The organism is Coleofasciculus sp. FACHB-1120 (assembly GCF_014698845.1).
Taxonomy (GTDB): Bacteria; Cyanobacteriota; Cyanobacteriia; order Cyanobacteriales; family FACHB-T130; genus FACHB-T130.
In genome coordinates this window covers 57,672-115,342 of the sequence record NZ_JACJTV010000014.1, presented here as the reverse complement: position 1 = coordinate 115,342, position 57,671 = coordinate 57,672, and the positions used below count along the sequence as shown (strand labels likewise).

The window sequence follows — 57,671 nt, the reverse complement described above, 5'->3', positions numbered from 1 at the left end:
CCTCACGAACGGGAAGGGATTCGTCGCTTCTACGATGAATGCTGGAAAGTTTTTAACTGCCTGAATGCGATGGAATTGCTGTCATTGGAAGAACCCCGGTATCTGGCACGGGTATTTTTTCAGCATCCCCTCGCCTGTCTCGGTTTGGTGAAGTACCTGCCCCAAAATGCCGGTGATATTGCGAGGCGGCACATCAAAGACCCGCAGCTGCTGAAGTTTATCGACATGGAGTGCTACTGCTGGTCAGTTGTCCCCGCTGACCGGACACCGATGATTAATGCAGGGATGGTATTCTCAGACCGGCACTACGGCGGCATTAACTATCCTAAAGGGGGTGTGGGACAAATCGCCCAAAAACTGGTGGAGGGACTAGAAAAAGCTGGAGGACAGATTCAGTACAAAGCCAAGGTAACGAAAATTATTACCCAAGAGGGTCGAGCGGTAGGCGTCGAGTTGGCAAATGGAAAAGTCTATGGAGCCAAGCGGATTATTTCCAATGGGACACGCTGGGATACTTTCGAGAAGTTACTGCCAGCGGAAGAGATGCCAGCGGCTGAGAAGAAGTGGCAAAATCGTTATCAAAAATCGCCAGGTTTCTTAAGTTTGCACTTAGGTATTAAGGCAGACGTGCTGCCGCTTGGTACGGACTGTCACCACATTTTGCTAGAAGATTGGCAGAAGATGGAAGCGGCGCAAGGCACAATCTTTTTGTCGATTCCTACGTTACTCGATCCGGATTTAGCACCAGAAGGTCATCATATTCTGCACGCATTTACCCCTGATTGGATTGAAAATTGGCAGGGGCTTTCTTCAAGCGAATATGAACAGAAAAAGGAAGAGGCAGCCGGACGAATCATTGAGCGGCTAGAGAAGATTTTCCCCGGTCTAGATGCAGCCTTAGATTATCTGGAAGTAGGAACGCCCCGAACGCATCGACGCTTTTTAGGTCGTGCCGATGGGACGTATGGCCCAATTCCTAGAAACAAGTTATTAGGATTGTTGGGAATGCCATTTAATCGAACTGCGATTTCGGGACTTTATTGTGTGGGAGACAGTACGTTTCCAGGACAGGGTTTAAATGCAGTGGCATTTTCTGGGTTTGCCTGTGCTCATCGCGTGGCGGTAGATTTGGGTTTGTAAGTTGAGGTAAAAAATATGTCTAGAACAAGGCAAGAATCCTCTTCAGCTCTGCCAGAGAAAGAACCTTGGCTGGCTGTGAATTTATCAATGTTTTTTCCTGGGATAGGACAAATCTACGCAGGTAATGTCCTTAGAGGATGGATTTTTATAATTTGTGAATTATTTTTATACTGTTTAGGAGGATGGCTTTTTATAAGCTCGACAGGTGATACAAGAATTAGTTTTATCGTGTTACTGGCTGCTATCTTGATTAATATTTGGAATCTTTTTGATGCCCATAGGTGTGCAAAAAAGAAAAATTCTCCAAGTTTTGAAGATGTGAGGCAAAGCGGAAAAGATCCCTGGCTGGCTGTATTTCTAACAAGAATATTGCTAGGCTTGGGTCATGTATATGGTGGTCGAATATTTATCGGCGTTTTTTTATTAACAATTGCAATACTATCCTTCGTATTCCCATCAACTATTGTTGGTAGTTTTATCGGATTGCTAAATATAATTATTTTGCCATTTGTGGTATACCATGCTTATATATCTACACGAGCTAATCGAGAGTTATCAAGAAGATTTATAAAAATATTTTCTATACTCGTGATTGTCATTCCTTTACTGATAAGTGTTCCTACTGCATTCTTTATAAGAGAATTTATTGCTGAAGCTAGGTATATTCCATCAGGGGCAATGCTTCCTACCTTGCAAATTAACGATAGATTGGTAATAGATAAGTTGAGTTACCACTTCCAGACTCCAAAGCGGAAAGATATTGTGGTATTTTCTCCGACAGAAACGCTAAAACAGCAAAATTTTAACGATGCGTTCATCAAACGGGTGATTGGTCTACCAGAAGAAAAGGTAGAGGTTAAAGATGGCAAGGTTTATATCAATAATCAACCCCTAGAGGAAAACTATATCGCAGAAGCACCCCAATACAAATATGAGCCAGTAACAGTACCATCTGGTTCTTATTTTATGCTGGGGGATAACCGCAACAACAGCTATGACAGTCATTATTGGGGTTTTGTACCTAGAGAAAATATTATCGGTAAGGCAACTAAAAGATATTGGCCCCTTAACCGGAGTGGTGATCTTAAATAAGACAAAGTAGCGATCGCTCCTTTATCGAACTACAGATAAAAAGACAGATAGAGCGATCGCACGATTGTGCAGTACCCTTAACACTTGCCTCCGGTATTCGATAAAATCTTGTTTACTTGCCGCAGCCGCTACCATAAAGCATGGGTTTAACTGTGCCTGCTTGACAAATTAACACAATGACGACAGAGCCTAATCCTCCCCAGTCCAATTCACCGCCAGACGCTCAAGATAGTGGTAATGGTAACAGACCTGCTGGGAATAATCCCTCGCAGATGCAATCGCTGGCAACGCCCACACGAACCCAATACGAGCAACATTTGGCTACCATGCCGCGATCGCTGGTAGTGTCCAAAAAGAATCCAGTTGTTCCGCAGGGAACGCCCGTCGTCCTGATAGCGATCGCCTTAGTCATCCTAGGATTAGCGATTAATAACTTCTGGATCGGGATATCAGGCGCGATCGTCGGGCTAGTCGTATCGCTGCGGATGCTATGGCTTGGTTTGGAACCCGTGCTGGAGGAGATGCTACCGCCAAAACAGCGAGCCGTCATCGTCGCCATCGTCGGAACAATTTTATCGCTCATCAGCTTGTTCAAGTTCACTGGGATCAGCCAAAACATTGGCAAGTGGTTGAACCAGCAAAAATGGGACGAACTCGGTTCCCTGGCAGAATGGACAGGAGCTGTCGGGCAAATTTTCATTGCCGTCATCGCCGTATACGTAGCGTGGCGACAGTACATTATTTCCAGAGACTTGACGATTCAGCAGAACTCCCTGACGATTCAGCAAAACCTGATTACCCAGCAGCAGACGATCGATACTTATTTTCAGGGCATCTCCGACCTAGTATTAGATGAAGAAGGACTGCTCGAAGATTGGCCTCAAGAGCGGTTACTAGCTGAAGGACGTACCGCCGCCATCTTAAGCAGTGTAGACGGCAGTGGGAAAGCCAAAATTCTGCGTTTCTTGTCTAGTTCTAAATTGCTAACTCCCCTAGAACGCGATCGCCGCCTAGGTCGAGCTATTTTTGACGGACTGGGAGGCTATGCAGAAGACCGCGTCAACGGCGTGCGCGTCATCGACTTAGGAGTCATGTTGGCGAAGGCAGATTTGTCTGGAACCGACTTGCGCCGCACAGACTTAAGCGAAGCCAATCTCGTTGGTGCTAACTTAAGCGATTGCGATTTAGTCAAGGCGAACCTCTCTCGCACCATCTTGTATGAAGCGAATCTCGCCGGTGCCGATCTCAAAGCCACCCGCTTGTTCTATGGTCCGGGGGTAACTGCGACCCCTCGCACTCACACTCAACCTCCCTACGCCAACTACAAAACAGGTGCTTATACGGGCGCTGTAGTAGAAAATGCTGACTTCACCGACGTTCAGGGACTCTCGGAAGAACTGCGCCAATACTGTTGTGCTTGGGGTGGCGAAAAAACCAGAGCGACAATTCCCGGTGGTTGTGAAGGCATTCCTAACAAATTGGAACGATAATTCGTAGCTGTTAGCAATTAGTCATTAAATAGAGGGACTTATTTGTAAGATGGGTAGAGCGACAAAGCGTTACCTGTCAAACTCTTATCAATGTATGGTTTTGTACCTCAACCCAAACGACAAAATGACAAGGTTTAATTCACCTATCTACCCTTAGTCATCTGTTGTTTGCTATTGACTAAGGGTAGATAAGTAATGACACTCGACCAATGACAGCGATTCGCTAAAAGTTATTGGCGAATCGCTAACAGCTAACTATGAACCCCAAATATTCCTTCATCATTCCCATCTACAACGAAGAGAAAAGCATCGCCGAACTTTATCGGCGGATGAGTGCGGTGATGGAGCGGCTAGATGCCCCAACGGAGCTAATTTTAGTTAACGATGGTAGTCGCGATCGCTCTTTACAAATGCTGCGCGAATTGCATGAAAAAGATCCGCGAGTTTGCTATCTGAGCCTTGCCCGCAATTTCGGTCATCAGATTGCTGTCACTGCCGGTCTGAATTTTGTTCGGGGTGAAGCAATTGTTATCCTTGATGCCGACTTACAAGATCCCCCAGAATTAATTCCAGACATGGTGGAAAAATGGCAACAAGGCTATCAAGTCGTCTATGCTCAGCGCATCAAACGCCACAAAGAAGGCTGGTTCAAGCGCTTCACCGCCTATGTGTTTTATCGTCTTCTCAAGCGTCTAGCAAATGTAGAGATTCCTACCGATACAGGCGATTTCTGTCTGATGGATCGACAAGTCGTAGACATCCTTAATTCTATGCCTGAGCGCAATCGTTATATTCGGGGGCTGCGTTCCTGGGTCGGCTTTCCCCAAACCGCCGTCTACTTCGAGCGTCCCCCCCGCTTTGCTGGTGAGGTGCAGTACACTTTCAGAAAATCTGTGTCATTGGCAGTGAATGGATTAGTGTCTTTCTCAAAAGTACCGCTACGGCTATCTACTTATGTCGGCTTATTCGCAGCAGCGATCGCGGTAGCGATGGCGATATTAGTTCTATATTGGCGCGTTTTTGTCCCCAATTCTCCTTTAACCGGGTTTACCCTGATTCTGGTAGCAATTTTCTTTCTCGGTGCCGTGCAACTGGTAAGTATCGGCATCTTGGGAGAATATATCGGGCGCATTTATGAAGAAGTCAAAGGCAGACCTCTGTACACTTTAGCGGAAGTCGCCGGTTTTAAAAATGTAGCGAGTCGCAAGTAGAAATTAGAAGCTTTTTTAACGCTAATAACATCAATATTTTCATGAAATCTGGCAGAGATCCGCTTCAAGTTGAGCTGGCGTTGCCAAGTGCGTTAACACAAAGTTAATTGATCACCCTAAAAGTGCTTAAACTAAAACTGTCTGCCCAGTTTCCGCTGAACGACGGGCGGTATCCGCCACTTTGAGGGCGTATAAGCTAGCCTCTGGGGTGACATACAGTGGCGTGCCTTCAATCAAGTGGTCTAAAACCATGCTGGTGTCTTTGGCAAATAAACCCCGACGCCCTCCCACTTCAATCGGTGTTGTCGCATTCTCTTTGACTAGCTTGCCTTCATCTCCATCGAAAATTAATCCCCCCTGTTCTCCGTGAACCTCAAAACTTCGGGATGGTTGCCAGAGATTTTCCCCTTTTCCATAAATCACCTCTGCAACCACGCCGCTAGTAAACTTTAGCTGGGCTGTGCAAAAACAAGATTGGTAGAATGCCCCCTCGCCCCAATACCGTGCTTGACAGCTAATGGTAGCAACGGAACCAAACAAATCTGTCAGTCGGTGGATGCGAGAGAGGGCACCGCACAGGGGAAAGCCAAACAATTCTGGGTGATAAGTCCAGCGTTGGGGTGCCGGGTGCTGGGGATTGATGGTGCTGTAGCGGGCGTAAAAGACTTCTCCAATTTCGGGTAAGGAATGCCGCAGTGCTTGATGCAAACCGCCCAAAATTTCTATATGCTCGACGTGCAGGAGTTGGTTGCGATCGCGTGCTAAGGCAACGAGTGCTTCTGCTTCAGCAACGTCCAAACACAGCGGATATTCGACAATAACGTGTTTTCCAGCTTCAAGTGCGGCACGCGCGATCGCTCCATGGTGCTGGTTTACCGTGCAGATGACAACCAAATCGATATCCTCACGCCCCACTAACGCTTCCCAAGATGAAACGGCTTGGCAAGAGTAGGTTTGACTAAATTCCTTTGTGCTGTCCGGGGTATGTCCGGCAACGGCTACTAGCTGGGTTCTATCTTGAGATTGAAATGTTTGTGCCCGGAGTTTAGCTGCATATCCAGTTCCCACCAGCCCGACACCGATTGGGAGCTTGCCAGACCACGCAGGATGAGAGACTGATGTTGGCATTCTAAAAATGTGTTGTTGCTAACAGTAAAAAATCATCCGGTCATTAATCTCTAATTTTTCAGTCCATCTGTCTGAATTTAAAGATTAATTGTTGTTATTAATTCTTTCTATAATTACAGCTAATATATTTACCCCGAAGAAGGTATCTGGATTTTCTCTGGAATTTGTCAGCTGAACATCGTATCACTGCTCTACCATTCCATTGATAAGTATAAGTAATTAGGATTGAATCTTAAAAGTTTATTATGAATACCATTCACAGCATCTATTGATCTCGTGTTGAAGGCTCTGGTTTTTCCCGTAGTATCTAAAGAGGAAGTGAACCTAGTAAGCAAACCTTTACCTGAGCTTAGTCTAGCTGGGCAGGTCGCTCTACTCTGAATTACTCACCATTTCGACTACTTGAGAGGAACGCTACATGGCTTATAAAGTAAGGTTAATTAACGAAGCCGAAGGGCTGGACACCACGATTGAAGTTGAAGGCGACGTCTATATTCTTGACGCCGCAGAAGATCAAGGTCTTGATTTGCCCTACTCCTGTCGCGCTGGTGCTTGTTCAACCTGCGCTGGCAAAGTGACTGAGGGTGATATCGATCAATCTGACCAGTCTTTCCTAGATGACGATCAGATTGAAGCTGGCTATGTCCTGACTTGTGTAGCTTATCCCAAGTCGGATTGCACCATCATGACCCACCAAGAAGAAGAACTCTATTAAGTAAGAAAACCAGTCAGCGGTCGGTAGTCAGCGATCGCAGACAAGAAAAAACAACATACAACAGATATCAGTAAAAGATGCGCTATCATCGGCGTCTTTTCCAACCAGCAACTGACTTGTATGGGCGGGTTGATCGATAGGCTGGACTATTTACGGATATCTGGATTACACCCGCCGCCCCATAACTGACAACTTATAAGCTTTTTAGCAGGGACACTCTCAAGCGTCCCTGCTTGATTGTTTTCAGGAGTTGGGCAACGCTTTTGTGTTTTTATCGGGTCCGAAGGTAATGGACTGGCTAAGAGGCTGAATTTGGGCACCGGGATAGTAGAAGTTGAGAATCTGCTGACTTGACCAACCCGCTTTCGCTAAATTAAATGCGCCGGTTTGACTCATGCCCACACCATGCCCCAATCCGCCTCCAATAAAGGCATAACCTTTTAGGGTTTTGTCTGCGCCATAGATAGGTTGTAGGTAGAAAAGGGTGCTGCGGGGTGGTCGAAAGGCACTGCGGATATCATCTTTGAGGATCTCAACCACGCCGGTATCGGTTTGCACTGCCAGTCGAATAATCCGTCCGGAGGGCGATCGCTCTGCTACCCGCAATTGCTTAATTGCTTTAAAGGGAGTATGGGGAGTCTTTGTCCGCTTAAGATAAAGCTGCAAATCTTGGGTAATCTGAGCGATACTGCTAGCTTTGCTCCAGCGAAACCAATTGCCGCCAGTTTCGTGAAATCCTTGTTTCAGTCTGATAAAGCGCTGGAAATTTTGTTCTTGAGCCAAGGAAAACTGCGACAGGTTCCAAATTGACCCAGAAGAATCCACCACAGCTTGGAGATATGGGCGATCTGAGCCATTCCAGACATCATTAAAGGGCGCACTGATGCCACCGCTGGTACTGGAATAAAGGGCATCCACCAGTTCATTCTGGTAAGTTAGCACTTGACCTTTCGTCGCCGCGATCGCTTTGTCTGTCGTTGGTACGGTGCCGGTGAGGCCCTTGTAAACTTGGCAGTGGGTGTCTGCACACAGTTCGTACCCATCCACCGTAAACCGCCGTAAGTTCCGCAGCGCATAAGTCCGAGCAATCATTGCCTGCGCTTCAGCCGCCGCATAGGGGGCACCCCCATCCAGTTCGTGCGGTACAACGCCCCGCAGATAAGTCTCTAAGGGTACTTGATTGACCAGGGTGTAAGTGCCGTAAGCGTTGGGTTGCAGCCGCAATGAGCCAGCGTAGAGAACGCTATTTTTCCCATTTTTGCCTTTTGTCACCTGGATCGGGTTTTTGCCAGGAATAATCTCTATCTGGTCGCGATCGTACCGGAAACCATTTACCACGAGAGACGCTTTTGGCACTTTCTGCACCACTTCTGTCTCCAAAAACGCAGCGCGATCGCCTTGAGCTTGGAGGTTCTGCAACAGCCAGCGGCGCACTAAAGGCGTTTTGTAAACATCGCGTTTTGCCCACACCTGCCAGCGTTCCGGCTGCGCTACCTCAACCTCAATTCCCTTCGCTTGCCACGCTTTGGCACCGTCTTCAGCCGTCTCAAAACTCCGGTAAATTCCCAGGACAAGCCGTTCCTCTAACACTGGGGCGGGTAGAGGTTGCATGGTTACTTCTAGCTTGGCACTGGGGGTTTGCAGGGTTTGCTGGCGATCGCCTGTATTAAAGCGCAACATCAAGCGATCGCCCGATGTTGCCTGCAACGTCATTTGGTCGGGTTCCTCACCAAATCGCTGCACAACCCCTACTTTCAGTTCCACATCGTTCCCCCTGGGTGCCGGTCCAGACGCCGCTGTGAGTCCAATCAGCCCAAACACCGTCAAAATAGTGCGAGACCAGTGGCTTAACCCTTTTCTCGTCCCAGATGGACGAGTAAATGTCCGACTTTGCGATTTGGTTTTTACCAAAATCTGCCTCAAGGTACATCCTTTTTTTTGCATGGACTATCTGAGGATAGAAGATTTTTCTTCAAACCTGACTCTATATTCAGTCTCAAACTACGCAGGTAGTTGTTCCATCTATTGTGATAGACGCCCGGACGAATCGATCGGGGATAAAGAACAATCTTCAGCTTAATTTAAACTGCTTACTTGTCAAAACGAAGTCATTATGAGTATGATTTAGAGAGAAACAACAGATGGAGACAGCCACTCGTCCTATGGTAAGGGTGCAAGAGATACCCCTGCGAAAGATTCATCGACCTCTGCCGAGACAAACGGATCAAGCCAAAGTAGAGGCTTTAATGGAATCCATTCAACAAATCGGTCAGCAAGAACCTATCGACGTGCTGGAAGTAGATGGAGAATACTATGGTTTCTCCGGCTGTCATCGATTTGAAGCTTGTCAGCGCCTAGGTCAGGAAACGATTTCCTGCCGGATTCGCCGCGCACCGCGCTCTGTTCTCAAAATGCATTTAGCTTGAGACTCAAAACCAAGCTTTCTAGTTCAAAATTCAGCCTGTGCTGCAAATCAGTATCCTTGATCGCGGTTTATCTTGTCCTCAGCGTGCAAAGATAATCTACGAGAGTCGTCTACGTGCTTTTCTATACACTTCCATCTAATAAGGATGAGGGCATATGAGTAGTATCAATCATCATCAACGTCTCTACCCAACTAGCATTGACATCGTCGCAGAAACTCGCTCTAAAGTAATCGAGCTTCTGAACCAAACCGTAGCAACCACTCTTGACCTAAAAACTCAGGTCAAGCAAGCGCACTGGAATGTTAAAGGGATGGACTTCTACCAGTTACACCAACTTTTTGATGAGCTTGCTACTGAGTTGGAAGAATTTACCGACCTGTTTGCCGAAAGAGTCACGGCTCTAGGAGGGTTGGCAATGGGAACGGCTCGGATGGCGGTAGCTGCCTCTATCTTGCCAGAGTATCCGATTGATATCATCGACGGTAAAGACCACATTGTCGCATTGGCAGAACGCTTTGCACCTTATGCCAAGTCGCTGCGCCAAAATATTGATGCTTCAGCCGATTTAGGTGATGCTGATACCGCAGACCTTTACACAGAAGTGTCTCGCGCCATCGATAAGCGGTTGTGGTTCTTAGAAGCGCATCTGCAAACAGGAACGCTAACCTCCGTTGGCACAAGACAAGCAGTTGCCAGCAAACATTAATGCTGACAGCAGGGGCGCACAGCGAGTTGTGTGCCCCTAGGAGCTTTCTACAATTAAAGCGCACCTCCGGGGGCTAACTGAAACAGCAAACGTGGTAAACGAACCAGATTTTGTGCAGCAAGATTTCACCCACCAGTTGCAGCAACTTATGCAACTGGTGGGGATTTCCAGTTATAAAGCCTTGAGTCGGCAAGCTGGAGTTTCAGAACGACAAGTCAAGCGACTCCGACTAGGACAAGTTTCGCAGATGCGAGTAGAAACCCTGATCAAGCTCTCCCAAGCGTTGAAAGTGCCAGTGAGCGAGCTACTGACCACCTTTGGGGATAGTCAACTTCCAGCACTGGGAGAGCAGATAAATCGGGAGCCTGAGTTGGAGTCTTTACAGCAAGAATATCAGCGGCTGCGATCGCTCTTAGAACAGCAGCGAGAGACTTTAATGCAGAAATTCCAGATGTCGAGTCTGCAAGTATTAGAATCTTTTTTGTTGTATTGGCCTACCGCAGCCGCCAGAGCTTTAGAGAATCCTCAGATGGAAGCGGTGAAATTGCTGCCATTAGTCCGACCCGTGCAACAGCTGCTTTCTCAATGGGGAGTCGAAGCGATCGCATCAGTTGGAGCAGAACTTCCTTACGACCCCCAGTTCCATCAACTCATCGAAGGAACTGCTCAACCTGGAGAAAATGTGAAAGTCCGTAATCTTGGCTACCGCCAAGGAGAGAAACTTCTGCACCGCGTTAAAGTCAGTGCTATATCCAAAGCTTGAGCCTACCCATCTGACTACGCTCAAACCCACGCAATATCAAGCGCTCGACTAATCTCCCCTTTGGCTGATGAATCTCCTATGTAGATTTGTTGCACTAGTAAGAGTGATTATCGCTGGAGAACATAACAATTATGCGTCCTTTAAACATAGGTTTAACAGAAGAGCAGCGTCAAGGCGTGACCGATTTATTAAATAAGGATTTGTCGGATGCCTATCTGCTATTGATCAAAACCAAAAAATACCATTGGGATGTCGTCGGGCCTCAGTTCCGCTCTCTGCACCAACTGTGGGAAGAACACTACACCGCGTTGACGGAAAGCATTGATGCGATCGCTGAGCGAGTTCGCGCCTTGGGTGGTTATCCCGTAGGAACTGCGGAAGGCTTCCTAAAGAACGCTTCTATCAAGGAAGATCCGGGTACTCTTCCCAACGCTTTTCACATGGTAGAGAACCTCGTGTCAGATCACGAGCAAGTTATCCGTAATCTCCGTGACCACATCGATCAGTGCGGTGATAACTTCCACGATCAAGGTACAGCGGATTTCCTCACCGGCTTGATGGAACAACATGAGCAAATGGCTTGGATGTTGCGTTCCTTCATCGAAGGTGAATCCATTCAGCCAGACGGCAGACTCTCAGCAGAAGGTTTGAAAGTTCCCGTCAACATGAAGTAATTCATTCGGAAAAGGAGACACTGAGGAGGTAGATTAAGTTCTACCTCCTCAAGTTTTTTTATGCAGCCAGAACTGAGTCCTACTGAAGCAATTAAATTAGCTAAACAAGTAGCTAATTTGCTACCATCACCACCACGAATTTATCAGAATCAGAATGGGTGTGTTCAAGAATGGCCTGATTCCCCTGGTTCGGAAAATATTTTAACTTTACAGTATGTAGGCGGTGTTTGCATTCCAACTGAGTGCTACCCTAAGATAACGCTGCTCACTATTACCTTTGAAGGCGAAGCTGCTAAACAACAAAACGATTCGGTCACTCTAGTTCAAAAATTAAAGAATAGAATTTTTTCCCAAAAAAGCAATTCCTCCGTTCACTTACCTGTGGGAGGGGAAAACATAATATTTGTTTGTAAGTGGGACAGCCCGTATAAAAGAGGGGAGCTTAAACACAGTTGGTGGTTTCATGTTGCTACAGACCACCAAGTTAAGTTTATTCTTGAGTCAGGCGATAATTTAATTTCCTATGATGATGGGCCGCCGCGTTGCTGAAATAAACAATAAAATTAGTAGGAATTTCGCAGCTAGTTGACACTCAAGCAAGAAAAGCACAATCTATTATTGTGCTTTGCTAACAGCAATCCTATTTGAGTTATGAGATGCCAGCGGTGTCAGCTCCCCTACTTCTCTCCCGAAGCCGGGGAGCTTGCCTTTAGAAATCATTTAGGACTGCCATAACACGAGCTTTCTGTCTTACCTTGTTCAGCCTACAGGCAACAGTTACACCCTTGCTGCCACTAAAGATTCAAGTAATTGTTAAGTAGGAGAGAAAGGCTGTAGCCAGCGGAGAATTTCTCGTTTCAACAAATTCAGCTCTTTGTATAGAATTTCTTGCTTCACCCATTGACCAACAGCATCAAACGGTGTGAAGTCCTTTCCCGCTTGCCAATTGACATCTTGACCAAGCGGTGTAATATGACTTCCTGGTAGCATTTGCATTGCTACCATCCCTGAAAAGCGCTTTTGCAATACTTCGGTTAAGCCAGTTGATTGGTCAAGCGTATCGTTAGAGAATTTTATCAGTAAATTGCGCGGGACACTGTATTTATCAGCAATCAACTTGTTAGTTTCTACCGGCGAAGGTGTAAACTCGACATTAAAAGCTGGGCTGAAATTAAACTGCTGCACAAATGGGATGGCTTCGCTTGCAGTGTAGTTATTAAAGGAAATCAGGATATTACCCGCACGTTCGACAGAAAAAAGACTACCAATGAGCAAATGCAGTTTGCAACCCATACTGTGTCCGAGTCCGTAGACTGGGAGATATCGCCGCCGCAATAACGCTTTTGCCCGTAATTGTTCGATGGCGCTATCGAAGCTGAGGAGAACGTTGCCTGCGATCGCGCTATGATCCAGCGTATTCACAAACGGCGTCGCAATCACCGCATAGCCTTGATTCCCCAGTTGTTCTAATAACCAGCGATAAGTGACGTGGGGTGCAGCCGCCACAAATGCACCCCCCAAGAAATGCACAATTCCTACAGGATGTTGGGGAATTAACACCCAGTTCCCGGATATTTCTTTCCAGTCCATGAAGCGATATTTGCGTTGTTAATACTTCTTCATCTTAAAGCTTGCTTGCCGGAGGTGGAGAGCGATCGCTCTTTTGGGGTGTAGCTATTGTATTTTCATCTTGCCAACCATCTAGCTGAAATACCTCAGTCTTTGAATCGCTGATGGCTCAGGGCGACGTTGACCTAAAAAACCTGTAAAAACCTTTGTTGAGGCATTAGAGGCTTTTCTCACAGCGATGTCTTTCCGCGTCGTAGACTGATTGAACCACAATCGTGACATATTTGTTGCTTACTAAGCTGCTTTGGGCTTTGTTTGGGCTTTATATCTGTTTAAGCCTCGTTAGGATAGTCAGATTTCCGGTTTCTACATAAGAATATTTCCAATTCCACAGCGATATTTTTAATTTTTAAAGCTTATTGCTTCGATGAATTTATTCTCTAATCCTATTTAAAACCGCATTTCATCGGTAGATTGCGAATTTCCCTCTGTTGAGAGTGACAGAAGAGCGATATTTAACTGCACCTATTTACACGGGAATTTCAATTGCAAAATCTGCCCCTTGCCCTGGTGAAGAACAACAGGTGAGTTTTCCTCCATGTTTTTGCACCACAATCTGATAGCTAATCGATAATCCCAATCCGGTGCCGCTGCCGACGGGTTTCGTCGTAAAAAAGGGGTCAAATAAACGCGATCGCGCCGACTCTTCTATACCAGGGCCATTATCCGCAATCTGAATCCTTACTGTATTGGCGACCGTTAGCTCTGTACTAATCCGAATTTGCGGAGTTGGGATTGGTTTTTCTTCCTTATTCTCCTGCTTCTCTAAGGCATCAATTGCATTACTCAACAGATGGAAAAAAACCTGATTAAGCTGACTTGCATAACAGGCTATAGGCGGCAAATCATCGTACTCTTTAATTATTTCAATAGCCGGACGGTCTTCGGTTTCCTTCAATCGGTGCTGTAATATCACCAAGGTATTCTCAATCCCCTCATGAATATTGACTGGCTTGAACTGAGCTTCGTCAAGCCTAGAAAAGTTACGCAGGGAAAGTACCAGTTGTTGAATTCGCTCGGCTCCTCTGTGCATCGCATCCATAAGGTTGACTATGTCATTCTTTAAAAAATCTAACTCTATATCTTCAATTATTTCCTGAAGTTTGGGAGTAGGATTAACGTACTCTTCTTGATAAACCTTAATTAACTGTATCAAGTCTTGAATATATTGATTAGCATAAGTGAGATTGCCATAGATGAAACTGACCGGGTTGTTAAGTTCGTGAGCAATTCCTGCCACTAGCTGTCCTAGAGATACCATTTTTTCATTCAAAGTAAGTTCTTGTTCAAGAGCTTTGCGTTGAATCAGCGAACCCAACTGAGTAGCAACAGCATTGACTAGCTCAATCAACCGTGGCTGTTCCTTATGTTTAGCTTTCTTGAAAAAAATTAATACAGCCAACACTTGGTTATTAACGAGAATTGGAACCCCAAAACAGGCTTTTAATCCTACTTCTGAAGCGATTTGGGAGCGTAGAAAAATCTGGTTTTGTTCAATTGAAACATCTTCTATCCACTCAGGTTGTTTTGATGCCCAAATCCGTCCAGCTAGCCCAATATCGGCAGCGAATGTAAATTTTTTACTAGCTTGTCTAAATGCTTTCAGACTTTGAGTGCTAGCATACCAACCCCAACTGCATTCTAGTACCCTAGAACTCTCAGATGGAATCCAGGATTCTCCAAAATCCCAACCGATTGCCTGACAGATGAGGCGCAAGATGGCTTCCAAAGCTGAATGGAAATCCTCAGAGCGACTAATTGCTTGGGTTGCTGCGAGTAAAAGACGAATTTCAACTTCGGCTCGGCGGCGAGATTCAATATGCTGTTGCAGTAGTGTATTTTGCTCAGTAAGCTGTTTATAGAGCCTCTTTTGATTCAGGTGATTCCCAACTCGGACGAGAACTTCCTCTAGTTGGAATGGCTTGGTAATGTAGTCTACTCCCCCCACTTCAAAGGCTTTAACCTTATCTATCGCCTCGGCTAATGCACTAATAAAAACAACTGGAATTTCTGAAGTTTTTTCTGAAGATTTTAGCTTAGAACAAACTTCATATCCATCCATGTCTGGCATCAAAATGTCGAGCAAAATTAAATCGGGAGGAGACATGGAAGCTGCGGTTAAAGCTAGATGCCCGTTAATTGCCTTTCTAACCTGATATCCTTGGTTAGCGAGCATTGTAGATAAAACTCGTAGGTTTTCTGGGGTATCATCAACAATAAGAATGTCTCCTTTGGCTTGGGATGTTTGATAGCTAGTAATCATATTAAGGGTGTATTGCGGTTTTTAATTAGATGAGATGCAACCCAGCTCTAGGTTAAGAGAGTTAAGCAAACTTCACCAAACAAAGGCTGATTTACTTCAATAGAAAACGCTGTAAAACATCTATAATTATTTGTCACATTTGGGTTTGCCATTGAATAACATGACTCAATTTATCTGGTAAGCAAGTTAAGGTTTAGCTCTGAGTCTAATGATTCAAAAGTTTTAAAACTGGAGCGGTTTCTCCCCTGCTCTTTCGCTTCATATAATGCTTTATCAGCCGCAGCAATTAAGGTGGAGGGGTCAGAGTTGTACTGGGGAACTAAGGTGAAAACGCCGAGGCTTAAAGTGACATATTTATTCACAGCAGATTGAGCATGAGCTATTTTAAGATTTAGGACTTCATGCCGCACCGCCTCAGCAACTTTTAGCGCTCCTTCAGCTTTTGTATTCGGTAGAATTACCGCAAATTCTTCACCTCCGTAACGAGCCAATATATCTGCCGGACGCCTAATAGCACGGCTAATCGCTTGAGCCACCTGCTGTAGACAGAAATCTCCGGCTAAATGGCCATAAGTATCATTGTATTTTTTGAAATAATCAATATCCCCTAAAATCAAAGATAAGGGGAATTGCTCTCGTGCCATCCGTTGCCACTCTTTATTGAGAGATTCATTGAACTGACGACGATTAGCAACTCCTGTTAAGCTATCTAAAGAAGCGAGACGCTGTAGCTTGAGATTAGCTTCAACCAAAGCAGATTCAGCTCGTTTGCGTTCTTGAATTTCCTGTTGTAGAGACGCATTCTGCTCGGCAATTTTCTGGGCTTGCTTCTGAAGTTGGAGATACAGATTGCGGATAATTAGTTGATTTTTAACGCGAGCTAAAACTTCGGCTGCCTGAAAGGGTTTGGTAATGTAATCTACCCCTCCAACCTCAAAGGCTTTTACTTTATCAAATACATCATCGAGCGCGCTGATAAAAATTACTGGAATCTCCGCTGTTTGTGGGTGAGCTTTTAGCAAGGAGCAAACTGCATAGCCATCCATTTCTGGCATCAAGATGTCAAGTAAAATCAGAGCGGGGGGAGAATTTTGGGTAACTTTTAAAGCCAGTTGACCGTTAATTGCCCTCCGGACTTGATATCCAGACTCGCTAAGAATAGCGGACAAAACTCGGAGGTTGTCTGGATGATCGTCAACGACGAGGATGTCCCCAAAGGAAGCGGGTACTTGATGGCTATTCATTACTAGATGCTCGGATTAAATCAAAGAGTATATCTAAGCGAAAGTTATTAATCAAATCTGTCAGGGTGTGTGCTAAACTTGCCTCGCTTTCGGGAATTTGGTCGATTAGCTGCAATATTAACTCGTCGTTCGCACAAAGCACCTCTTGTCGGAACTGTGCTATCCACTCAGAAGGCATGACGTTGAGATCCTCTGGTGTTAAGTTTCTCGGTGTTGCTGACTGGGGTGAGCTATCCGGCAAATCCTCTTGATAAAGATAACGGACTCCTAAGTGTTGAGCCATCTTGTCAAATAGCATCGACTCTCGGAAAGGCTTATGTATAAAGTCATCGCAGCCTGCTGTCATAATCTTGGCTCGATCTTCTTCAAAAGCGCTAGCAGTTAAGGCAATAATTTTTGTTGCGTTGGTAGGTGATGAGTTGGCAGGTAAGTTGTTATTCTCTCCAGCTACTGCACTTTGCTGTTCCAAAGCTTTTATTTCTCTAGTTGCTTCGTAGCCGTCCATGACGGGCATTCGCATATCCATCCAGATTAGGTGTGGTTTCCAAGTTGACCACAAAGCGATCGCTTCTTGACCGTTAACTGCTTCTCGCACTTCAAATCCTAACGGTTTAAGTATTTTTAAGAGCAACTGACGGTTCTCTTCGACATCCTCAACAACTAGAATGCGGTACACAGGCTGATTTGGCTCTAACCCAATAACTTCCTGGGTAATCGATAAACTCTTCTCATGCGGTTTAGTAACCTCGCTCGCGACGATATCGAATGTGAAAGTTGTTCCCTGACCGAGTTGACTACTGACCACAATCTCTCCTCCCATCATCTCTAAGAATTGTTGGCTGATGGGTAAGCCCAATCCCGTTCCTTGCATCGATTTGCGGCCTGCTTCTGTTTGTACGAAGGGGTCAAATAAGGTTTCAATTTCATTGGGAGCAATGCCGGGTCCAGTATCTTCAATTTCAAACAACAAATAGGTTTTGGAGCTGAGGTTTTGAAGGTCAGCTTTTTCTGATATCCGACCCTTTTTCACTCGCAATGTGATGTGACCGGAAGCGGTGAACTTTATGGCATTTCCTAAAATGTTAATTAAAACTTGACGCAATTTATTTTCGTCAGTTTGCACGTATTGAGGAATATCTGATGCCCGTTCAAAAGTTAATTGTAAACCTTTGGAAATTGCTTTGAGTTTGAGCATCTGTTCTAGATCGTTCAGTAGCTGATACAGGTCAAAGCGATTTTCATTGAGCGTAGTTTGGCCTGCTTCAATTTTGGCCATTGACAAAATATCGTTGATTAAATTAAGCAAATGTTCGCCACTGCGATTGATGATTTTTAGCTGTTCTTTGTGGTCGGGGGAAACGGAACTACTGCGAACCATCACCTGACTAAAACCGAGAATGGCATTGAGAGGAGTACGCAGTTCGTGGCTCATGTTGGACAAGAAGCGGCTTTTTGCGATGGATGCAGCTTGGGCGGCTTGGAGTGCTTTTTGCAAGGCGGTTTCTGCCTTTCTGCGTTCGCTGACGTCTATGGCATGACCTACGGCACGAATTGCTCGTCCGTTTGCATCTCGCGCGATCGTGCCATAATCTGATAGATAGACGTAGTGGCCATCTCGATGGCGAAGTCGGTATTCCAAAACGAAATAACTTTGAGTTTCATTTGCAAAGGCTTCGGATAGCTGCTGGGAAATTTTGGGGAAATCTTCTGGGTGGACGTGTTCGTTCCACCAGTCAACCTTTGCGTCGGCTTCTTCGGGACGGTATCCAACAAGTTCAAACAGTCCCCGCGTCCGCAGAACGATATTCTGCTTGAAATCCCAGTCGTAGATAAATCCTTTTACTGCCGATGTTGCTAACTGAAAACGCTCGTTGCTTTCTTGCAGCGCTTGCTCAATTTGTTTGCGATCGCTAATATCGAAAGCTAAACCCTGAAGCACTCGAGTCTGTCCCTCAGAGGGAACGACGAGATTGGCTCGATCTCTGAGCCAGAGCGTTTTGCCATTGCGAGTTATCATGCGATACTCGACGCTCAATGGTTCTCCCGTAAAAATCGTGTTTCTGACAGCTTGCAAGACGCGATCGCGATCTTCTGGATGAACATAATCAGCCCAACTATTAAAGAAGCCAGGAGACCATTCTTCCAGAGGAACCTCAAGCAATTGTTGCAGTTGCGGGCTGATGTAACCTTTTTCGGTTGTTGCCTCAAGCGGAGAGATATAAACGACTCCGGGAATTTGTTCGATTAAGGTGCGGTATTTATGCTCGGCTTGTTTGAGCTTTTCTTCTGCAAGTTTGCGATCGCTAATATCTAAAATCACCCCATGCCAAACTTTAGAACCATCTTCGCGGTCTTCGAGTTGAGCTTGGACGCGCAGCCATTTTTGTTTTCCAGAAGGAGCAATATTGCGCCATTCAGTCGTGAGAGGTTGCAGGCTTTGCAGGGAGTAAGAGATTGCTTCTTCAAACCTGGGTCGGTCATCAGGAGAAACTTGGTTCTCGAAAAGATTTCGATCTTCTAGTATCTGCTCCGGCTTGATTTCAAACATTTCTTCGCAACCGGGACTGACATATTCAAACTTTGCCGAACCATCGAGATAGTATCCAAAGGAGTAAAGCGTTCCCGGAATGCTAGCTGTCAGATGTTTGAGCCGACCTTCGCTGAGGCGAAGTGCTTCTTCTGCGCGTTTGCGATCGCTGATATCTTCGACAATGTATGACAATCTCGGACGACCGTTCGGGCCAATTCCGATCGGGCAAACGCTGGCAGAGAGCCATTTTTGCTCGGTTTGAGTCTCGTGAGGATATTCAAAGCGTGCGGCAGTTTGAGTCTGTAAAGCTTCTCGATAGCGATCGATCCACTGCTGTAGGTGTGCTGGTGGCACTCCCATCTCAGTTGCAAACCGATTTTTCATCTGTTCTGGGGTTGTACCGAAGAATCGCGCTGATGTTGGATTATCAGAAAGATGCAGAATATCGTCGTCATACAGCTCGACAATCCCCATCAACATCGAGCCGCTGTCGAAGAAGCTGCGAAGCGTTGATTCGCTTTGTCGCAGTGCTTCTTCTGTTCGTTTCAATTCGGTGAGGTTACGCAGACTCACTACCACACTTAAAACAGTGCCATCTGCCTCTAAATAAGGAGAGTAGGTAGCGCTGAGAAATTTCTCTTCGGTGCTTGAATAGTTAAACCACAGTTCGTATTGGACAGTCTCCCCAGCTAAACATTGGTCTAGTTTGGGTTTGAGTTGAGTTTCAAACAGGTCTTTACCCAAGACTTCACTAACCGTCTGTCCGAGTATTTCTTCCTGAGAGCGCTGATGCCAATTCAGATATGCTTGGTTAACAATTTGGTAGGTATAGTTGCGATCGATTAAACAAATTGCATCAGTAGTAGCGGCAACAATCTTTTCATAGCGTCGCAAGTTTTCTTCAGCAAGTTTGCGCTCGGTAATATCTCGTCCGACCCCTTGAAACTCTACAAGCTGACCATCTTTGTCGAATATTCCTCGGTTGACCCACTGCGTCCAACGCACTTCCTCTCCCTTGGCAATCACTCGATTTTCGATAATGACGACTGGATTATTTACGCTGAGAGTTTTAACCAGTCTGGCTACAAGCTCGCGGTCTTCTTCATATACGCTAGGTTCGTAGCGATTGCCCAAGAGTTCTTCCCGCGTCTTCCCATAAAATCGACAGAAAGCTTCGTTGACAAAGGTCAAGGTTCCATCAGGCAACGAGCGACCAATCAGTTCCGTTTGGTCTTCAAGAATCGCCAGATAACGCGCTTCGCTTTGTTGTAGTGCCTCTTCTGCCTGTTTGCGAGCGGTAATATCAGCGAACGAGCAAACAACGGCGTAGGGGAGGGGTTCGCCTGCGCGAATTAGAGGTCGGGAATTAATGGAAATCCAGGTAAAATTACCATCTGGTTTGTGGACTCCCATCACCACATTAGAGCAAGCTTTGCCCGTTCGCAGCGTCACCATCGCCGGGTGTTCCTCTCCTGGAAAGGGTGAACCATCTTCGCGAACCGCTCGCCAGTTGGGATCGAGGGAAGTTCGCCCCATCATTTGCTTGCGAGACAAACCGAGAATGCTTTTGGCACTAGCGTTACAGGTACGAATCGCACCGTCCGCATCTTGCAAGACAATCCCCTCTGCCATTGCTGCGATTACAGTACGATACCGTTCTTCGCTCTCTTGGAGCGCAGCTTGCGATCGCTTGCGCTCTTCAATTTCCTGCTCTAATTGAGCATTTGTTTGGGTTAGTGCTGCTGTGCGTTCTTGTACCTGAGTTTCTAAAATTTGGTTGTACGCTTCTAAGAGTTGTTCCGATTGCTTGCGCTCCGTAATGTCGGTGATAGTGCCGATGTAACCGATGATGTTTTCATCAACATCTTTTTCCGCGATCGCTTGTCCTAACACCCAGATAACGCTACCATCGGGTCGTTGAAAGCGGTGTTCGCAGTGATAGGGAATGCCTTGCTGTACAAAACTCAACCAAGCACCAATCGTGAGATCGCGATCATCCGGATGTATCGCTGTTGCCCAACCGGCTCCTATCGATTCTCCGAGGGAAAGTCCGATCATTTCAAAACTGCGTTCGTTCCCATACACGCAATTGCCCTGAATATCGGTACGGAATATTCCTACAGGTGCGGTTTTCGCTAAAGTAGCAAAACGCTGTTCGCTTTCCTGTAACGCTTTTTCTGCTAGTTTGCGTTCGGTGATGTCGATAACAATTCCGGTGGCAAACCAGTAATCCTCAGATTTGTGCTTTTTAGCCAGTAAAGTGTTAGATAACCAGCGCCAACTTCCATCTTTATGGCGGAATCGATACTCTGTGGTTATTTGCCGTCCGGCATACAAATCTTCTATTGCTGGCTGAACAATTGTCTCAATATCTTCAGGAGGAATTCTAGATAGCCACAAGCTCGGATCGGCAGCGAATTCTTCTCCTTTGTAGCCAAAAATTTCCTCTCCATTGGGGGAATAGTATACGTATTCCCAAACTCTATCAGGATGAATGTGTGCCGAGGAAATGAAAGCGGCTGTATTATCAAGCACTTCTTTGAGTCTGACTTCCGACGTTTGCAAAGCCGCTTGTGCTTGTTTGAGTTCGCGCAGCGCGGCTTGCCGTTCGGCAATTTCTTGCCGCAATTCTTTATTTGCTGTAGCGAGTAGAGCAGTGCGTTGATTGACTCTAATTTCTAACTCGTCGCGAGCCTGTTTTAGAGCCGCTTCTGCAAGTTTGCGCTCGCTGATATCGCGAGCAACTGCCAAAACCGATTGCACGGAGCCATCGCTGCCCAATTCAGGAACTACGCGGGAAGCATAATAAGTTAGCCCTGCAAGCGATGGAATTTCGTATTCAATGTTTTGCTCGCCACCCGTTTCAAATACTTGCTCAAGGGTTGTTCGCCAAAGATTAACCAATGCTTCGGATGCACCCAATTCCTTAATAGTTTTACCGATAAACGCGGCAGGAGGAATCCCCAATTGTCCTTCAACTATGGGGTTGATATAGAGATAGCGACATTCCCGATTCAACCGCATGATAATGTCGGGCGCATTTTCTACTAAAGCGCGGAACTCTTGTTCTCGCTGTTGCACGGCTGCTTCTGCTTTTTTGCGCTCGGTAATATCGAGTCCTATTCCCCCAACTAACACTTGACCGGATGAACTTGGCAACGGAAACTTGTACACTACAAACTCGCCAACAGTGCCATCTGCAAGTGAACCTAGCTCAATTGCTTCGAGAGCTTGATTAGTTTCTATAACTTTGCGAATATTGTTTAAATATTCCTGACTGAATTTTTGTGGATGGATGGAGATATCTATTTTGCCCACTGACTCTTTTGCTACGTTGAATATGCGGCAATAGGCTTGGCTACAGTACAGAAGTTTCCCCTCTCCATCTGTAATCCAAGCAGGGGCGGGACTGTTATCCATAAATGCCTGGAAGCGGGCTTCACTTTCTTTTAAGGCTGTTTCTGCCTGTTTGCGATCGCTAATGTCGCGCAGAAAAACCGTAAAAACTTTTTCTCCTGTTAATTCCAATTGAGAAATCGAGGCTTCAGCCGGAAATTCCGTGCCATCTTTACGGCGACCGACAATCTCGCCGCGCCTACCCATCTTCCTTGCTGTTTGGGCGGATTGGGCAAATCGATCTACGTGCTGGCGATGACTTATCGCAAAGCGTTCTGGCAAAAGTCGGTCGAGAGTCTGACCGAGCATTTCCTCGGACGTATAGCCAAAAATCCGTTCGGCTCCTTGGTTGTATAGGGTAATGCGTTGGCTGGAATCTACTGAGATAATGGCTTCGTCGGCAATGTCTAGAACCCCAGAAAGACGGGCTTGAGAGGCTCGCAGTGCTTCCTCTGCGCGATAGCGATCGCTGACATCGCGGGCGCAGGCAAAATTGTATTCCTTTCCGTTAAATTCCAGATAATTTAGCGTAATTTCAACGGGGATAACACCGCCACCCCTTGTATATTGTTGAGAAGTAAACGAAAGTGTTTTTTGCTCTTTAAGTTCTTGCCAATGCTGCGGCCACACCTCCATCGGAAAATTGGGATCGGTATCCCATACGTGCATTGATAGCAACTCTTCGCGAGAATATCCCCTTTGCTTGCACGCTGTTTCATTTACCCGTAAAATTCTGCCATTGCGATCAATCCAGGCAAGGGCGAGAGAGGAACGTTCGAGCGAAAAATCAGCCAGTTGCAGTTTTTCTTCTATTTGCTTGCGTTCGGTAATATCTTCAAATAGATAAAGTCGTCCGAAATAGCGATCGCTATCGTCGCGAATTTGTGTCGAAAAACGACGAATCGTGCGCCCATCGCGAAAAGGAATTTCATCTTCAACAACGGCTCGATTTTCTTCACTTTGCAACGGTTTGCAGGATTCGGCAAAAGCCGGAACATCTACAAGTACGGGCAGGCAGTGAGGAACGATATCGTTGTTTTTCAGTTGACCCCGCTGCATCTGTTCTTCTAGGTGTTCGATACCCCAGATATTGCAGAAGCGGTGATTGAAGTAGAGAATGGCATCGCTACGGTTATCTACAACAAAAAAAGCGAGTGGCGAAGCATCAGTCATTGAGCGCAGCAAGGTTTCTTTGCAGCGCAGCTCTGCTTCAGCCTCCTTGCTTTCTGTAATATCGGTAGAAGAACCGACCATTCTAATCGCATTGCCGCCGTCATCCCAGAGTGCCTGACCGCGATCGAGAATCCATTTATAAGTCCCGTCTTTACATAAAATGCGGTGTTCAGTTTCGTAAAAAGGTGTTTTTTTAGCAAAGTGATTTTCGATTGTTTCCATCACCCAGGCAAGATCGTCTAGATGGACTCGTTTAGCCCACTCATCTAGATGGTGAGAAATTTCGCAGTCTTGATAACCCAGTATTTCTTTCCATCGCACTGAGAAAAAGACTTCATTCGTTCTGACATTCCAATCCCAAATTCCATCTTTGTTACCCTGCAACGCTAACTGCCAGCGTTCTTCACTTTCTTTCAAAGCGTTTTCAACCCGCTTGCGCTCCGTGATATCCATGCTGACGCCGAGTAAGCGAGTTCGTTCATCGCGCTCTACTAAAGGCGTTAAGGTGGTGAGAAAGCAACAAATCTGTTCTTCAAAAGGCAGATTTTCCTCATAAGAGATTGTTTGACCTTGCTGCAAACAGTCATGGTAGTGCGCCCGAATCGTAGCAGCTGTCTCGATGTCCCACAGTTCGTCCAGCCGTTTACCAATCCAGTGCTCGACCAAAGTTCCACTTGAAGCTTCAACGGCTCGATTCATGCTGACAACTTGAAATTCGCCATCCTCAAGCTGTTCCACCACCCAAAGGTGGTCTGCCACTGAGTTATAAATGTTGCTTAAGAACTGCTCCCGCTCTTGAAGACTTGCTTCTACCTTGATACGCTCTCTAATTTCCTGCTCTAGTTTTCGATTAGCTGCCTCCAACTGTGCGGGACTGGGAAGGGCTAATGCTTTTGGGATTAACGGCACCAGAGCTATCGCTGTCACCACTGAAACCAATGCGGTGATGGCTTTGAGGCAGCCACTCAGCCAATAGGTAGGATGCCAAAGCGTCCAAATCTCCATCAGGTGCGTAGTACCACAAGCGACGATGAAGCTGCTAAATAGCAGAAACATCCAAGGGTAGGGCAAATCTTGTCGCTTGCGAACAAAATAGAGCAGCGTTATCGGGATTGAATAATAAGCCAGGGCAATCAGCAAGTCGGAAACGATATGAAGACTCACCAATCCTGGTTTCCAGAGATAGCAATGCCCATGGGGGATAAACGGTGCTACAGCAAAAAGGTTTTTCCAAAACTCCAGCATCTTCGTCTCTCACTATTCACATCATCGGTCAAGTAAAAGCTGAATTATAACCATCCTGACAAAAAGCTAACCTTAGCAAAAGTATTTTTTGAGCCAAATCCGACTGCTTTTTTGTAAGCTGGAATCGCCTCAGCAAGTTTGTTCTAGTCACTCAGATTAATATTCCATTCCATGTAAAAACGGGGAATATAGTAGACAGCGAGGATTAAGAATGCCGTTGCAGTCAGAAAAAAAGTTAATAAATAACTGTTAATCGTTAATCTGAGACAATACTTTCTTCCGGATGATGCTATGCAAACGCATTATTATCTTCAATTTAAAACTTTAGATAGAGGAATTTGCCCCTAGCTTACTCAAGCAAATATACCTTTGACAAGGTGCTTCTAAGCTATAGCTTTTCCCAAGGATATTTGCATTTTGCCCAGTCTGAGAGGACAACGCCTCTCCTAAACCACACTCTGACAGATTTGTGTTATTAAAATAACTCTAGCTACCTAGCAATTAATAGTTAGGGAAATAGTGAATTATGTCAGGAATTATTACATCTGTATACGAAAACTGGGGTTTTACGCTTATGAATCCGGTGCACCTAACACAATCTTGCGATAAGCCTAAAGGCTTCGCTTCGCTAACGCGCTGACAACCAGAGAGAGCGATCGCGGTTTTGATAGATGTAGGGGCGAAGCATTCGGGCGATAACTGGACGGAATAAACCCAAATTTCTGTATCCGAATGCTTTGCCCTCAAGGTGTGCAGACAAACCCTAATATTTCTGTACAAATGTTAACGGCGATCGCGGGACAGGGCGAAGCATTCGGATAGGTAAATCTCGGTTAAGTGTCATAAGTTATCCCCCGAATGCTTCGCCCCTACAGTTGAAAAAGATGCGATCGCGCCTCTGCTTCCTAAAGCATCACTCGTCAATCGTTGGAGGTTCGCGTTTTACCAAATCGGAGGGAGGGCGATCGTTACTCCATGCCCACCACACACAACCGCACTGGCACTGATAAAACTCCTGCCATTTTCGGCGATAGTCTTCTGTCATTACAGGCGATCGCCGGTTGAGCCAAACCTGTTGCGCTTCCCTGGAGGAAGCCCGACAGTTAGGACAGCAAAACTCGCGGGCGTGAGTAGCAGATTCGATCCATTGGGGAGGAACTGAGTCAAAAGCTTCCATGTATTGAATTTGCTGATAGTTAACTGCCCAAGAGCAGCATTAACAAGTTGGGACGGCTCTAGTCAAGTTGTTTCCCTGTCTTTAGGATATTCTTAAGTTTGAATAAGATACAGGCTTCTGTGCCTATTTTAAAGCTGTAGTAGTACTGAAGCACCTCATTTTCGGCTATTGTCTTGGGTGTCCCGTGTCATCCCTCGTAAGACGGGGATAAAGCCGAAAAACGCGCTCATTTGTAGGGGACGGCAAACTGGGAAGTACTCTGTCAACAAGTAAGGACTCTGGCCCATGTCTCATCCTTGGTATCTTAACGTTATCTCTTTTCTGGGCATTTTTGGTTTATGCGCGATCGCGTGGTTGTTTTCGGAGCACAAACGAGTCATCCCCTGGCGTGTCATTATCTGGGGCATTGGCTTACAGTTAGTTTTGGCTTTTTTGGTGTTTCAGTTCCCGCCGACACGCACAGCTTTAGAATGGTTTAGTAACTTACTAAATGGCGTTTTTGAAGCTGCTGACTTTGGGGCACGATTTGTATTTGGCGGAAATATAGTACCTAAGGGAAATCCACCAGTTCCAGTTGGAATTCCACCCGTCAATCTTGGCTATATTTTTGCTTTTCGCGCCTTACCGACGGTGATTTTTTTCTCCGGACTGATGGCACTTCTCTACAATATTGGTGTCATTCAAATTATCACCGAGATTTTTGCTAAATTATTTTATTGGACAATGCGCTTGAGCGGAGCGGAAGCCTTAAGCGGTGCTGCTAATATTTTTGTAGGCATTGAGGCAGCGATTGTCGTTAAGCCGTATCTGCCGAAAATGACCCGTTCGGAACTAGCAGCAATTCTAGCTTGTTGTTTTGGCACTGCTGCTTCCTCAACTTTGGCAATTTACGTTAGTTTCCTCAAACCTGTTTTTCCGAATATTCTAGGACATTTAGTATCGGCATCTATTATTGCTATTCCCGCTTGTTTTGTAATCTCAAAAATTTTAGTACCGGAAACAGGAGTTCCTGTAACGCTTGGTGGCATTCCTAGCGAGAAACAAGCCAAAGAGTTTGAGCAAAATGAGTTTGAGGAATACGAGAATCAGGACAAGCCGAAACAGGAAACAGTGGGTGGAGAACCTATCGAGCGAGTCAGCCCCTTAGATGCAGCGATTGTCGGCTCTTTAGATGGAGTGAAAATGGCAGTCGCGATCGCTGCCGTACTGATTCTAATTTTGGGTTTGGTTTCTTTAATCAATCAATTTTTTGGTTGGTTGGCAGGTTTACCCGGCGGATTGGGTGACTTCTTTAAAATTGTTACCTTGCAAAATATTGAAGGAGCCTTATTTTATCCGCTGACTATTTTAACAGGCGTTCCCTTGAGCGAATCTTGGGAAGCATCTGTAATCATTGGGCGCAGATTATTAGAAACGGCAATTCCTCCTTATCAAGCATTGGCAGAAGCTGCCCAAAGACCAGTGAATCCCCTAAGCGATCGCACTGTCTTAATCGTCAGTTATGCCCTCTCTGGATTTGCCCATCTTGCTTCAGTCGGTATTTTTGTGGGTGGCACTATTGCCTTAATTCCTTCTCGGCGCAAAGATATCTCCGAACTCGGTTGGAAAGCTTTGTTTGCCGGAACTCTGGGGACATTAATGATTGCCTGTCTTGCAGGTGTGTTTGACACTGGAGATCCCAGCATTTTGGGTGTACAAGGAACTCCGGCTTCTATCACCGCCCCAGCTGCCAGCCCAACGCTGTCTCCCGTTCCCGGTGCGACGGTTTCCCCTGTACCAACGTCAACACCCGTCAACCCAGCCATAACGCCCTTACCAGCTACGACGATTTCACCCGAACCAACGGCAACACCTGGTAATCCAGCCGTAGCGCCCTCACCAGCGACTCGCCTGCAAGCGCCCGCCACGAAACCTCCGGCGACACCCAGAACGACAACAACACCCAAGGCGATCCCATCCCCTCGTCCTCCAGCAACGCCCAGAGCCACCACCCCGCCAAAGCAAGCTCCTCAACCCAAGCCTACGGCTTCAGCCGTTCCGTCTCCTTCCCCCTAAAACGGCGGATTGTGGATTTATTTCAATTCCTGGGTAGGGACATGACAGTAGGAGCCTGCCCCTACTTTTACCAGTTATTTCGTCCACATTCCTTAGAATAGTTTTGAGTGAGTAGAGCGATCGCATCTTTACCTGAGTTGCCCCAAGCCATCCAAGATGAATCCAGAGCCTGAAATTCGCCGCTTATTAGATGTCATGCCTGCATCTGGTCGAATGCTGACAAAAGTGGTCAGCAAACCAGAGCAATCGCAGGTGATTGATAGCCCGTTTCCGCTACCTTGGGCACAAGATCGACCGATTTATATCAATTTTGATTTGTGGCGTCGGTTATCTCAGCCGCAGCGAGATTTACTGATTTTACGCACAGTTGCTTGGCTGACTGGGATCAAGTGGTTTAAACCCGACCTTTATCAAGGCGTCGTGATGGCTGGGGCAATCGGAGCAATTGTGCAGCTTGTCCAAGGAGATGCCGTGGGTGTTGTCGTGGCTAGCGGATTAAGCGGACTGGCAGCAACTCAAATTTGGCGAAATACTCGCACTTCTCAGTCTCAACTAGATGCAGATGAAGCGGCAATCAAAGTAGCGATTCGACGCGGTTACACGGAAGCTGAAGCTGCCCAGCAATTGTTATCTGCAATTGAAGCGGTCGGTAAAATCGAAGGTCGCCCTAGTTTGAATTTTACAGAGCTAATTCGCTCTCAAAATTTAAGAGCGATCGCGGGTTTATCGTCGCTGAGCGTTCCAGAAAGTGTCAAAAAAAGCGGTTAAATTTTAACGATAGGGACAGTGATAAAGTTTAGCTTCGTATCCATCCACTGAGGGAAAGTCGGCATCAGCAACACACTTATTTAACTCTATTGGCTCTATTGGGGCGTGGAAATTCAATAGCAAAACATCTAGAGGTCGCGGTAAAGTCGCCAAGGTTTTTTGCAGTGCCACCGTTGAAGTTTGAGGATTTTGGTCTTGATGAGCTAGGAGAAATTGGGTTCGCCTTGTTTGTTCCTCCTCCTGTTTGAGTTCCCACGCGATTCCCATCATTTCCCCAGTTTGCACATGGGTTTTGTGAGTTGTGGCAATTAGAACTGGCACCAGCTCAGATGTAGACAAGTAATCTAGCGGATATAGAATTGGTGACACTAACAGATCGGGGCGATAGTATTTCTGATAGCCCAAATTGCAGGCTACGGTTAGTCCGCTCAAAAGTCCCATTAGAAAAATAATCACAACGACTTTTTTGCCAGATGTTTGGAGAAAAAGTTTTGCATCTTGAATTTTGGCTTTTGAGCCGGGATTATTGCTGGCTAGGACTGACTCTTTTAAGGTAGTTTCTTCAGCCCTTACAGCATTCCAACAGACAGCAAGGCTAGCTCCTAAGATAACGATGACTGCTGGAAAATAGACAAAGTTATACCTTGCCCCACGAGTTAAATCAATTCCGAGGAAGTAGGTAAAGACAAAAAACAGTGCGATCGCACTCCAGACGAAACCCTCAAACAGTTGGGTTGTCAAACCCGCCTCTTGGCGCTGAAATTTCAGGCCTCGATAGAGGATGGGTAGCGACCAAAGAAAGAAAATCAGCATTACAGGGCCACACAGAATCACCACGATTAAATCGGGTGATTCTACTGGTAATAGGGCGATCATCGTAATCCAAGCCGCGATCGCTTGAAATATAGGGCTAAGCCATGCCAAACCGACGCGATCACCTTGAATCCATTCGGTTAGCTTTCCCCCATAACTGTTTTGTAAAAATACTGGCACCCACACTAATCCCCCCGCCAGCGTCCCAGCCGCAACCGGCAGCAATGAGAGCAAGGACTTGATAGTGGGAAATTTAAAATTATTCTGAGTCCGCCTTTGTTGCCACAGAAGGACAATCAACGCCAGCCCTTGGGCACCCAAAGTGAGGACGAAAAAATAATGACTGGAAATTCCTAAAGTATTAATACTTACCCAGAGGAGTACGAGCCAAATGGGCAGAGGTGCCTGACGCTGAAGGTGTCGTGCAGCAACTAGCAGACAGGTTAGAGAAGCAATGACCCATAGGATTGCCAAAGTGTAATGACGAGCTTCTTGCGCTAGAAAGATGGCGTAGGGCGAAACTGCCATCATCGCTGCTGCCATGTGTCCTACCAACCGAGAACGAAACGCAAACCAGCCAAATGCATACATTGCAGGGATAGAGACGACGCCGAAAAGGGCAGCAAGCGATCGCGCCCCCCACAGCGAAACCAACCCCCCATCTGGCGGAAATAGTTTCAACCACAGGTGAGTTAGCACAAAGTAGAGTGGGGGATGGTTACTTTCAGTGACTAAGTGATGAATGACATCTTGGATTCCTGCTGCTGGGTTTGGTTGCAAAGGTTGCAGAAGAGTATCGAGTGCGATCGCTTGGTCTAGGGGAACGCCGCGAAAACTATTGCCCAAGCTGAAAACCAGCGTCGAAAATTCATCTGTCCAAGGCGACTTGCCAGCCAAATTTAGCAAGCGCAAGCCAGTCCCAACTCCTATCCACACTAAAAGTAGCAACCAGTTATTAATCATTAGTCAATAGTTATCGGTGAAGAGTTATTGGTCAAGAGCCATGAATGGACTCACGACAATAACTCAGGACTAATGACTAAAGACTCAGACTACTTGGTTTCCGTCACCCGCCAGCTGAGCTTTAGATTGATCCAGAAATTCCACAGAGTCACCGCAGCGATCGCAATCAGCTTGGCAACATATTGATTAACGCCCAGCACATTGAACAGCAAATTCAGGATCAAAAGGTTTAATACCAGCCCACTCAGACAAACTAGATTAAATTTCAACAGCCGCTTGAAGCGCTTGCTCCATCCCTGTTGGCGACTGGAAATGTCAGCAAAAGTCCAGCTGTCATTCCACAAGAAATTATTGATAATTGCCACTTCCGAAGCCAACGCTGCACTGGTCGTCAGTCCCAATCCCACTTGGGTACGCAGCAAATAAAACATTGCCATATCTACAAATACGCCGCTGAAACCGACTGCACCAAATCGGAAAAACCGACCAATCGGCCAGCGGGAAAGACGCAACCTCAGTAAATGCCGCAGATAATCTACATATTGTTTTGCAGAAACCTTACTTTCCCCCGCTTGGCGTTCTTGAAACACGTAGCCTGCTTCAGCAATCCAACGGATATCGCCCCGACCCAGCACTTCAATCAAAATCTTGTAACCCACCGGACTCAGTGTTTTTCCCACCAAGCACTCGCGGCGTACCAAAAAGTAACCACTCATCGGATCGGACACACGACCCACGACCCCAGGCAACAGTATTAACCCCAACATCTGGGCACCACGGGATAACACTCTACGGACAATACTCCAGTCGCTGACGCCGCCACCTTCCACATGACGACTAGCCGCCGCCAAATCTGCGCCTCGATCCATTTTCGCCAACAGCTGCAATAACAACTCTGGTGGATGCTGGAGATCGGCATCAATGACACCTAATATCTCTCCCCGCGCTGCCTGCCAGCCACGAATTACTGCTGTCGAAAGTCCCCGTTCTTCAACCCGCCGCATTACTCGCAGATGCGGATACTCCAACATCAGAACCTGAGCGATTTCCCAGGTTCCATCCGGGCTATTATCATCGACCACAATCAGCTCATAGTTATTCGGGATAGCTCCATCCAACAGCTCAGTCAGTAACCGAACAATCTCCCGGATGTTGTCACCTTCGTTATAGGTCGGCACCACTAAAGAAAAGCGGAGCAGGCGCGTCTGCGCGTACCCGCGTTCGTCCCCTAGCGCCTGAGAAGTCTTAGAGCCTGCTAAAGCCTTAGAAAAACCCAATTCAGAGATTTGCAATGATTCTGATGGAACCCGCAACAGGGGTGGCAACCCAGGAACCGTAGGATTGTTTTTAATATCTTTGCGGCTTTCCACCATATATTTTTAATTCTCTCCAAAGTTAATAAATCAAATACTGGAAGCTCCAGTTAAAACCTGAGCGATGTTCTCGGATCAGCCAGTCCAAACTTCTCGGAAGCCTGAACCCTCTCATCTTGAGATCCGTAAAAATTAGCGGTTTTTGTAAAGTAAGCAATTTTACGGTTTTAGAGCTGTTCCATAGTACGCACTAAGTACTAAGTACCACATCAGTACGGCAGTATCTTTACGTAATCTTTAAATTAACAAGTAGATTTACAGGTCAACCTGTAAAGATTGAGTGAAATGATATCTAAGCTACCGCAAATATTACAGGATTGATGTAAAAGAGCGATCGGTTTTCTTCAGTAAAACTCGCAAGAGATTACCGTTGTACCTAGAAAAAACATTTTAATAAATTGTAATATATAAGTAAAAATTCGCAGAAAAAAGCCTGCCGATACAATCGCTTGACTTGAATATCCGTAAATTTGCTCAGAGTTGCATCTCTTTTCAGGTTACGCTAATGTGCAACTTTTTCTTAGCCCCCTTTTTCCAGGAAGTTAGGAAATCGAAATGTCAAGCAAATTTTGTCAATATCCTCCACTCCCCAACCCATTAAGGGAGAAATCCCAAAACTTGCATGCTGGGTTTAATTTTTGATTTTTAATTGTTTTTGTAGAGATTGGCGCATCACGTCCACTGGCGGCTCGGCGTTTAACCAGATTTTCAAGGCGGCGGCTCCTTGCTGAACGAGCATTTCCAGTCCATTAACCATCACCGCGCCTTGTTTTTGGGCTTGTTGCAGGAACCGGGTAGGGTGGGGTTTGTAAATCAGATCGTAAGCGATCGCGCCTTCTGGCAAATTGGCGATCGCTTCGGCATTTAAAGGAGATTCGTCAACCTTCGGGTACATCCCAACGGGTGTTGTATTGACTAACAAAGATGCTTGAGAAATCAGACTCGGTAGTTCTCCCCAAGAATGGGTGCTAATTTCTACTGGTAAGGATGAATTGCGCCAGCTATTTTGAAAGGCGGTTAAATTCTCCCAGTTTCGCCCAACAACATGGATTTGGGCACAACCCAGTTTTTTGCAACCGGCAACTACCGCCCGCGCCGCACCGCCATTGCCTAAAATGACCGCGACACTTTGGCTCCAATCGCTATTGTTAGCTTCCAGGGGGGCGAGGAAGCCCGTCACATCCGTATTCGTGCCCACCCATCCCCTATCCGTCTTGGTAACGGTGTTGACGGCTCCTATCGCTTGGGCAATATCTGATACTTCTGATAGCAGGGGGATAATTGCCTGTTTGTGGGGAATAGTAACGCTAAAGCCTACAAAATTATCCATTGCGGCCAAACCCGGGATCGCTTTCTCTAAATCTTCCGGCGCGACCGACAAAGGTACATAAACGTAATCTAATCCTAAATGAGCGATCGCCGCATTGTGCATCACCGGCGATAGGGAATGCCCGATGGGATGACCAATCACCCCTAAAAGTTTGGTTGTACCTTGAATCATCTGCATTTGGAAAAGTTGGTAATAAGCATCGCTTCTTACTACCATAAGGCTATCGGAAATCTTGTTACCAACCAATTAATCGCTAGTTGTCCCAGGGGATGAAAAAATCATGGCGTTGCTGAAAGAGTAATGAATTCCAGCAGGAAGAGGGACTGTCCAATCCTTCAAATAATGCAGCCGAAACTCAAGGTGAAAACGCAATCGCCCTCTTAGAATCCCGATCCTAGCCACTTAGCAAAGTTTTGTTTTTGAACATCGTCAGGAGACTCTACGGGCACAATTTTGTAAGCGCTGGGGCGCGGATCTGCTAAAGTCACGAGTGGCATCCGGAGTTCATCTTGATGGAAAACCGTCACCTGAATCGTATTCCCCGATTGGTAATCTTTCAGGCGATCGCTCAAAGAAAGTGACGTTACTCGGAAACCGTCAATTGCTAGCAATTCATCTCCCGCATCAATACCGGCTAACTGCGCTGGAGAACCCGCTTGGACAAATTTGATCGCTTCGCGCCCATTCTCCGTCTTTGCTGTCACGCCCAGATAAGGAATGGGTTCCTCTTCCTCTACCACTAACCGCAAACCGAAGGGATTCAGGTATTCGTCAAAGGGTAACTCTTCAGTTCCCTCAATGTATCGCTTAAAGAAGTCGCTCAAATCCATGTCAGCGACTGATTCTATAACTTGTTGCAATTGTTCTGGAGTGAAGCCGGTTTCCGGCTGTCCAAACTGCTGCCACATTTGCCGCATCACATCATCAAGCGATCGCTGATTGCTATGACGCCCTCGAATTAGCAAATCTAGCAACAAGGATACCATCGCTCCTTTCAGATAGTAGGAAATCTGGGAATTTCCACTATTGGCATCCGGTCGATACAGCTTAATCCAGGCATCAAAACTCGATTCACTCGCAGGCTGCACCAGTCGCCCTGGTGTCGTTTGTAACCGCGATATTTCTTTGCCTAACTCCTTCAAGAAAGACTTTGCATCATAGATTCCCGCCCGCAACGGAATCACCAAGTCGTAATAACTGGTTGTCCCCTCACTAAACCACAGCGAAGGTGTATAGTTTTCTCCGGTATAATCAAACACCTCTAATCCTTTGGGACGGATGCGCTTCACATTCCACAGGTGGAAGAATTCGTGAGCGACCAGCTGCATAAAGCGATTGTACTTATCGCGATCGCGGAACCCAAAGCGATGGTAATTCAACGTGCAAGCATTCTTGTGTTCCAAACCTCCAGCACCCGTGGAAGCTAGATGCAGCAAAAACACATATCGGTCATAAGGTAAACCCCCAAACATCTGGGATTCCACCTCAATGATTTTCTGCGTGTCTTCAATAATTTGCTCTGGCTTGGCGTTCCCCTGTCCCCAGATGGCTAACTCATGAGGTTTTCCCAAAACTTCAAAATGATGCAACTGATGAGAACCAATCTCGAAGGGACTATCCACCAGCGTGTCAAAATCGGGCGCTTGGAAGGTGTTCGCTTGTCCATCCGCCGCTGGTAATGGGGTCGTGACGCGCCATTCGGGTTTGGGCGGCACAATTGTCACTAGAATGGGTTGTTTTTCAAACTCGGGTATATAAAATAACAGAGCAGCACTGTTAAAATACCCATGAGTAACATCTAAATGATTAGTTCGCACCGTTAGTTCATTGGCAAACATCCGGTAACGCACCGTTACTTCCGACACACCGTTTGTATCTATTTGCCAGTGATTTTTACTAAGCTTCCGCCACGCCAAAGGTTGTTGTTCGCTGGAATCAGCCGAAAAGTCTTGCAAATGTTTAGAATACTCGCGCACCAGGTAGGAACCAGGAGTCCACACCGGCAATTTTAAATCGAGAATCGGTGACTGCCAGTTTTGTACGGTCAAAGTTACGTCAAAAAGATGCGATTGTGGCTCCCGTATCGCCACCTGGTAATGAATTTTTGGGGCAGTGTTGGATAAGCGATCGCGGCGAACAGCTGTTGCTTCTGTCATTTTTAGCTTTTATCAATCATCTATACCAACTAATTTAACTAGCAATTTTTGCTCAGTCGTTAGTCGGTAGTCAGAAATTCGGTTTTCCAATCAATTAGATTTTCTCTTGGGAGTATCCCAATCCTTGTCAAAAGAACGAATAGAATTCTCCTCTACACTGACTTTCCCCGATGAAAGCGGGTTTCAATAGTCCGGTTTAGTATATTTGCTTTCCTAAACTCGTCCGGCAAGATGCGTTAGCTGCTTGATGTTGAGAAGATGAAGCGTCTCCTGCGCCGGATCGATTTTAACCCAGCCTTTACTTTCTAGTTTTTCCATAATTTTGCTAGTGTCCTCGACGCCAATATCTGTGACGTTAGCCAAATCTTTAGAGGGAATATTATAGATTTCCGTTCCTCTTTCAGTGGCTTCACCATAGTTTTCTCCCAAAGCAATCAGCGTGTTGGCTAATTTTACCGCTGGAGGTTGATGACGCATTTGAAAGCGGAGGTTCGTTTGGCGCAGACGCTTCACCATCAATTGCAGCATCCGGTGGTGCAACTGCGGATCTTTGAAGAGGGTTTGAATGAAGCGCTGGGCAGAGACGCTGAGCAATTCTACAGGCGAGAGAGCAATCACATCGGTTGAGCGGGGAGATTCATCGAGAATTGCCATTTCTCCAAAAAAATCACCTTTACCCAAGATTGCCAGGGTGATAACATCCTCCCCAGAGAGGCGTCGGACTTTGACCCAACCCGACACGACAAAATAAACTGCGTTGCCCCAAGCGTCTTCCATCAAAACGGCTCTGTCTGATGGATACTCGTGTTCGACTGCGACAGACAAAAGCCATTCTAATGTCTCTGGAGCGGCAGTATTAAAGAGAGGGAACAGCTCAGAAAAAGCTTTGGTCTGCATGAAAGGAAGTGTGAAGTATAAAGTATGAATTATGAAGTTTCAAGTTTGAACAAGCAAGCCTGGAAAATACTGTTATCTAAGGCGAGAATTTGTCGATTCATCCTTCATGATTTATCCTACCCTACCGCGATGGGTACGAATTCGTTCATGTAGGCTTCGGCAATGGCTGCACCTTACCGAGACAGGGGGTAAAGCAAGCCTCGTCCTTCTAAGGCGATTTTTTATTTAACTGAAGCTACGGTAATTGTATTATTTTACACAGTGCTAGAGGATTCAACCACTTTAAAAACTCAGTAGCCGAAAGGCAGCGCCCGGATGATTATTAGGCTTACTAGGTTATCGGAAGGAATCCTCTCAGGGTGAAAAGTCTCAGCAACACGTACCAGAAAACCAAGCTTTTGAGCTTGAAGGGCAGTATCCACTCTTCACTGGAAAACTGGCGTCTGTTATGGACTGAAACGGTTTTGGAGAAATGCTCTACTGACATAGGGGAGACAACTACTTTATGGTTAGAGCGCTCCATGAAAGAAGAATCTCCGCGCACTGATGCGGAGAGTATCAAATTACAGATGAGCCATGTTGTTCTTTGAGTTGGCATCAGGGTTCGGGCGATCGCTCTGCATTCGTTTAAGTCCTTCTAGTTGTTGCTCAACGTTCTCAATCAAGTGGTGGAGGGCTGGTAGGGCTTCTAACTGAGCAGGGTTTGAAGTAGGATAGGATGAAGTGCGGAGAACGGAGTCTGAGGCGCTAGCATGGCATATCTGATTCATCTTCCGCTGGAGTTTATGAGCAATATTTAAAGCTTCCCCCCAGAGATTTTCTAGGTGCTGCTGCTGATAAGCTTTCAAAGTTTCTCCGCGAAACACTTGCATAATTGCCTCATCTCCATATTCACCGGGCATGATTTGCAAGCGCAGTAACAGATGATTGTGCTGATAGCATCGCTCAATCTCGACCACTTTGGTTTGTTCGACTGGTATTAATTGCAAATGTCCGATTCGCTTTAGCTCGTCGATGACTCCTTGAAGTACGGGTAGTGCCAATCCTGGAATCACAAACTGTAAGACATTGTTTCGGCTACAGAGAATGTTTCCTTCATACAGATGTCGTTCGCAATCCAGCCGGTCGATAGTTCCGTTCAGCACCCGCTTGAGCAATTCTTTTAACATCTGCTGGGGCGGTAGGGCTGCCAGATTTGCGGTGAAACCAGAGATGTGATGCTGCGATCGCTCTTGCCAGTGATGGGACGAATTACCAGCGGGTGGGACTGTAGTGTTGCGCTTTACCGGCTGTGATTGTCTCAAGAGTGCTTCTGAAGCTCGCTTTTGCTGCATTTGAGCGTTGGTGCGCTCCGCCTCCAGTTCGCCCAGCGCCTCCGGGCTATCAACAATTAAAGTGGGGACAGTTTGCCGTTCTATCCGATCAGAATTTTTGCTGGAGCTTTCCCGATCTGGCTGAGTGTCTGAGTGTTCAGTTGCAGGCGTGGGAGGTTGGGTATGCGCGGGTTGTTTTTCCGTGCCTGTATTGTGTTTCAAGTACGCGCTGAGGATTGCTTGGAGAGCATCAGCGGCTATCGGCTGGGTTTCTAATGAGTAGTTTTGGTAAGCCAGGATACGACGGACATAATCTAACGAGGCTGTGTCTGCTGGATTTACCATGCCCAGTTTCAGGCAGGTGCCTTCTAAGGCGATGGGCAAGATTTGATAATACAGACAGGCTTCAAAGGGCAGGAGCTTGTCAATCAATCTAAACATTTGACTTACATCTATCAGAGCCACCCAGAAAAAGGGTGGCGAGGGTATAAGCACAAGTAATCACCAGCCGCAGATTGGTTACTTCCGAGTGCGGTCATGGTGAGTTACAGAACCTGAGTAGTGAATATCCTAGATGCCCCTGAGATCAAGTGTCCGCTATTATTTAGCAGATCGTTCTGAATAAAACTGATTTATTCATATAGTTATAGTTATGTTACCCCTGTGGGAAGAAAATATTGCTGGTTTTTGAAAACAGCTTAGGAATCGCTCCGTAAGGCTTGAGCGGCTAGATAAAGTTTGCTCCATTCGCCCATGACTTGGTGATTTTTCAGGTTCAACTCAGCAGCGATCGCCTCTAGGGTTTTACCTGCTTTCAAACTATCAACCAACTGGCGCTGCACGGGGTTGAGGGTGGCGTAGAATTGCTCCCACTCAATCAGAGTCAAACCCAGGTTGTGTTCCTGTAATGACGCTTCTAGCCAACTGGCAACTAATTCGGGCTGGCTTTTGACGGCAAAGACGCGAATGGCATGGTAGCTAACTTTTTCGCGCAGTCGGTAGATTTCTTTGATCGGCAAGCCTAAGGCGCTGGCGATCGCTTCTTGAGACTTGCCTTGCAGATACAGTGTCAGCCACTTAGCAGCAGATTCACTAACGTTTTCGGCTAAATAGTCTTTAAATTCCTGTTTGACCGAGGTACGTAAAGTTTGCTGTTCTTCCCAAACTTGATTTTCTTGGTACTGAGTGACTGCTTGAGCATCTAGCAAACTCACTGGGTTGTCTGTCTCATCGGGCGTCACTTCTTCAGAAACCAGTCGCACCAATTCACCATCAGGCACGTGAGTCATGCCGCCGCGCTGAGAACGCCGTAGATAATTCACAAACCGATACACTAATAGCGGCTGGTTGCGAATCGGTCTGAGACAATACTCTTCGATACTGGTCATCAGCAGGGAATTGCGGAGGCGAGTATCACTGGGAGTACATTTGGCAATCCAAGCGATTTGCTGTTGAATGTAGCGATCGCTGTGTAATAGTTCCTGAATCACTTCTTGCAATACGTCGCCCACTGCCCGTTGGCGATCGCGCGAGAGCGCCACCCAAGTACGGATTTTATTTCGGAGCAGCACTAAGCTGCCCAATCGAGTCGTGAGATTACGATAGGCACGCTCTGGCCCCACGCCTAAATAGCGCTGCCGTAAAATTCGATAGCGGTATTCCATTGCTTGCCGAGCAATTTTCATCTGGCTTGGGTTCAGTGCTTCAAATCGCTCTAAATCTTCTCCGATCAGCCAGCAAGTAATACTTTCTCGTGTTGCTGCGCTAGAGTCGGGATAGTCGGCTGCAATCTGCTCTCGCCAATTCTGTGCCAGTTCTTGGGCCAGTGACATGGAGTTTTGAGTATTTAGCATCGTTTGAGTTTTCAGTTTTGAAGTCGGAAATTCAGACGTAGACAGATCGACTTCAAACTCACTTTCCTGATTTAAAGTTTGCTCTACAAACCTCATTGCTCGCCTCACCCATGTTAAGGATTAACTGACTTCTATTTCATCATGTCTACCTTGAGATAGAAGTGATCGCACCACTCTGTATGGTTTGACCCGTAACCTCTATGGAGTGAGATTTTGATCTTATTGCCTTGTGTTTTGAATCACAATATTTAGTTGTTCAAGTCATGAGCGATAATGTTAAATTTTGTTAAATTAAGAATGATGAACAAAGGTTTACTTTCTGCGATGGAAGACCTAGTAACAAGATTCAGACGGAGCTAGACTGATTCCCAACTTCTTAACCCTCAACTTCTCAAATAAAACAATGCAACCAGAGCAGATGAGCGCTACTGGGCGACAGTCAAAGGAGGAACAAGAACTCATTTTGAATCCAGTAGACAATGCGATCGCTTTGTTTAACCGCTCCCATCACTTGGTCTTGTTTAATCGCCAGTTCAGCCTTCTTTGGGGACTTCCCCCCGAATGGCTGGGTCTACAGCCGCATTGTAGCGAAGTCTTCGCTGAAGTGGTAGCACAGGGCTACTGGTCGCCGCAGCAGAGCGAACAAATCGCTTCAGCCCTTAGCCAAACCGAAACTGAGTGCATTTCTCTTCCCGTACAGCAATCCAATGGCATCTGTCTAGAGGTAGAGACCACACTGACCAATGATGGGGGACGCCTGTTCACCTTCCGCGATGTCACCGGCAATCAAGACTACCAGGTAACATTAAACGCTGAGGTGAGGCGGTTAACCTTTTTGGTAGGTTTGATGGAACGGTTGCAGCCTGCCAGCGACTTGCAGACAATTGGGCAATTTGCACTTTCCTATCTCGTAGAGACAATGGGTGCCGCCTTCGGCGATATCAAGGTGATTACGGGTCAAGGGATTGATGCCTATGCCGATATTCTCACCAATGAAATTTCCGGTCAATTCATCGCGACTCACGGCGAAGCCGCCGTTGCCGAGATGCAAGCCTTTCTCGATCGGGGGATTCCCTACGGTCAAGGGTTACTGTGGGAAGTCGTAAAAACCGGCAAGCCCCTATTTGTAGAGGATTATTCCAAAAATCCCCAGGCAGTGTCGGCGTTTCGCCATCCTGCAATTGGTCAACTAGGCATTTTTCCCATTCCTGCTGCCAATGGCAAGATCATTGGTGTCTTGACGCTGGAATCTCGCACTTATCAGAGACTTCAGGACGCTCCCCAACAGGATATACTCCTGGTTGCCTGTCGCACGCTGGGCGTTGCGATTGAAAGGGCACAGGCGCAAGAACACCTGCGCGAAATCAACCACGATTTAGAACGGGCTTCCCAACTAAAGTCTGAGTTTCTGGCGGCTATGTCCCACGAACTGCGAACGCCTCTCAACAGTATTTTAGGATTTTCGGACTTGTTGCTACGGCAAATCGCCGGTTCTTTAAACGAACGCCAGATTAAATATGTGCGGGTGATGGAAGAAAGCGGTCAACACCTGTTGCAGTTGATTAATGACATTCTGGATCTCTCCAAAATAGAAGCCGGAAAGGCAGAACTCGAACTCCAGCCGGTTTCGATCCCGGAGCTTTGCACGCAATGCCTGCACATGATTCAGCCCCGTGCCGATAAAAAGCGACTTGCCTTAACTCTAGAATTAGACTATCGGCTGGGGGAGGCGTCGCTAGATGAACGTCGTGTCCGCCAGATATTAATTAATTTGCTCTCTAATGCTGTCAAGTTTACGCCAGAGGGTGGGCAAATCAAGTTAAGCGGACGGCTGGGTTATGGCACCCAGTTGATCGGGGAATTTCGACCCGATCGCAGTCCGGTGAATCCTAGCACTCCTTACTTGTGTATTGAAGTCAAAGACTCAGGGATCGGGATTTCTAGAGATAAATGGCATTTGCTGTTTCGCCCTTTCCAGCAGGTCGATGCTTCCTTAACGCGGCAACATGAAGGAACTGGCTTAGGTTTGGCGCTAACGAAACGACTGGCAGAACTCCACGGCGGCACGGTCTCTCTAGAATCTGTAGAAAGTCAGGGTAGTACGTTTCGTGTCTGGCTACCAGTAACGGAAATGTCCCAGAAGTTGGCAGAGGCAGCAAACCCAGTGCCAAACCAGCAGCGGTCATCATTTCTCAAGGGTGGTGTATCTTCTGGCAATGCCAAGCGAATTTTGGTGGTGGAAGATCAAGCTTTCAATCAGGCATTGATTTCTGATGTGCTGGAGTTAGAAGGGTATGCAGTTGAGTTAATTTATGACGGTCGCACGATGATGGAGGCGTTGCAATCTTCCTTGGTGACGCCGAAATCGCTGCCGCACTTGATTTTGATGGATATCCAACTACCGGAGGTGGATGGTTTTGAAATTATCCGTCAACTAAAAGCTAATCCTTTGTGGAAGCCGGTGCCGGTAATCGCGGTAACAGCAATGGCAATGGCGGGCGATCGCGATCGCTGTTTGGCGGCTGGTGCGAATGGTTACATCAGTAAGCCAATAGATATCGATCTTCTCACAGCCACCGTCCGCTCTTTTATACAGGATTCCGAGCAAAAGAATCCATGAGGGAGAAGGATACCCCACCTTTATCTCCCACTGGCGTCCCACTGTTGGAATATGCAAATTTAGATGGGTGGCAGCAATATACTCGGAACCTCACCCCCAACTTGTCTCCATTTACGGAGAGGGAGGAACGGACAGAAGGGAATATTAAACCCCTATGGCTTTCGGGAATGAGGGTAAACTTTCCTGCATTCAATAGAGAATTGCGAATCACCGAATGCCTATCTAGCTTTTGGGAGATAGATCGCCTCTTCATGAGGGATTGTTCGATCTGCCTGATGGCTAATTGTCTTTGCTGAAGCCCCGTGTTTCAATATGTTAAGGTTCTCTCAGCGATAGGCGCTCTTTGAGGAGTTAGGTTTGCATCTATCTACCTAGCCGTCCTGAAAGTAACCTCGTCAGGCTTAAGAATCGTCAGGGGTATCTAGTTAAAAATACTCATTTAGTGAACAACTGTTTTAAGTAGTTTCACTGAAGGAAAATCATAGGCGCGAGTGTAATGGTTGCTAAGAGAAGTAGTTTTCCATAACAGCGCCATTTGCTCTTATATTGTCAATCCCATGACAAAGCCCTTGCCGCGCATTTTGTTAGTTGATGATGAACCCAATAATTTATTGTTGCTAGAAGAGTTGTTGCATTCACAAGGATATGAAACTCTAATAGCATCATCAGGTATTGAAGCACTGGAAGTTGTCAAAGATTTTCAGCCAGATTTAATTTTGCTAGATGTGATGATGCCGGATATGGGAGGCTTTGAAGTTTGTCGCCGATTGCGGGAGGATGCAGAGCTACGAACGGTGCCGGTGATTTTTTTAACAGCGTTGGATGATGAAGAGTCCCACATGCGGGGACTGGAAATGTTAGGGGATGACTACATTACCAAACCGATTAAAACTACTTTTCTTTTGAAGAAAATTGCGAATACTCTGCGTTTGATCGAGATGCGATCGCAAGAGTCCGCGCAACGAACCCAAGAAGAAATCAAAGAAAAAACAAAGCGTCAGTTATCAGCGGCATGGCAAATCAATGAATACCTCTCAGAAAAGTTTCGGCTATTTGTGCCGGATCAATTCTTGAGCCGCATCGCACCCAAAGGAGTAGAGTCAATTCAACTGGGGAACGCTAGGGAAGAAGAATTGACGGTTTTGTTTTGTGATATTCGGGAATTTACAGCGATCGCAGAGGCTCAAACAGCAAGTGATACCTTTGAGTGGCTGAATGCTTTCTTTACCCAAATGAATCAAGCGATCGCAACCAATCATGGATTTATTGATAAATTCCTGGGAGATGCGCTGATGGCGGTGTTTGACCGCACGGGAAACCACGCACAGGATGCCTTGAGTGCGGCGGTGATGATGGTAGAAAGCTTAAATCAGTTTAATCGCGATCGCCAGCAATACAACCTGGAGCAGCCGGTAAACGTTGGTATCGGCATTCATACAGGCGTTGCCATGATTGGTACAGTTGGTTCAGACCGGCGCATGGACTCTACTGTAATCGGCGATGTCGTAAATACTGCCGCCCGTCTAGAAGAGTTGACAAAGCTTTACGGCTGTCGCATCCTTGCCAGCGATGCCGCGATCGCCCAGATGAGACAACCAGAGTTATTTAGCTGTCGGTTGATTGACCGGGTGACACCTCGCGGTAAGCAGCAAGCAGTTGACCTCTACGAAGTCTTGAGTACGCAAACTCATTTGATCCATCAAGCAAAGCTACTCTATTAATGCAGCCGATACTCATCTCAGACACATCTTCTCTGGGACACAGCAATGTCGTGTCCCGAAGAGTGTCATTTACGCAGCTGAGAATTGCTGCTGTGAAATCTAGAGAAAAACGGCAAGATTGAATGAATTGCCAACTATCTATAGCTATCTATATAGTTTTTATAGTTTTGCGGCTCTAAAATCTTATTTTCTTATTGATGCTCAGCGCTCATACAGTTCCAAATTAATTTTTGTATTTTAAAGTACAGATTTACTGCAAGTTATATCCCAAGAAAGAAGCTGCGGCAAACCCTATACAGCTACTTTAGTTATTTAGGACAGCCAATCTGACCCATAAAAAATTTCCTGGGAGCCTTCTATACCTCCTGGGTATTTTTATGTACAAAACAACCATTAATACCTGGACATAAAATCAATGGAAGCTCAAGAAAACGTACCAGCGAATAAACCTAGCGGGCAGTTGGTGATTATTGGGGGTGCAGAAGACAAGGAGGGAGACTGCACAATCCTTCGGGAGTTTGTTCGCCGCGCCGGGGGTACTAAAGCTCGAATCGTCGTCATGACCGTGGCGACAGAGCTGCCGAGAGAAGTGGGTGAGAACTATATCAGAGTATTTGAGCGGCTAGGAGCCGAGGACGTTCGCATCGTTGACACCGTTGAGCGGGAAGATGCAACTTCAGCCACTTATTTGGAAGCCATTGAGAAAGCCACGGGTGTATTTTTTACCGGCGGAGATCAGGCTCGGATCACCAGCATCCTCAAAGGTACCGAGATCGATAAGATAATTCACCGGCGGTACGCTGAAGGAATCGTGGTGGGAGGCACCAGCGCAGGAGCTGCCATGATGCCAGATGTCATGATCGTTGAAGGCGACTCTGAGACAAACCCACGGGTTGAAGTGGTAGAGATGGGTCCCGGTATGGGCTTCTTGCCAGGAGTGGTGATCGATCAGCATTTCTTACAGCGTGGGCGTTTGGGACGGTTAATTTCTGCCTTGGCACAGCAGCCTGCTGTCTTGGGATTCGGCATTGACGAGAATACAGCGATCGCAGTCAGCGATAACAAGTTAGAAGTAATCGGGGAAGGCGCTGTCACCGTTGTCGATGAATCAGAGATTACCCATAGCAACATCGGTGAAATTTTGAAGGATGAGCCATTGGCAGTTTGCGGAGCCAAGCTTCATATCCTTCCACACGGGTACAAATTTGACCTAAAAACTCGCAAGCCAATTCTTGATTAATTAACAGTCTTGATTAATTAACAGTTAGGGTGGGCACTTTCCACCCTACATTTGAACCCTACTTTTGAAAGACTGCCGATGTTTTAAAAATCTAACTGTCGAGGGATGTCTTTTTTCCCCTTAAGCTTCTTATACTGTGGGTAGTATAAGAAATTACATATCCTTGTAAAGGAGCTAAAAAATGAGCGTAGAAGATAGAGCCAAAGCAGTTGCTAAAAACGTCGAAGGCAAGGTGCAGGAGGGTCTTGGTCATGTGACCGGCAGCCAAAAAGACCAAGCAGAAGGTCAGATGAAGCAGGATGAAGCTGCTGCCATGCATCTAAAAGAAGACCTCAAAGATAAAGCAAAAGAAATTGTAGATCGTGCTTAGATTTTGAATCAAATTTTCAAGGAGGAAACTCCACGAATCATATAAAACCCGTTTTCTTAAAGAAGATGGGTTTTTAAAGTGTTTGATTAAAAAAATTTTAGAGATTTGGGCATTGGCGATAGTAAATGGTGAAAAGACAATAAATCATTCACTTAAATACAAAGGAGTTAACTTGACTCTGTCCTTTGATAGCTGAAAAGGCTTGGTAATCGAACTAGGCTCAAGTAAGCAAATCGCCAAGTTAAAAAGGGTGTTTAAAAACGGGAGATACTCATGAGCAGAGAGATAATGACCGATGCAGTCCGTGTCAATGCTAGAAAAACGGATGCATTCGATATCTTTAATTTCAAACATTACATGGGGCCAAACCCGTATTTGGAAACGGGAGCGCTAATATTCGACTTCGCTCTGACTGAGTACACACAACCTCCAGCGATTAGCGATTATGTATCGATTATTGGCGATCGCTATCCCCATCTGCGCGATGAAACCTACGAATCTCATGCCCATCTGTTCGCTCGAACCGTATCAGAAGTCGGAAAGCTGGACATGGGGCTGCACCTTAAGCGCTGGAGTATGAAGCCATTTCCGGCTAGCACAAAGATTGCTGTAGAATCACTTCATGCACGCACCAGTCGGGCAGTTGTTTATTGCGTATGGGATTGGTTTGAAGCGATCGCTCTCGGTAAAGACTTTCGGGTTGAAGATCAGTTCAAGGCGATGCAGGATCAGTTCCGCTACTCAGTCTACGGCGGGCCGACAGTCTATGCTCTGTGGCGTACAGCTCACGAAAAAGGAATTCCCACTTTTTATTTGTGGGACGAAGGACTGGTTCAATATGGCTATGGAAAAAAGCAGATTCGCGGGATAGCAACAACCTTCGACTGCGATAGCCATCTGGATTCGGACTTCACCACTCGCAAAGATGACTGCAAAGCTTTCTTAGGTACCTTAGGATTCCCTGTTCCCCAAGGTGATATCGTCTTCTCCGTGGAAGACGCTCGCGCAGCTGCCAGAGAGATTGGCTATCCCGTAGCTGTGAAGCCGGTAGTGGGTCACAAAGGAATTGGGGTAACGGCTGATGTGCAAGATTCAGAAGAACTGAAATATGCCTTTAGTAGAGCAGTCAGTGCCGTTCCTAAAGACCAGCCAGTCCGGATCATTGTCGAGAAAAGCTACAAAGGGACAGATTTTCGCTTACTCTGCGTCAATGGTAGATTCGTCGCCGCGACAGAACGCCGCGCCGCATCAGTTGTAGGTGATGGACGCTCGACGATTGAGGAACTGATCGAGCAGGAAAATCAGAAGCCAGACAGGATAGATACACCAACGTCGCCGATGGGCAAGATCCAGTGCGATGAAGCGATGGAAATGTACCTAGAAGAACAGGGATTAGGGCTGGATAGCGTGATTGAAAGCGATCGCATCGTCTATCTTCGTAAAGTTGCCAACCTATCCGCTGGCGGCTTGAGCATCGATAAGACAAGCACGGTTCATCCTGACAACATTATCCTGGCGCAAGACATCGCCCAGCATTTCCGGTTGACTTGCCTCGGTATTGATGTCATCGCCAAAGATTTATCCAAATCTTGGAAGGATGGCGAGTTCGGCATCATCGAAATCAACGCCGCCCCCGGCATCTATATGCATCTTAGACCTGCCGTTGGTGACAGCGTCGATGTACCTTCCCATATTCTGGAAACCTTCTTTGAATCCGCTGAAAACGCCAGAATACCACTCATCACCTTCAACCGAATCTCAGTTCAAGAACTTCAAGAAGTCATTGACGATATTCTGATGAGACACCCCGACTGGACAATTGGCGCAGTTTGTCGGGATGGAGTTTTCGTCAACCGTTCCCAGAAAAACTTGAACAAAGATTACAACAACAACGTTCAAAACCTACTACGGAATCCCCATCTCGATCTGCTGATTGTCGAGTACAGAGAAGACGTACTAGAGGCAGATGGGATGTTTTACCACGGCAGCAATCTTGTCATCTTGGATAATCCTACGGAAACTGAGATGATGCTGACGAGAGACATTTTCCACGACTCTACCGTCGTGATTAAAGAAGGAGATACTATCTCCATCCGCTCTCATGGGTTGCTTGAACAGTACCAGCTTGGCTCAGCCGAACCTTTTTCGCGGGTTTATCTCAAAGAAATTCCGAAAATTTCACCTGAGTTTGAAGTTAGACACTAAACCTTTTGCAAAAGTCTCTGGAAAACACAAGCCAGCGGAATTCTCGCAAAACCCCTCTCCGGTGCCTAGAGGGTCTTTGAAGAAAGAAGGTAGAGGGCGAAGCATTGGGTTAACAAAATTGCTCGTTTTTGTGCTTAAGGTATCGCCTAAATGCTTCGCCCCTACAAGATTCCAGGAGATATGGGTAAGGCATCGCCCTTGAAGGGAAGGGGCTGTTCTTGTTAAAGCTGGGAGCGCTGCTTCCGTAGCTGTGAGCAATTGAGGGGTTCTTATTTTCCACTACTGGCACGCCCCCTGGAATCACTAGGGACGGATGAAACGGGATAACAACGATTCATCTGAATGGGAATGTCTGTCTGGATACCAAAGTTGCTAATCTAGTACCGTTGATAAAAAAAGCGGCTAAATAATCAAATGGAAAATATTGACTGGATAAATGTCAGTGCAGGCGGGATGGCGATCGCTATTTTTATCGGTGGATTGACCATGATGTTTACGGATATCTGGACTCGCAAAAAAAAATAATTGAGCTCGTCTCTGAGTGAATCCCGCGATTATCTATCTATAGAAGCGGCTCATTGCTAATAGCGTATTTACTACATTCGCATCTGCACTTCTCGCACAGCGCTTGAAGCTTCATCGCGCCTCTATTTCTAAGTTAAAGAAATTTCCTTGCGGGGCGTGGGCTTCTGTCAGGTCAGCACCCTTGAGCAGCGCCCGACTCAAATCCACATCCGTCAAGTCTGCCCCACTCAGGTTGGCTCCCCTTAAATCGGTTCGCGTCAAGTCTATCCCTCGCAGGTCAGCTTCACTTAAGTTCACCTGATTCAAGCTAGCTCCGGTCAAGTCTACTCCTCGCAAGTCGGATCTACTTAGATTCGCTCCTTTCAAGTCGGCTCTCGTTAAGTCTACTCCTCTCAGGTCAGCCTCACTGAAATTCACCTGCTTCAAAATAGCGCCCGTTAAATCCGCCCCTCGCAAGTCTGCCTCGCTCAAGTTGGCATCATCCAGGTCAGCTTTCCTCAAGTTAGCTTTGCTTAAGTCTACCCCCCTCAAGTTGGCTCCTCGTAACTTTGCCCCTCGCAGATTTGTCGCCCTCAAGTCGGCTCCGCTCAGGTTGACTCCGCTCAAATTAACCCCAGGTAACGATACACCCGCAGCAATTAAGTAAGCTCCAGCTTCACTAGGGTCAAACTCGTAGGGAAATTGAGTCTCTTGCGTGTAGACAGCTTTGTCGAGAATGGCTCCCCTCAGCTTGGCTTTACTCAAATCGGTTCCGACTAGATTGGCACCCGCCAAGTTAACATTCTCCAAGTTTGCCCCGGCTAGATTTGCCCTCATCAAATTTGCCGCTTTCAAATCGGCTGACTTTAAATAAACCCCACTAAGATCGACTTCGCTCAGGTTGACACCGATGAGCGATGTGCCAGAGGCAATCAAGTAAGCCCCGGCTTCCTGAAGGTCAAAGTCTGGAGGGAATCGAGTCTCTTGATTGTAGACAGCCTTTTGCAAGATAGCCCCTCTTAGCTCGGCTGCACTCAAGTCCACTCCCACCAAGTTCGCTCCAGCCAAGTTCGCGTTTTCCAGGTTAGTCCCAACCAGATTTGCCTTTTTCAAGTTGGCTCCACTCAAGTTGGCTGCCGTTAAATCGGCTCCAATCAGGTTGGTGGCACTCAAGTCTGCTTTCGTCAGGTCTGCCTCACTCAGGTTTGCTAAATTGAGACAGGCTCCACTCAAATTTGACCCATTCAGCTTTGCCTCTGTAAGGTCTGCTTCTATTAGGTCTGCATAACTGAGATTCGCCTCGCTGAGGTTTACCCTCCGGAGGTCTGCGCCTCTCAGATCCTTCCCCTTGAGAAAAGCTCCCCTGAGTTCAGTTTCTTTCAAGTCTACAATCACGGCGTCTGCCCCCTGGGTTTGTGCCCCCTTAGGTATTGGCTATTCAAGTCAGATCGAATAGGTTTTTCCCCGCTCGGATTTTCTGGAAAGGGTTTGAATTTTTTCAGCACTTGCACAATAACCGTTTTCGACTCTGCCTTCGACTCTTAAGTTATTATTCCCAGTGCTGAGCAGGTGATTACTAATCATACGACAAGTAAAACTTTTCACTCGCGTGCCGATCGAGGGCAGATGGGGAAGCCACCCAACATCGCTTCATATGCTCTTCAAGACAGGTCGTAAACTTACTGTGAGCCTGATGGAGAAGCGATCGCTTCATGCAGCTATGCCTTCGGAAAGGTGGCATCGCTTAAAAATGCGTGTTAAGCTGATCCATTAAATCCGAGTAAGTCAGCCTAATTCAGCGTCTTAGCAAGCGATCGCTCTGCATAAGCGCTGGAACGGAGGAACCAATTAATGGGGCGTATCTCTGCCAGGAAGAAGGCAGAAGGTGAAAGGCAGAATAAAAATCTTTATTCATCCTTTATCCTTCATCCCTTATCCTTCAGATGAAGAGCATCTCTCAGCTCTAGCCCGTCAGCTAACTTCGTAGGCATTGAGAGGAGACTGAAGAGTCAGCATTTTTCATTTTTTGAAATGTTCTGAACTCGTCAGTGTCCCGGCTGGTACTGCTCTCCTTACTTGTACCTGAAGAGTGACTCTGAGGAGCTTCATAAATGATATTGCAGCTGAATTTGTCTGCGATCGCGGTTGCTGGACAGGTAGCCTGGAAGCGGGCAAAACCCGTTTTGCTGCGGGATGTTGTCGTCCTCCCCGCCCTGGGGTTTTTAGGAATTATCGCTCTGTGGTGGATTGTTGCCCTTTTCAAGCATGAATTAATCCCAACTCCGCCAGAAGCGTTCGTCAGGAACTTAGACTACATCGTGAACCCATTCTACCGACGCGGTCCTGGCGATCTAGGGATTGGTTGGTTACTACTGGCAAGCATTCGACGAGTAGTGCTGGGATTTTTGTTAGGTGCAGTTGTTGCCATTCCCGTTGGATTTTTGATTGGGATGTCCAAGCAAGCAATGTTGGCGCTCAATCCGATGATTCAGATTTTTAAGCCGGTATCGCCACTCGCTTGGTTGCCGATTGCGTTAGCAATTTTCAACTTAGCAGATCCGTCAGCAATTTTTGTTATCTTCATCACCTCTTTATGGCCCACGATTATTAACACTGCCCTCGGTGTTTCTAGCGTTTCCAAAGATTATCTTGATGTGGCACGGGTGTTAGAAATGCCCCGTTGGCGACGAATTACTAAGATAATTTGGCCTGCCAGTTTGCCTTATGTATTCACAGGTTTACGGATTAGTTTGGGGATTGCTTGGCTGGTCATTGTCGCTGTAGAAATGCTTACAGGTGGCATCGGGATTGGCTTCTTTGTCTGGGATGAATGGAGTCGATTAAACCTAAGTTCAGTATTTTTGGCAGTGATAGTGATTGGACTGACAGGACTCCTGCTGGACTATGCCTTAGGCAGAATTGAATCTTTAGTTACTCACCGTCGCCCTAGGGCAACAAGCGCCGAATAAATTTTCTGTAAGCCTCTGTTGGAGCAAGGATGATTCGCTCCAACAGAAATCGGTAGCGTGAGCGGGATTTACAGGCGTCGGGGTAACGATGAACCCTCAAACGAGTGGGTTGAGAAACGTAGTACCTACGACGTCAATTTTTCCGAAAACTCATTCGCAGTAGTCGCTCAACCCTAGTGGCTTGAGCGGGGTGGAAATGGAGCGCGAGGAAGCGGGAGGACGACTTATGAGTGATACCACAAACTGGACGCGACGAAAATTTCTAGAGAGCATGGGTGCCACAGCAGCAGGAATGGCACTATCGTCTTGTGCGATTAGCGGCGATCGCTCTGCGAAAGGACTCACTGAAGAATCTGCATCCATCAAACAAATCGTAGAGCCAGGCTCGTTAGAAAAATCCGATCTAACTATTGGCTACGTGCCGGTGAATGATTGTGCGCCTTTTGCGATCGCTTGGAAAAAAGGATTTTTCCGCAAGTACGGTCTCAACGTCCAACTTAACCGGGAAGCTAGCTGGGCAACCTCTCGTGACGGCGTAATTTTTGGTCGCACGGATGCCGCCCCTGTTGTCTCTGGTGCCGTTACCAACGCCAGAATCGGTGCTGAAGGCGCACGCCATGCCCCCCTATGTGCCGCCATGACCATTCACCGACACGGCAACGCCATGACGATGAACCGGAAAATGTGGGATGCGGGTTTGCGTCCCTGGCAGGACTATAACGGCGACTTAGAAGCCTTTGGGAAGGATTTCCGCAGCTACTTTGAAAAACAGCCGCGAGAACAACGAGTTTGGGCAGTTGTTCTCAGTTCCGCCATTTACGAATACTTCGTCCGCTACTTATCCGCCGCCGCCGGAATCGATCCCCTGAAAGAGTTTCGCGTCATCATCGTTCCCCCACCGCAAATGGTGACGAACGTGCGGATGGGGGCAATGCAAGCCTACATGGTCGCAGAACCTTGGAATACCCGCGCAATTACCGGAAATGAAGGCATTGGTTTTACCTTCGCCCAAGGCAAAGAAATTTGGTCGGGACACCCAGATCGACTGCTGGGGGTGATGGAATCTTTCATCAAAGAAAATCCCAAAACTTATCGTTCTCTCGTCAAAGCGATGATTGAAGCTTGCCAGTATTGCGGCAAGCCAGAAAACCAAGAAGAAGTGGCAACACTCATTTCCGAGCGTTCCTTTACGGGTGCCAAACCCAAATTTACTCGTCCCGCAATTGTTGGCGAATATAATTATGGCGGTTTTGATAATCAAACTCGAATTGCCAAAGCGGATGACACTACGATTTTCTTCGATATCCCTGGGAGCATTCCCAAACTTCCTGGAGAACATTCGACATTTCTCTGGCAATCCCAAGGTCTCTGGTTAATGACTCAAGCGGCTCGTTGGGGACAAATAAAAGAATTTCCAAAAAATGCTGAAGCACTTGCCAAACAAGGCTGGAGAACCGATCTCTATCGAGAAATTGCCGCAGAAATGGGCATCGAGTGTCCCCAAGAAGATTACAAAGTTGAACCACCGCAAGCATTCATTGACAAGAAAGGTTTTGACCCCAGCGATCCAGTTGGATATCTCAATGGTTTTGAGATTCGGGCGAACCGTCCCACTCGTTTCTTCCTTTCCTAATTCGCCGCACTTGCTACAGTTCAAAGAGTTCGGCTGAGTCTTATTTTTTAGAAACAGCTAATCTCGTTTATACCTTCAAAATTATCAAGAGTTCGTCCCAAGAAGGAGCATGAGTATGACTAAATCCACCTCATTATCAACGGATGCCAATAATCAAAGTGTCAACCGCCCTGGATTTCTGGAGATAGAAAATCTTCGCAAGTCCTATCCCACAGCAGATGGAGGTGAATTTGTTGTCTTAGATGGAATTGATCTAAGTGTAGGTGAAAACGAATTTATTTGCGTAATTGGTCACTCTGGCTGTGGTAAATCAACACTTCTCAAAATGGTTGCCGGGTTAGAAAAACCGACTTCCGGTTCAGTGCAATTAGAGGGTAGAGAAATTCGTAAACCTGGTGCCGAGCGCATGATGGTGTTTCAACACTATTCACTGCTGCCGTGGCTGACGGTCAAAGAAAATATCCGTTTGGCGGTAGATGAAGTGCTTAAAAAGGCCTCTCGTGCTGAAAAAATTAGCATCGTCAACGAACACTTAGCAATGGTCAATTTAACAGCAGCCGCTGACAAATATCCCGATGAAATTTCTGGCGGGATGAAACAACGGGTGGGGATTGCTCGTGCCCTGGCAATTCGCCCCAAGATGTTGTTGATGGATGAACCTTTTGGGGCACTCGACGCCCTAACCAGGGGGAAATTACAGCAGCAGGTACTGCATATTTGGGAACACCAGCGGCAAGCGGTGATGATGATTACCCATGATGTAGATGAAGCGTTGTATATGTCTGACCGAATTATCCTGATGACGAATGGTCCCCACGCGAAAATTGGGGAAATTTTGGACGTGCCTTTTAAGCATCCACGCGATCGCCAAGCCCTCCGCAACTCCCGCGAGTATTTTGACCTGCGTAACCACGCTCTGAATTTCCTAGATCAATATTTCAATCAAGACGAGTAGACGATCCATTGATCCATTGTTTATTAAAGAAAAAACAACTGGGCTAGAAACGCAATCAATTGCGTTTCTACCCAACTAGAAACCCTTACTTTAGCTGTGAAGAAGTTAGCCTAATCACTTCAGGAGGTTTGAGTTTGTGAATATTAAGTCAATGCTAGCCCGTCTTGAAAGCGCAATGGGTCGCCAGGATGTCGTTGAACAAATGGTGTTGCTGCCAGAGCCAGCTTCCTCCGCTTCCAAGCGGGTGAATTATGCTAAATCAATTAACTTAGTCGTAGGCTATAATCGCTCGCCCAGCAGTCAAACCGCTCTGGATCTTGCCCTATGGATTGCCCATCAAACCCGTTTAGTTACAAAGGCGCAGGTCACAGTTCAAGTTGTTTATGTTGTCGATGAAGATCAAAGCAGTCATTGTCCACATATCTGCAACGGGGATAATGCTAGAGACTCTTCCATCCAACAGTTTTCCCTAGAGTCTCTAGAAGCATCGGAAGTAAGGTGTGCTACACCTGTTTTAACTCAACCGACCCCTGTGGAACTAGCCGCACGCGCCCGAATGACGGAGATAGATCCTTCCTATTTCAGGGCAATTTTCTATCAGACGAATCCCTTCGAGCAAGCAGATCGGATCTTATCGCAAGCCCGTTGTCTGGCTGAAGAATGGCGAGGTTCTTTCAAAGCTCATCTACGGTTTGGTTGCGTTGCGACAGAGCTGAGAAAAGTTGTTGAATTAGAAGCTGCGACTTTATTGTTGCTAGGCTGTACCTCTGTTAATCATCCAGTTGTTAAAAAACTAGGTTTTAATTTTCCTTGCGCGGTGTTGGGTATTCCCACCATCTTGAATTCGGCAGATGCTTCAAATTGCTCTTCAGATTTCCAATCCGTTTAATCGTTGAGCGGAAATCTTCCAATGTGAAAATTAGAGACAAACAATAGGAGTTCAAATGGTTTTGATTTGTCTCTATCATTTACCGATACCTGAAAAAACACTATTCGTGATTACTTAAAAGGTTTCTATCGCAGTTCTAGCTGATTGCAGGTAGGTTATCTCTATTCCTGAATCCTGTTAGCGATCGCGTAGCGCACAAGGGTGTAAATGCGCTCACTTTCCTTTAGAAGCTAAGGAAGAGAAGAACCAAAGCGAATTTCAAAAGCTACAGCAAAAATAAAAAAGCAAATGCATCAAGAAAGTTGCTCATTTCTTGATGCATTTGCCTTTTTATTTTTTCAATCAGATATTGAAATAAAAATTCTAAAAATTAGTACTGAATCAGATGGAGTACATCACGAACCACGCTATAGCCACCCAGATCCCACAGGAGATAAGCAAGGAATCCGATCATCGCAAAGCGTCCGTTCCATAGCTCAGCTTGGGGATTCCATCCAAACAGGAAACTATTGCGATCTTTGCCGTTGTAAGCGCTAGCAACAGGAGGTAAATCGGTAGGGCGAGTTTGCATTGTTTACATTCCTTAATGTTTGATTGCCCTTTTATCCTACCTATCGACAAATACAGCGGTTTCTGTCTTTAGACACAAACTACACACACTTCTAATGGGTGATGAAATAATTTTTTAAAAAAAAGTCAGTCTTTAGGCAGAGGGTACTCAAGTATCCTGTGTCACTCTTTAGGTGAAAGCTTCCAAAAGGTTACGAAATGCAGTAAGCTGAGGCATCTTGGAGAACCTGCACTAACATCCTGCATTAGCGATACTGTCGCTAATGCTTCATAATATTATGTTCAGAATGAGCTTTTTTGTCCGAATATTTGTCATTTTCTCAATATGGTTCGGATAAGATGATTCGTTGGGTTGCATTAAGCTCTTTAAAGATTGGGTAAGAAACCTCTGTCGGGACATGGCAATGCTATCTCCCTGTGGAACGCGAACATTAGAACCGCCATAGATTCCTACTCAACTGAGAAACGGTAGAGATTATAGAGACTCCATAAAGAACCTCTATAAAAGGAAAATTATCGCGTCTTTTTCTAACCGCATCAAATTTGCCCCTCTGGGGCTTTCGTTTCAAGGGATAAAATTATTCCTTTGCCCTTAAAATTTTGCTTTGTGTGTTCAGGTAATACAAGTTTCAATACATCTGCTAAAATTCTCAAATTAGCAAAACTCAAATAACTCATAAATGGCTGCTGGTAATCTTAGCCAATAAACCTTGAAATTAACGGTGGAAATATGAGGGTAATTCTATTAAATGAATTCATTTGTATAGAATATGGGCATTTAGGGAGAGTAAAAATAACGTAATTCTATTCTACAGATATCGAGAATAACTGATAGCTCCGTAGATTGCGCTTGCATCCATCTTTAGCAAATGACAGCTTACTTTATGACTCAGAAGTAATGCCGGAGGGGTGAATTTCTAATCAATTTCTTGGGTTCATAATATTTTTATACCGATAGAGGCTTGCATAAAATCATCTGATATATTAAGGTTTTCGTTAGCCTAAACCTAGAGCTAAGCGTCTGTAGCTTTTGATTCAGTTCTTAAAATTTGGATAGAAGATAAACTTTCATTAAAGGTTATTGTTCCAGCCGTTAAGGTCAACTGTGGGTTGTGGCTTCGGAGCAGACCGCCTAGGGAAAGCGGCTTATCAAAAGAAGCGGCAGCCTATTTTAGGAAAAAGGTCTGCAAGTGTAGTTTCATTGCTCGTGGTTTTTTCCCTTACCTCTCTCCATCCTGCCATAGGTATACATTTCAGACCTCAGGAGGATGCTTTGCAGTGACCGATTCGACGATTCTGACGTACAGAGAGGAGTTAGGCGACACATACAGAGTTACTACTTAAGTAGATGAGTACAAAGAAACCAGAAAAATAATTACCCGTTTTTTTTGACAAACGGGTGTTTCAGAGCGTGGTCTTTTTTGCAGATTTTGACCACTCAACATAGCTTAATTTATAATTTGCGACGGAATTTGCTTTGAGGAAGAAAATATCATGTTTGAGAGTACGGGAATACTCATGGGAATGTACAAAACCCTATTCTGGATAGCTCAAATTACGCCAGTCGATCCAACGGTGAATACGCCAGAACGAGCGGCACTTGTATTTTCAGGACCAGAGTTTTTTGTAGCACTGATTGCTGGGGTAGTATTAGCCTTTGCTTTGCAATTACTGTTAACAAACCTCTCAGTTGCCGCCGGGATCTCTTACTTGGGGCATCAATCAGATTCGAGTTCTAGTGATAATGAATCTGGCAGCTTGGGCGGGACAATTCGCAAAATAGGGACAGCAGTCGGAATTTGGACGCTGGTGACTGTCACCATTGCGTTAGCGATCGCGTGTTTCCTGGCGGTGAAACTCACCCTGGTTAGCAGTAGCGGTTTAGGTGCCATTATTGGTTTGGTAATTTGGGCAACCTACTTCTGCCTGCTATTTTGGGTAAGTTCAACGACAGTGGGATCGTTAGTGGGTTCAGTCGTTAACACTGCAACCAGTGGCTTCCAAGCAATTGTTGGCACAGCAACCGCAGCCATAGGCGCACAAGCGGTCAACAATCAAGTTGTATCAACCGCAGAGGCGGCAGCAGCAGCAGTGCGGCGAGAACTGGGATCGGGAATCGATCCTGCTAGCATCCGCGAAACGCTGGAGGATTATTTAGGCTCCTTGCGTCCCCCGGAACTCGATATGCGAAAGATTCGGGGTGAATTTGAAAGATTGCTGAGCGATCCTCAACTAAAAGCGATCGCTAACACCGACAATCTCCGCAACATCGACCGCCAAACCTTTATAAATTTGGTAAGCGATCGCACAGACCTCTCAAAACGCGACATGAACCGCATCGTCGATCAACTCGAAGGCGTGTGGCGGCAAGCTGTGGGAGCGCGAGAGCAACAACCAGATCGGATGGGCGAACTGCTCAACTATCTGAAGTCTGCACAACCTGGTCAAGTGAAGTCGGATGATATCAACGCC

The 57,671-nt window shown here is 46.3% G+C and carries 38 protein-coding genes and 1 riboswitch (2 of these 39 cut by a window edge); of the genes, 22 read left to right on the top strand and 16 right to left on the bottom strand.

What is annotated here, in order from left to right; translation table 11 throughout:
- The 4 genes from crtH to H6H02_RS14875 all read left to right on the top strand — a co-directional run.
- A protein-coding gene (gene crtH / locus H6H02_RS14890) for a carotenoid isomerase (RefSeq protein ID WP_190819017.1) crosses the window boundary here: on the top strand, nucleotides 1–1,140 show its 3' portion. 384 nt of this gene lie to the left of the window's left edge; the window shows 1,140 of its 1,524 coding nt (coding positions 385–1,524); its start codon lies beyond the left edge, outside the window; the stop codon is at nucleotides 1,138–1,140.
- 15 nt (nucleotides 1,141–1,155) lie between these two features.
- Nucleotides 1,156–2,232: a signal peptidase I gene (gene lepB / locus H6H02_RS14885; protein WP_190819015.1), complete on the top strand. Its 1,077-nt coding sequence runs from the start codon at nucleotides 1,156–1,158 to the stop codon at nucleotides 2,230–2,232.
- A 176-nt stretch (nucleotides 2,233–2,408) separates the two neighbouring features.
- On the top strand, nucleotides 2,409–3,722 hold the full coding sequence (locus H6H02_RS14880; RefSeq protein WP_190819013.1) for a pentapeptide repeat-containing protein: 1,314 nt from the start codon (nucleotides 2,409–2,411) through the stop codon (nucleotides 3,720–3,722).
- 257 nt (nucleotides 3,723–3,979) lie between these two features.
- Nucleotides 3,980–4,933, top strand: coding sequence for a glycosyltransferase family 2 protein (locus tag H6H02_RS14875; RefSeq protein WP_190819011.1), 954 nt, complete (start codon nucleotides 3,980–3,982; stop codon nucleotides 4,931–4,933).
- 126 nt (nucleotides 4,934–5,059) lie between these two features.
- Here the strand turns inward: H6H02_RS14875 and H6H02_RS14870 are convergent, their stop codons facing one another.
- On the bottom strand, nucleotides 5,060–6,061 hold the full coding sequence (locus H6H02_RS14870; RefSeq protein WP_190819009.1) for a Gfo/Idh/MocA family oxidoreductase: 1,002 nt from the start codon (nucleotides 6,059–6,061) through the stop codon (nucleotides 5,060–5,062).
- 418 nt (nucleotides 6,062–6,479) lie between these two features.
- On the opposite strand from H6H02_RS14870, the gene H6H02_RS14865 reads away from it, so the two are divergent.
- A complete protein-coding gene (locus tag H6H02_RS14865; RefSeq protein WP_190410460.1) occupies nucleotides 6,480–6,776 on the top strand; it encodes a ferredoxin in 297 nt (98 codons plus the stop codon).
- Between the two features lie 243 nt (nucleotides 6,777–7,019).
- Here H6H02_RS14865 and H6H02_RS14860 read toward each other — a convergent pair whose 3' ends face one another.
- Nucleotides 7,020–8,720: a SpoIID/LytB domain-containing protein gene (locus H6H02_RS14860; protein ID WP_190819007.1), complete on the bottom strand. Its 1,701-nt coding sequence runs from the start codon at nucleotides 8,718–8,720 to the stop codon at nucleotides 7,020–7,022.
- 218 nt (nucleotides 8,721–8,938) lie between these two features.
- Between H6H02_RS14860 and H6H02_RS14855 the strand changes: the two genes are divergently transcribed.
- The 5 genes from H6H02_RS14855 (at nucleotide 8,939) to H6H02_RS14835 (ending at nucleotide 11,894) form a co-directional block, all read left to right on the top strand.
- Complete coding sequence (locus H6H02_RS14855) at nucleotides 8,939–9,202, top strand: sulfiredoxin (protein ID WP_190819072.1); 264 nt, start codon at nucleotides 8,939–8,941, stop codon at nucleotides 9,200–9,202.
- A gap of 154 nt (nucleotides 9,203–9,356) precedes the next feature.
- Entirely contained in the window at nucleotides 9,357–9,908 is a 552-nt protein-coding gene (gene dps, locus H6H02_RS14850) for a DNA starvation/stationary phase protection protein Dps (protein WP_190819005.1), read from the top strand.
- Nucleotides 9,909–9,999: 91 nt separating this feature from the next.
- Nucleotides 10,000–10,671, top strand: coding sequence for a nucleotide exchange factor GrpE (gene grpE / locus H6H02_RS14845; RefSeq protein WP_347342613.1), 672 nt, complete (start codon nucleotides 10,000–10,002; stop codon nucleotides 10,669–10,671).
- A gap of 131 nt (nucleotides 10,672–10,802) precedes the next feature.
- Complete coding sequence (locus H6H02_RS14840; RefSeq protein WP_190819003.1) at nucleotides 10,803–11,345, top strand: Dps family protein; 543 nt, start codon at nucleotides 10,803–10,805, stop codon at nucleotides 11,343–11,345.
- A 60-nt stretch (nucleotides 11,346–11,405) separates the two neighbouring features.
- Nucleotides 11,406–11,894, top strand: coding sequence for a hypothetical protein (locus tag H6H02_RS14835; RefSeq protein WP_190410456.1), 489 nt, complete (start codon nucleotides 11,406–11,408; stop codon nucleotides 11,892–11,894).
- A 264-nt stretch (nucleotides 11,895–12,158) separates the two neighbouring features.
- Here the strand turns inward: H6H02_RS14835 and H6H02_RS14830 are convergent, their stop codons facing one another.
- The 5 genes from H6H02_RS14830 to H6H02_RS14775 all read right to left on the bottom strand — a co-directional run bounded on the left by H6H02_RS14830 (nucleotide 12,159) and on the right by H6H02_RS14775 (nucleotide 26,002).
- Complete coding sequence (locus H6H02_RS14830; protein ID WP_190410455.1) at nucleotides 12,159–12,935, bottom strand: DUF1350 family protein; 777 nt, start codon at nucleotides 12,933–12,935, stop codon at nucleotides 12,159–12,161.
- 508 nt (nucleotides 12,936–13,443) lie between these two features.
- Nucleotides 13,444–15,237 (bottom strand): response regulator, encoded by a 1,794-nt coding sequence (locus H6H02_RS14825; protein WP_190819001.1) that lies wholly within the window; start codon nucleotides 15,235–15,237, stop codon nucleotides 13,444–13,446.
- A gap of 170 nt (nucleotides 15,238–15,407) precedes the next feature.
- Complete coding sequence (locus H6H02_RS14820; protein ID WP_190818999.1) at nucleotides 15,408–16,481, bottom strand: PleD family two-component system response regulator; 1,074 nt, start codon at nucleotides 16,479–16,481, stop codon at nucleotides 15,408–15,410.
- Complete coding sequence (locus H6H02_RS26685) at nucleotides 16,474–24,825, bottom strand: PAS domain S-box protein (protein ID WP_199329191.1); 8,352 nt, start codon at nucleotides 24,823–24,825, stop codon at nucleotides 16,474–16,476. The genes H6H02_RS14820 and H6H02_RS26685 overlap by 8 nt, the downstream gene beginning before the upstream one ends.
- A gap of 913 nt (nucleotides 24,826–25,738) precedes the next feature.
- The gene (locus tag H6H02_RS14775; RefSeq protein ID WP_190818997.1) at nucleotides 25,739–26,002 is read right to left on the bottom strand and encodes a hypothetical protein; all 264 of its coding nucleotides are present in this window, start codon (nucleotides 26,000–26,002) and stop codon (nucleotides 25,739–25,741) included.
- A 285-nt stretch (nucleotides 26,003–26,287) separates the two neighbouring features.
- On the opposite strand from H6H02_RS14775, the gene H6H02_RS14770 reads away from it, so the two are divergent.
- Both H6H02_RS14770 and H6H02_RS14765 read left to right on the top strand, forming a co-directional pair.
- Nucleotides 26,288–28,057 carry a nucleoside transporter C-terminal domain-containing protein gene (locus tag H6H02_RS14770; RefSeq protein ID WP_190818995.1) on the top strand — a complete coding sequence of 590 codons (1,770 nt, stop codon included), beginning with the start codon at nucleotides 26,288–26,290 and terminating at the stop codon, nucleotides 28,055–28,057.
- A gap of 156 nt (nucleotides 28,058–28,213) precedes the next feature.
- Entirely contained in the window at nucleotides 28,214–28,825 is a 612-nt protein-coding gene (locus H6H02_RS14765) for a DUF3318 domain-containing protein (protein WP_190818993.1), read from the top strand.
- A 3-nt stretch (nucleotides 28,826–28,828) separates the two neighbouring features.
- On the opposite strand, the gene H6H02_RS14760 is transcribed toward H6H02_RS14765, so the two are convergent.
- The 7 genes from H6H02_RS14760 to H6H02_RS14730 all read right to left on the bottom strand — a co-directional run bounded on the left by H6H02_RS14760 (nucleotide 28,829) and on the right by H6H02_RS14730 (nucleotide 39,502).
- A complete protein-coding gene (locus H6H02_RS14760; RefSeq protein WP_190818991.1) occupies nucleotides 28,829–30,601 on the bottom strand; it encodes a phospholipid carrier-dependent glycosyltransferase in 1,773 nt (590 codons plus the stop codon).
- Between the two features lie 89 nt (nucleotides 30,602–30,690).
- Complete coding sequence (locus H6H02_RS14755) at nucleotides 30,691–31,974, bottom strand: glycosyltransferase (RefSeq protein WP_190818986.1); 1,284 nt, start codon at nucleotides 31,972–31,974, stop codon at nucleotides 30,691–30,693.
- Between the two features lie 631 nt (nucleotides 31,975–32,605).
- Nucleotides 32,606–33,475, bottom strand: coding sequence for a shikimate dehydrogenase (locus H6H02_RS14750; protein ID WP_190819066.1), 870 nt, complete (start codon nucleotides 33,473–33,475; stop codon nucleotides 32,606–32,608).
- Between the two features lie 209 nt (nucleotides 33,476–33,684).
- Nucleotides 33,685–35,460: a M61 family metallopeptidase gene (locus H6H02_RS14745; RefSeq protein WP_190818984.1), complete on the bottom strand. Its 1,776-nt coding sequence runs from the start codon at nucleotides 35,458–35,460 to the stop codon at nucleotides 33,685–33,687.
- Between the two features lie 213 nt (nucleotides 35,461–35,673).
- Nucleotides 35,674–36,357 carry a Crp/Fnr family transcriptional regulator gene (locus H6H02_RS14740; RefSeq protein ID WP_190818982.1) on the bottom strand — a complete coding sequence of 228 codons (684 nt, stop codon included), beginning with the start codon at nucleotides 36,355–36,357 and terminating at the stop codon, nucleotides 35,674–35,676.
- A 563-nt stretch (nucleotides 36,358–36,920) separates the two neighbouring features.
- Nucleotides 36,921–38,111 (bottom strand): hypothetical protein, encoded by a 1,191-nt coding sequence (locus H6H02_RS14735; RefSeq protein ID WP_190818980.1) that lies wholly within the window; start codon nucleotides 38,109–38,111, stop codon nucleotides 36,921–36,923.
- 257 nt (nucleotides 38,112–38,368) lie between these two features.
- Nucleotides 38,369–39,502 carry a HetZ-related protein 2 gene (locus H6H02_RS14730; RefSeq protein WP_190819064.1) on the bottom strand — a complete coding sequence of 378 codons (1,134 nt, stop codon included), beginning with the start codon at nucleotides 39,500–39,502 and terminating at the stop codon, nucleotides 38,369–38,371.
- Nucleotides 39,503–39,926: 424 nt separating this feature from the next.
- Here H6H02_RS14730 and H6H02_RS14725 point away from each other — a divergent pair, with 424 nt between their 5' ends.
- The 5 genes from H6H02_RS14725 (at nucleotide 39,927) to H6H02_RS14705 (ending at nucleotide 47,679) form a co-directional block, all read left to right on the top strand.
- Complete coding sequence (locus tag H6H02_RS14725; RefSeq protein WP_190818977.1) at nucleotides 39,927–42,143, top strand: ATP-binding protein; 2,217 nt, start codon at nucleotides 39,927–39,929, stop codon at nucleotides 42,141–42,143.
- Nucleotides 42,144–42,700: 557 nt separating this feature from the next.
- Nucleotides 42,701–43,864 (top strand): adenylate/guanylate cyclase domain-containing protein, encoded by a 1,164-nt coding sequence (locus H6H02_RS14720; RefSeq protein ID WP_190818975.1) that lies wholly within the window; start codon nucleotides 42,701–42,703, stop codon nucleotides 43,862–43,864.
- A 415-nt stretch (nucleotides 43,865–44,279) separates the two neighbouring features.
- Nucleotides 44,280–45,104, top strand: a complete 825-nt coding sequence (locus H6H02_RS14715) for a cyanophycinase (protein ID WP_190818973.1) — start codon at nucleotides 44,280–44,282, stop codon at nucleotides 45,102–45,104.
- 181 nt (nucleotides 45,105–45,285) lie between these two features.
- Entirely contained in the window at nucleotides 45,286–45,474 is a 189-nt protein-coding gene (locus H6H02_RS14710) for a CsbD family protein (protein ID WP_190818971.1), read from the top strand.
- Between the two features lie 273 nt (nucleotides 45,475–45,747).
- Nucleotides 45,748–47,679 carry an acetate--CoA ligase family protein gene (locus H6H02_RS14705; RefSeq protein ID WP_190818969.1) on the top strand — a complete coding sequence of 644 codons (1,932 nt, stop codon included), beginning with the start codon at nucleotides 45,748–45,750 and terminating at the stop codon, nucleotides 47,677–47,679.
- A gap of 636 nt (nucleotides 47,680–48,315) precedes the next feature.
- Here the strand turns inward: H6H02_RS14705 and H6H02_RS14700 are convergent.
- Nucleotides 48,316–49,578, bottom strand: a complete 1,263-nt coding sequence (locus H6H02_RS14700) for a pentapeptide repeat-containing protein (RefSeq protein ID WP_347342612.1) — start codon at nucleotides 49,576–49,578, stop codon at nucleotides 48,316–48,318.
- Between the two features lie 382 nt (nucleotides 49,579–49,960).
- Nucleotides 49,961–50,188: riboswitch (cyclic di-AMP (ydaO/yuaA leader) on the top strand.
- Nucleotides 50,189–50,294: 106 nt separating this feature from the next.
- Here H6H02_RS14700 and ntrB point away from each other — a divergent pair.
- The 4 genes from ntrB (at nucleotide 50,295) to H6H02_RS14680 (ending at nucleotide 54,629) form a co-directional block, all read left to right on the top strand.
- Nucleotides 50,295–51,152, top strand: a complete 858-nt coding sequence (ntrB, locus tag H6H02_RS14695; RefSeq protein WP_190818967.1) for a nitrate ABC transporter permease — start codon at nucleotides 50,295–50,297, stop codon at nucleotides 51,150–51,152.
- Between the two features lie 226 nt (nucleotides 51,153–51,378).
- The gene (locus H6H02_RS14690; protein WP_190818965.1) at nucleotides 51,379–52,785 is read left to right on the top strand and encodes an ABC transporter substrate-binding protein; all 1,407 of its coding nucleotides are present in this window, start codon (nucleotides 51,379–51,381) and stop codon (nucleotides 52,783–52,785) included.
- Between the two features lie 115 nt (nucleotides 52,786–52,900).
- Complete coding sequence (locus H6H02_RS14685) at nucleotides 52,901–53,740, top strand: ABC transporter ATP-binding protein (RefSeq protein ID WP_190818963.1); 840 nt, start codon at nucleotides 52,901–52,903, stop codon at nucleotides 53,738–53,740.
- 136 nt (nucleotides 53,741–53,876) lie between these two features.
- Nucleotides 53,877–54,629, top strand: a complete 753-nt coding sequence (locus H6H02_RS14680) for a universal stress protein (RefSeq protein WP_190818961.1) — start codon at nucleotides 53,877–53,879, stop codon at nucleotides 54,627–54,629.
- Nucleotides 54,630–54,999: 370 nt separating this feature from the next.
- Here H6H02_RS14680 and H6H02_RS14675 read toward each other — a convergent pair whose 3' ends face one another.
- Nucleotides 55,000–55,200, bottom strand: coding sequence for a chlorophyll a/b-binding protein (locus H6H02_RS14675; protein WP_190818959.1), 201 nt, complete (start codon nucleotides 55,198–55,200; stop codon nucleotides 55,000–55,002).
- 1,493 nt (nucleotides 55,201–56,693) lie between these two features.
- Here H6H02_RS14675 and H6H02_RS14670 point away from each other — a divergent pair.
- A protein-coding gene (locus H6H02_RS14670; RefSeq protein WP_190818957.1) for an MFS transporter crosses the window boundary here: on the top strand, nucleotides 56,694–57,671 show its 5' end (the start). The gene runs 2,166 nt beyond the window's last position; only the first 978 of its 3,144 coding nucleotides appear in the window; its start codon is at nucleotides 56,694–56,696; the stop codon falls past the right edge of the window.

Bases quoted from the DNA above. Each gene is read 5' to 3' on its own strand.
- H6H02_RS14740 (WP_190818982.1), bottom strand. From the start codon at position 36,357: ATGCAGACCAAAGCTTTTTCTGAGCTGTTCCCTCTCTTTAATACTGCC.
- H6H02_RS14745 (WP_190818984.1), bottom strand. From the start codon at position 35,460: ATGACAGAAGCAACAGCTGTTCGCCGCGATCGCTTATCCAACACTGCC.
- H6H02_RS14855 (WP_190819072.1), top strand. From the start codon at position 8,939: ATGGTAAGGGTGCAAGAGATACCCCTGCGAAAGATTCATCGACCTCTG.
- H6H02_RS14865 (WP_190410460.1), top strand. From the start codon at position 6,480: ATGGCTTATAAAGTAAGGTTAATTAACGAAGCCGAAGGGCTGGACACC.
- H6H02_RS14735 (WP_190818980.1), bottom strand. From the start codon at position 38,111: ATGTTTAGATTGATTGACAAGCTCCTGCCCTTTGAAGCCTGTCTGTAT.
- H6H02_RS14675 (WP_190818959.1), bottom strand. From the start codon at position 55,200: ATGCAAACTCGCCCTACCGATTTACCTCCTGTTGCTAGCGCTTACAAC.
- H6H02_RS14840 (WP_190819003.1), top strand. From the start codon at position 10,803: ATGCGTCCTTTAAACATAGGTTTAACAGAAGAGCAGCGTCAAGGCGTG.
- H6H02_RS14825 (WP_190819001.1), bottom strand. From the start codon at position 15,237: ATGATTACTAGCTATCAAACATCCCAAGCCAAAGGAGACATTCTTATT.
- lepB (WP_190819015.1), top strand. From the start codon at position 1,156: ATGTCTAGAACAAGGCAAGAATCCTCTTCAGCTCTGCCAGAGAAAGAA.
- H6H02_RS14860 (WP_190819007.1), bottom strand. From the start codon at position 8,720: ATGCAAAAAAAAGGATGTACCTTGAGGCAGATTTTGGTAAAAACCAAA.
- H6H02_RS14685 (WP_190818963.1), top strand. From the start codon at position 52,901: ATGACTAAATCCACCTCATTATCAACGGATGCCAATAATCAAAGTGTC.
- H6H02_RS14710 (WP_190818971.1), top strand. From the start codon at position 45,286: ATGAGCGTAGAAGATAGAGCCAAAGCAGTTGCTAAAAACGTCGAAGGC.
- H6H02_RS14775 (WP_190818997.1), bottom strand. From the start codon at position 26,002: ATGGAAGCTTTTGACTCAGTTCCTCCCCAATGGATCGAATCTGCTACT.
- H6H02_RS14870 (WP_190819009.1), bottom strand. From the start codon at position 6,061: ATGCCAACATCAGTCTCTCATCCTGCGTGGTCTGGCAAGCTCCCAATC.
- H6H02_RS14705 (WP_190818969.1), top strand. From the start codon at position 45,748: ATGAGCAGAGAGATAATGACCGATGCAGTCCGTGTCAATGCTAGAAAA.
- H6H02_RS14720 (WP_190818975.1), top strand. From the start codon at position 42,701: ATGACAAAGCCCTTGCCGCGCATTTTGTTAGTTGATGATGAACCCAAT.
- H6H02_RS14725 (WP_190818977.1), top strand. From the start codon at position 39,927: ATGCAACCAGAGCAGATGAGCGCTACTGGGCGACAGTCAAAGGAGGAA.
- H6H02_RS26685 (WP_199329191.1), bottom strand. From the start codon at position 24,825: ATGCTGGAGTTTTGGAAAAACCTTTTTGCTGTAGCACCGTTTATCCCC.
- H6H02_RS14820 (WP_190818999.1), bottom strand. From the start codon at position 16,481: ATGAATAGCCATCAAGTACCCGCTTCCTTTGGGGACATCCTCGTCGTT.
- H6H02_RS14880 (WP_190819013.1), top strand. From the start codon at position 2,409: ATGACGACAGAGCCTAATCCTCCCCAGTCCAATTCACCGCCAGACGCT.
- ntrB (WP_190818967.1), top strand. From the start codon at position 50,295: ATGATATTGCAGCTGAATTTGTCTGCGATCGCGGTTGCTGGACAGGTA.
- H6H02_RS14770 (WP_190818995.1), top strand. From the start codon at position 26,288: ATGTCTCATCCTTGGTATCTTAACGTTATCTCTTTTCTGGGCATTTTT.
- H6H02_RS14715 (WP_190818973.1), top strand. From the start codon at position 44,280: ATGGAAGCTCAAGAAAACGTACCAGCGAATAAACCTAGCGGGCAGTTG.
- H6H02_RS14730 (WP_190819064.1), bottom strand. From the start codon at position 39,502: ATGTCACTGGCCCAAGAACTGGCACAGAATTGGCGAGAGCAGATTGCA.
- H6H02_RS14875 (WP_190819011.1), top strand. From the start codon at position 3,980: ATGAACCCCAAATATTCCTTCATCATTCCCATCTACAACGAAGAGAAA.
- H6H02_RS14830 (WP_190410455.1), bottom strand. From the start codon at position 12,935: ATGGACTGGAAAGAAATATCCGGGAACTGGGTGTTAATTCCCCAACAT.
- H6H02_RS14835 (WP_190410456.1), top strand. From the start codon at position 11,406: ATGCAGCCAGAACTGAGTCCTACTGAAGCAATTAAATTAGCTAAACAA.
- H6H02_RS14765 (WP_190818993.1), top strand. From the start codon at position 28,214: ATGAATCCAGAGCCTGAAATTCGCCGCTTATTAGATGTCATGCCTGCA.
- H6H02_RS14755 (WP_190818986.1), bottom strand. From the start codon at position 31,974: ATGGTGGAAAGCCGCAAAGATATTAAAAACAATCCTACGGTTCCTGGG.
- H6H02_RS14690 (WP_190818965.1), top strand. From the start codon at position 51,379: ATGAGTGATACCACAAACTGGACGCGACGAAAATTTCTAGAGAGCATG.
- dps (WP_190819005.1), top strand. From the start codon at position 9,357: ATGAGTAGTATCAATCATCATCAACGTCTCTACCCAACTAGCATTGAC.
- H6H02_RS14750 (WP_190819066.1), bottom strand. From the start codon at position 33,475: ATGATTCAAGGTACAACCAAACTTTTAGGGGTGATTGGTCATCCCATC.
- H6H02_RS14760 (WP_190818991.1), bottom strand. From the start codon at position 30,601: ATGATTAATAACTGGTTGCTACTTTTAGTGTGGATAGGAGTTGGGACT.